This is a genomic window from Nocardia rhamnosiphila NBRC 108938 (genome assembly GCF_000720425.1).
In the GTDB taxonomy this organism is placed as follows: Bacteria; Actinomycetota; Actinomycetes; order Mycobacteriales; family Mycobacteriaceae; genus Nocardia; species Nocardia rhamnosiphila.
In genome coordinates this window covers 112,666-170,336 of sequence record NZ_JOAJ01000007.1, presented here as the reverse complement: position 1 = coordinate 170,336, position 57,671 = coordinate 112,666, and the positions used below count along the sequence as shown (strand labels likewise).

Sequence of the window (57,671 nt, the reverse complement as noted above, 5' to 3'; positions counted from 1 at the left end):
CGGGCAGCAGTACCGTGGCGGCCGCAGCCACGACCATCACCACCGCGATCGCGGCGAACGCCCGGTTGTAGCCCTCCAGATTGCCCGGTGCGGCGACCGTGATCAGCACCGCCAACCCGAGCGCGGCGCCGACCTGCTTGGTTGTATTCATCAGCCCCGATGCCGCCCCCGCATCCCCGGGCGAGACTCCGGAAGTCACCGCAGCGGTGACCGGGGTGTTCAACAAACCGGCCCCGACACTGAACACCACTGCCGGGCCCAGGATTCCGGCCACAAAGCCGCTTCCGGAATGCAGTTGCGCCTGCCACGCGAACCCGGCGGCCGCCACCACAGCACCCACCGCGATCAACACCCGGCAGTCGACGAAGCGCATCAGCCACGGCGTGACCCAGACCCCGACCGTGATGGTGGTCATAGTGTGCGGCAAGAACGCCAAACCGGTCTGCAGCGGGCCGTAACCGAGACCGGCCTGCATGGACAGAGTGAGGAAAAACCACATCGGATTCAGGCATGCGCCGGCCAGCAGCAGGATCAGGTTTCCGGCGGTGACCGACCGAATCCGCAACAGCCGCAGCGGGAACAGCGGTGCACGCACGGACTTTGCTCCCAGCAGCGCGAATGCCGCCAGCAGTAGTACACCCGCGCCGATCCCGGCCACCGTGGGCGCGGCAGTCCAGCCGTGGGCCGCTGCCTCCCCGGCTCCATAAGCCAGCGTGGCGATCCCGCCGGTGACCAGCACCGCTCCCACGACATCCAGTCGCGGCCGGATCGTCGGCCGGTCGGCGGTGATCACGCGCAGCGCCACCACGGCAGCAGCCACCCCGATCGGAACATTGATCAGCAGGGTTGCCCGCCACGACCACCACTCGGTCAACACACCCCCGAGCAGGTTTCCCGCCGTGCCACCGGCCATCCCGAGCGCCGTCCACACCGCCAGCGCTCGGGTCCGGCCCGGCCCCTCGGGGAAGGTCGTGGTCAGGATCGCCAACGTCACCGGTGCCAACGCCGCCGCACCCAGCCCCTGTACCGTTCGCGCGCTGATCAGCCACGTCCCGGTCTCGGCCAGCCCACCGGCCAGGCTCGCCACGGTGAACAGCCCCAGTCCCGCCAGCAGCATCCGCCGCCGCCCGAACAGGTCCACCAACCGCCCACCCAGCAGCAGCAACCCGGCGAACACCAGGGCGTAGGCGTTGACCACCCACCCCAGCTCGACCTCGCCCACACCCAGCGACGAGCGGATCGAAGGTAGCGCCACGTTCATCACCGAGATATCGAGCACCACCATGAACTGTGCCGCGCACACCACCACCAGTACCGCCGCGGCCCGCACCGGTTCCGCGGAACCTGCTGCGGTATCGCCCGGGTCGAGTCGCATACCCACCACCTCACCTGATACATCTGTACCGTATACGTTTGTATCAATTCGGGGGATTCAGGAGGTAACGCGGTGCCCAGGACCGCCGACCACACCGCGCGCCGCACACAGATCGCTGAGGCACTCGTGCGCGTCGCCGCCCGCGACGGCCTGCACGCGGTCACCATGCGCTCGGTCGCCACCGAAGCGGGGATCTCGCTACGGTTGGTGCAGTACTACTTCGACACCAAAACCGGGCTACTGCTCGGCGCGCTGGAACACCTCGAACGGCAATCGCACCAGCGCTGGACCCAGCGCCTTGCCGGGCTTCCCGACCCGCCACCGCCGCGCCCGTTCGTCGAAGCGTTCCTGACCGAGGCGTTGCCGGCCGACGAACCCAGCCGCGTCTTCCATCTGGTCGGCACCTCCTATGCGATGCTCGCGCTCACCGACCCGGAGCTGGCCGCCGCACCATTTGCCGCCAGGATCGACCGCCTCGGGCAGCAACTCTCCGACACGCTCACCCGCGCCGCCGCCCAGGGAGACCTCGCCGCCGGGGCCGACCCACGCCAGGAGGCCGCGCGGCTGGTCGTTCTCGCCAACGGCCTCGGAACCAGCGTGCTGGCCGGCCAGCAGAACATCGAGACCGCCAACGAACTCGTGCGCTACCACCTCGATCAACTCTTCCCGGCCGGCTGAACGCCGCCGCCGTCTGGTGGTGCTTCGCGGGTGTGGCGCCGACCAGAGTCGGCCCCCCCGATTACCCCGCGCTTTCATCGTCGATATGACGTCGGCGTCGGGTGCCTACCGGGGCAGGACTGCTCGTGGAGCCGAAGGGGCGTCGCCGGTCGAATGGGATTCTCCCTGCTCGGTCGTCTGCACGGACGTAACGGAGCTTCTCGGGCGCAGTGGTCCGGGATGCTGCGTTGCCGCCGGTTGACTTGACGTTCTGACGACCGGTCATCGAGGGTCGAGTCTCTGTTGTGGAGTGCGTTCGGAGTAGTCCGGCGGGGAGGCGTGCAGTTCGGTCCTGATGCGCGTTCCTCGGTGCGCGGTGTAATTCGTTGCGAGCAAGTATATTTCGACGTCCTTACACCGAAAAGACGCGGCTATTTCGTTGCCGTCGCCGTGGTGATCGTGGGTGTCGGTGCCGAACGTCGATGTCTTGCCGGACCGAACAGTCTCATGAACCTCTTTGTGGGGGTCAGGGGTTCGAGTCCCCTTAGCTCCACAAAAATTGCAGGTCAGGACAGGTATTGTATCGGTCTTGACCTGTCTTATTTGATCCAACTCCACGGAAACCCCTCGGTTTCGGGATCGGTATTTCGTTTCGGCCGGGTTAGGTTTGGCTGATGTAGGTTTCTGTTGCCTATTCGTCGGAAGTCGATCCGGTGATCGGTGGTTGGCGGTGTCCCTGGTGGGGCACGTCGGAGATGGGCCATGAAGCCAATGGCAGTGAAGGTATCCGAAGCGGATGAGTGGTCAGGTAGCTGGTTGAACTACCTGCCCATCATCGCCGTTCGGTCGAAGCCGGATTTCGTCGTCTACATCTGGGCCCAGACGTATTTGTTCTGGAGGTAGGGTTCGATACCGGCGCGGCCGGATTCGTGGCCCCGGTCTGCGCCGCCCCCACGGACGTCGGGCAGGATGCAGAATTGGGTATCGTTCTGGCGGGGTTCTCGCTGATCTATCTGAATCACCGTCGGGGCAGACGGCCATCCGCACGTAGTGGCGGTTCAGGCGAGGGTGCGGCAGAACCTACTGTGCATCGGGCGCGTCGGATCTGGTACCCGCCGCAATGTCGAGGTCCCCGGCGGTTACGGTGCTGTGGCCACCGCAGGGGGAAGGTGGACACAGCCTGATCGTCGACGGTAACGCCGAGTTGCGGGACAGTGGACTGGTGGTGGTGCCGCGGAAGGCGATCCTGCACCGCGATGATCCGTCCCGGCCGGTCGGGCAACGTTGCGAGGGATGCCGTCGCCTGTCCTTTCCGCTGGTCGAGGGCGCCGCCGTCGACCGATCACCAGACGGTCACCGCCATCTACACAGGAAACACCTGGTTGCCGTGCCGAACTGCCGAAGTGCGGTCGGGGTCATCGGGCTGGATCCACGACACGTATGGCGACGATGTTGGAGACGTACCGGCCGCCTTTGTGGTCTTCGGGGGCTGTGGTGCGGGGCCGTGGTAGTGGCTTTCCATCTTGGTTGTAGGCGAGAAGTATCTGTTGTCCGCCGAATTCGGGTGCGATTTCTCCCCAGGCGAAGGTGGCGCTGTGGCCGTCGGAGGCGGTGACGACGATTGCGAGTCGTAGCAACCCGTTCTTGACGGTGGGGTCCGGTGTCGGTACGGCTGCGTTCAGTATGTCGAACAGCAGTGCGCCATCGAAGTGGTGGTTCTGGGTGCCGGTGCTGGAGTCGAAGGTGACCTGTTGTGTCTGCCGTTCGAACTGCTGGAGACGGTCGAGGGTAAGGGTTTGCGGGTTCTCTACAGCGCCTTCGACCCTGATTCCAGGGGAGGCAGCAGCGGGGTCGTCGGTGTTCGGGGCGGCACTCTGTGTTGCGGAGATCGCAGGTTCGGTGCTTGTCGCCGGTTGCCCTGCGCATCCGAATATCAAGGCAGCCGAGACAGCGAGCACCACCGCGGAGAACATGTTTGGAGTCTTCGAGCCGCGCGGAAACGGGGTTTTCGGGTTACGTGCAGGAGTCAAGTGGTGTATCTGCCTTCATACCTCGAGAATCGGGGCCGGCTCTACGTTCCGGCGGGTCGAACTACCGGCCCCTGCAGATGCATCCCCGCTCGGGCATGATAGAGCGGCCTGGTTGGGCCTGTGAATAGTTGGAAGGGTTGGCGCTGGTTCGATGGGGTGTATGACGGTGGCGTCGACCAGGGGGTGTGGTTTTCGATTACGGTGGCCTGCTGGTGGATACGGAGTCGCGGTGGTCGGTTGGTCGGTTGCCGAGGTTCGGTTGTTCGCTGGACACGGGTTCGGCTTCGGCGCCGAGTAGAAGGCCATGTTGATCGGGCGCACCATCGAGGACACCGCGGCGGCGTTGGCGGTGTATTTCGGTTGTGAGGGTGAGGGATGGTGATCGCGCGGGAGCTGCTGGCGTTTGGTTCACGCCGAACTCGAGGTCGGTATGGACGCGATGGCGGGTGAATGTTCGGTGCTCAAAGCTGCTGACCGCAGATTCATGCACTGGGGGAGAGGTGGCGTAACCATCCGTTGCGTTCAGCGCAGCGCCGGGCGTTGGCGACGACACCGGCAACGGCGGGCGAGGGATCGTTCGCGGGCCACAGCACCGAGAGTTCGGCCGGGATCGGTGGATCGACGATATCGCGAACAACAATGCCGGTGCCGGGCTTCGCGGCGTGCTCAGCGAACGACGCAGGGGTCAAGCCGACCTCTCGTCCGCTGACGAGCCGGGCGAGCCCGGCGTTCACCGGCGGATCCCCGAACGCGCAGATCGCGGGTGCGAAGCCCGCTTCCCGGCATGCGGCGACGATACCGTCGTAGTACACAGGGGCGAGTCGGCGCGGGAACAGCAGCAGCGTCTCGTCGCGAAGCGCCGCGACCGGGATCGGCGATACGGCCGCAAGGCGGTGGCGGGTGCTCAGGAGCGCGGATACGGGCTCATTGCGGAGGATCTCGGCACCTACCCCGTCGATGGGTTGCGGTGACAGAGCGAGGCCGATATCCAGGTCGCCGGCACAGAGACGTTCGGGAATCTCGGCGCTGTACACCTCTCGGGCGTCGACCGTGAGGCCCGGATGGTCCTCATGGAGAGCATCCAGAAGCGTTGTGAGCGTATCGAAGCCCGTGACCGGGGTATAGCCCAGCCGGATCGTCGTCGCGATCCCTGATCCGGCCAGCCGGGTGACCTGCACGGCGTGTTCCAGCGCGGCCAGTGCTGCCGGTGCTTCGCGAAGCAGTGTCCGCCCGGCGGCGGTGAGCTGTACCCGGCGGCTCGAACGCACGAACAGCGGGGTCCCGAGGGTCTCCTCGAGCTTGCGGATCTGTTGGCTCAGGGACGGCTGGGCGATGTAGAGACGGGTGGCCGCGCGGCCGAAGTGGAGTTCCTCGGCTACGGCCACGAAGTAGCGGAGGAGGCGGGGACTGATCTCGATAGTCGAATTCTATCGTTTCGAAGCCGAACAAGTCTTGGACGCCCGCCCGGTGGCCGCCGTACTGTCGTTTCCAGGCCACACCAGTGGCACCGACCTACCTCGTCGAACCTGGTCGGAGCCAGTTTTGGTTCGGTCCGGCCGCCATCGCCATCAGCCCGGCGGGGGATCGTACGCTCAGCAGCGCTGACATTCGATTCATCAGGCGGCCTGCGTTTCTCCTGCTTCTATGAACGGATAATGCTGTTGACCACAGATGTGCTCTCGCTCGACCCGACCGGCAAGTTCCTGCACAGGGACACCGAGCGTCTCCGATCGGCCGGGCCCGCCGCACGGGTGGCCCTGCCCGGTGGGGTGATCGCCTGGTCGGTCACGAGGTACGAGACGGTGCGGCAGTTGGCCGAGAACGACCGCGTATCACGCGATGCGCAGCAACACTGGCCAGGGCTGGCCGATGTGCCCGAGGGCTGGCCGCTCGCTCCCTTCCTCATGTCGCCGACCGTCCTCAACGCCTACGGCGCCGATCACCGCCGTCTGCGCGCCATCATGGAGTCCGCGTTCAGTCCCGAGCGTCTGCAGACGCTCAGCGAGAACCTGAGCCTGAGACTGCCCGCCCTCCTGACCGAACTCGGTGACCCCGGCTCCGGCACGGTCATCGATATCCGGACGGACTTCGCCCAGGTGATCGCCGGCGAGACATTGTGCGACCTGTTCGGTGTGCCGCAGCAGCAGTGGGTCGATATGCGCAAAACTATGCTCGACCTGATCAGTCCCTCCGAGGACGCCGAGGAGGCCGCCGCCGGACTCGATAACGCGATGGGATTGCTGGCCGCGCTGATCGCAGGCAAACAGGACGCATCCGAGACCGATATGGCCGCCACGTTGGCGCGGGCCCCGGAGATGACCGACGAGGAACGAGTGCTGGCACTGGCTGTCACCATCGCCGGCGGACTGCCTGCCACCACGGGTCTCATCACCAACGCGGTCTTCGACCTGCTCACCCACCCTGATCAGCTCGCCGCGGCCGTCAAAGGTGTCGTCCCCTGGCCGACGGTCGTCGAGGAGACATTGCGCTTCGACGCACCGGTGCAGAACATGCCGTTGCGGTATGCCGTCGAAGACATCGACCTCGGCGACGGTGTCGTGATTCGGCAGGGCGACGCGATCATCATGGGCTTCGGGGCCGGTGGACGCGACCCCGGCGTCCACGGCCACACCGCAGCGGCGTTCGACATCTATCGCCACGACAAGTCGCATGTCGCGTTCGGTTACGGGGTGCACCACTGCATCGGTGCAACCCTGGGGGGCTTCGAGGCGATCCAGGCACTGGCCGCGCTGTTCGAGCACTTCCCACAGCTCGAACTGTCCGAACCCGCCCATACCCTGCCACCGCTGCCTACATTCATCTTCAACGGCAAGGCACGGGTCCCGGTGCGCCTGTGAACCACGGGTGCCCACCGTTTCGAGCAACTGTGTCCACTCCGGGCTGCCGCCGCGGTCGCGGCCTGAACACGCCCGATTGTGACGCCGGCACACAGCATGGTTTCCGCCCCGTGCATAAACGGAACTCGCCGCCGTCCGGTGCACGTGTTCGCCGAAAATAGAAGCCGGGGGACCGGCTCGGGCAGGGTGTCGGCGGCACGCGATTCGTGGCGGCCTCGAACTGCGCTGAACGCTCGCGAAATAGGAGAGTGTGTCGAGCATGCCGAATCCTTGCAGTAATCCCCATTTCAGAGGAGTTGATGAATGAAGGTCGAACCCGTGGAAGTGGCCGACGATGTCTTCTTCGTCGGTACCCGACTGGTGAACTGGGTCCTCCTGGTGGACGGGAAGTCGGTCACCCTCGTCGATACCGGATATCCCGGTCAATTCGATGACGTCCTGTCCTCGATCCGGTCGATCGGCCGAGATCCTCGAGAGGTGGAGGCCATCCTGATCACCCACGCTCATATCGATCACCTGGGCGGCGCGCTGTCCTTCACCAAGCAGTACAACACTCCGGTCTACCTGCACCGTGACGAACTGGAACATGCGAGACGCGAAGCGCACTACGGCCTTTCGCCGATCGGCGTGATAAAGAACCTGTGGCGTCCCGGGGTTCTGCCGTGGATCGTCTCGGCCCTGCCTGTGGGCGTCGCTGTCCGCGCCGGTCTGGCCGATCCGCTCGAGTTGCCGGGCGACCGAGCACTGGACCTGCCCGGTGGCCCGGTTCCGGTCCCCACGGCCGGTCACACCCCCGGCCACACCATGTATCTGTTGCCGCGGGCGAAAGTGCTGATCTCCGGCGACGGACTGGTGACCGGGCACCCCACGTCGAGACTCGATGGCCCGCAGTTGGTCCCTGCGATGTTCGACGACGACCGTGAGGGTGCCGCGCGCATGTTGGGGTCGCTGGTAGACCTGGATGCCGAGGTCATCCTGCCCGGGCACGGTGCCGTGCACCGAGGTCCGGTAGGTGCGGCGGCCACCATGGCGCAGAACCGATCCGGTGTGGCCGGAACCCCGGCGCACCCCGGGCCCGCGAACGGATCCACCCCACCCGGCAACATCGTTTAGTTCCCCACCAGGGGTAGGCGGAATCAGCGGCTTGCGCAGTGGGGCGGCCCACCGGAGGTCGCCGCCGCTGTCCGGCGCGGGGCCTGACGCCTCATCCGCTGAGCGTCGTGGCGTCACTCAGCTATACGCACCACCGGAAGTGCGCCAGAGCCTTCAGCGAGATAGTCCCGTGCCTACCGGGGCAGGACTGCTCGTGGAGCCGACGCGGCGTCGCCGGTCGAATTGGATTCTCCCTGCTCGGTCGTCTGCACGGACGTAACGGAGCCTCTCGGGCGCAGTGGTCCGGGATGCTGCGTTGCCGCCGGTTGACTCGACGTTCTGACGACCGGTCATCGAGGGCCGAGTCTCTGTTGTGAAGTGCGTTCGGGGTAGTCCGTCGAGAAGGCCGTGCAGTTCGGTCCCGATGGGCGTTCCTCGATGTACAATGTAATTCGTTGCGGACGAATATATTTCGCCGTCTTCACAGCGGAACGATGCGGCTGATCTCGTTGCCGTCGCCGGGGTGATCATGGGTGCCGGTGCCGAACGTCGATGTCTTGCCTGACCGAGCGGTCTCATGAACCTCTCTGTAGGGGTCAGGGGTTCGAGTCCCCTTAGCTCCACCAGGGTTTATCTATATTATTCGCATGACGAATAAACCGCTTTATGGCACTGTCTACGACAGCTGACCCTCACACTGAAAGTACGGTGTGAGGGTCATTTTGTGTCAGTATGATGGTCGTCGAATCGGGTCCGGGCCCCCGATCACTCATCCTTTGCGGCGTATGGCCCAAACGACACCGGTGGACCCTTGCGGTCCGGTCGATGGGCCTGCGGCGACGCGTGCTGCCACGTGCGGATCTCGCTGTCGAGAGGGTATGAACAGTTCGACGAGAACTTGCACCTCGGCGTCCTTTCCATGGCTGGCAACAGGGGTCGGTTGCGCGCGCGCCCGGATTGCGGAACTCTTCGACCCGAGTGTGATCCTGACGGCCGGGCAACGCTCTCCGGGTCGGGTTCGCAGACCGGCTTGCAGGACAGAGATCCGCTGAGGTGGGAGTGTGCTGTGATCGGTTCCGGGAGTCCGGAACTCGCGGAGCTGGCCGATCGGATCGTCGCCGGGTTGCGTGCGCTCGTGCCGGACAGGCGACGCCGGTTCGAGGCCGCCTTCGCGATGACCGTTGTCGCCGAGTCGGCGCTGTTCCTCGCCGATAACGGCGACCATCCGGTCCGATGTCAGGTGTCGGAGGCGGTGTGGGAGTTGGTGCGCCGGCATCGAGCCCTGTCCGCTGCCGCTGAGCACGGGCCGTGGTGGCGGCTGGTGGTGCGCGTCGATACCCATGGGGCCGAGGTCGTCAAAGATCAAGGCGCGGAGCCGTTTCCGGGTGAGCAATTGTTCGCGCCGCAGGCGTATCTGGCGGATCTGGAACGGTATCCGCGTAGTCGGCTACCCGTGTGGCTGGCCGCCTACCTCGGGCGCGGTGAATCCCAGTCGAGGTCACCGCGCGCGGCCGCGGACGGTGCGCGCGCGGATCGGAGTGCGGGTGTGCTGGCAGTGCCGGTGACCGGCGAGTTGCCGGATCTGGCGGTGGTGTGGGCCCGGTGGGCGGTGCTGGCCGCGGCCTTTGTGGCGGCCGGATCGGAACGAGGCCCGCGGATCGGCCCGTCGGTCGGCATCTTCGAAAGTTCGGGACACAGCGGTTCGACGTTGACACTGTTGCCCGGCGACCGGGCGGTGCTGTCGGGCGGTGTCTGGAATGCGCCCGTCTTGGAAGCTGCCTACAACGGGGACGGCGGGATGCCGAAACTATTTGCCGGAGCGCCGGATTGGGTGGTCGACGCGGTACTGAACCCACGCGTGATGACCGGCATGCTGTCGTTTTGCTACTGGTGGGATCAGGGACAGTGGTACCGCGGCGAATCCGCTCCGATGGCGGAATGCGCGCCGGCGTTGCCCGCCGTGTGGACGGCCGATACGGTGGCGAAAGTGGTGGCGGGCGTGCTGGACGGCCCGTCCCCGGATGCCGCTGAAGTGCTGGTGTCGGCTGCGCAGGCCGCGGCGGTGACCCGCGCGGCGATCGCGCAAGTCGTCGGTGAGGGTACCGAGGTCGATGTCGACGGTGCCCTTTTCCAGTTCGTGCTCGCCGATCTGGTCGCCGGTGACATCGTGGGGATCCGGGAAGAGGAGGCACTGGATCTCGTCCGTGATCACATCCGCAGCCGGGGTTACGACACGACCGGGTTCCCGCTCTCGACATTGCGGGCCGAGCGGGTCAGCGTGGGCTGGATGGTGCGATCGCCGGTGCCGGACGGGGAGATCGCGCTCGACCGGGCGGTCTTCTATGTCGCAGACGACGGTGTCGTGGAGCGGTCGAGCTCGTCGGTGCCGCTGTCGGCGTTCATCACCGATTTCGAGCAGCGGTTCCGGCTGCGGACCGGCGGACCGATGCTCGCCACCCGAGGTGGGCGATGAGCGGCGAACTGCGACTGGACTTGGATGGCCTGCGCGAGCGCGGCGCGCGGCTGGCCGATATCGCCGATCGGGTGCAGCAAACACACGCTGGGCTGCGGTACTGCCTGCAGCAGGCGGAAGGCAGCTTCGGCGACGACTATATGGGGCGCACCTTCGCCGAGCAGTTCACGCCGCGCGCCGAACAAGTGGTTTCCACCGTGGAGGCCATGGCGGAAGGAATGCGCAGTAACGCGGCCGGAATCATCGGCGCCGCGCACGACTTCGGTGCACAGGATATCGACGGCGCCGCGCGCGTGGCCGGGGCTGCCCAGGATACGGGCCCAGTACCGGCCGGTCCCCCAGGACCGGCCGATATGGCCGAGTCGCCCCCGGCGGGTACGGTCGGCCCGCAATCGCCGGTCGATGGACCCCGGTCGAACCCATCCGACCAGGACGCGGTGACGCCGGAGCAGAATTCGCCGGTGTATCCCGGCGGCGGGCCACGGAGCACCGACCAACTCCCGGCCGGTGGGCCCGACCGGCCGGGTAGCGCACCGGCACCGGCCGGATCCCCGGGGCGAGCCGCTGCGGACAGTGGACCACGGTCCGAGTCGCCGTGGAGTCGTTCCCGGCCCGAATCCGGTCCGGTGGGCAACGAGGCGACCGGCGCCCCCGGCCGGCGGTCCGGACCGGCGGCGCCGCCACCATCCTCCGCGGTCTCGCCCCCGGCGGTAACAGCCCCCTCGCGTAATACGCCCCAGACGTCGGGAAGACCGTCCGGCAGCCCGGTCGCAGGGCCCGCGGGACGGGCCGGAGCCCCGTGGACCGAGACGCCGCCCCGTACGCCCGGCCAACCCGGGATGCCGAGTTCGCCCGGAAACGCTGGAAAGCCCGCCAACACCGGGCAGGCTCCGCCGCAAGGTCCCGCACAACGACCGAACGCACCGGGCGGTGACAATGGCCGCGACCGTGATCGGCGCGGCGGCCGCGGGCGGTCGGCGGCCGATCCGGCAATCGAACAGCTGGCACGCGCATTGGCCGAACGGCACGGCGTCGAGGTGACAGGTTTCGATGACCCCGATCTTCAGCTCGCGCCGGTACAGGAGTTCGTCACCGCGGTGGACCGGGTCCTCACCGACTACCCGATGATCGTGCTCGAGATCGTCGCGGTGGCCGAGCTCGAGGACCAGCTCGGCACGGTGCGGTGGGCCGGTGCGCCGCCGGACAGCGAAGGCGGTGCCCGGTCGATAACCCTCGACCGGCGCGCCGCACAACAGCCGCAGGCACCTGCCCGATCATCCCGGCCACCCGCACACCCGCAGGACGCCACCGCCGATACCGAGAAAACGGGCGCGACGCCACAGCCGGATATCTACACGGCCACCTTGCGGGCATTCGGCCGGGCTTTCGACGCCGCCGGTGGCGGTGTCGCACACCGGCGGGCACAACGCGTGCTGATCTCGGAATACCTGAACACCCAGCCGCGTCCGCGCCCTGCGCTGTCCGAGATGGTGCGCGGTTACCGGGAGTGGCGTGCCGAGTTGGCCGGGCATGCCACGGAACCCGGCGGATTCGATGTGGCCGAGGCGCTCGGCGTCGGGTTCGCCGAGGTGGTCCAGCACGGCGAGAAGGCCGGTATTCAGGCACGACTGCTGCATGCGGTGCTCGTCGCTGCGGCGGCCCGGGCGAGGTAGTTCGAGGCGATGGACGGTTCGCTGTTCAGCCCGGTCGTGCAGCTGCGCAATGCCTTCGAATGCCTGCCCGGGTTCCTGCGGACTCCGATCGAGATGGTGGTGTTCGGCGGGGAGCTTCCCGGCGCCGACATTTCCGGGATGCGCCGTATGGTGGCCGAACTGCGTGCCCGCAGTCAGGAGCTCGAGGGCCATGCGGCCGATATCGACAGCCTTCTGACGCAGGAGGATTCGGTAGGCGAGACAGCCGAACAGTTGCGTGAGGCGTTGAGTTCCTATCGACAGGGTGCGGCTCAGCTCGGCAAGGATGTGAACGCCCTGGCCGATCAGGGACAGGCGGCGGCCAACGACGCGGAGAAATGGCTGTGCGTGATGTTCACGTTCGGCATCCACCTGGCGTGGAAGGTCTACGGTCTGATCACGGCCGCCACGGCGGCGGGGCCGGGCGGTCAGGTTGCGGCCACGCCGGCGGTCGAATCCACGCTGGTCCAGGGACGCGCCGAGGTCGCCGTGATGCGCGCGAACCTACAGCGGGCCATTCAGGCGGGTGGGGCCAAGGCGGCAGCCCAGCTGAGCGGTATGGGGCCGGCGCAGTTCGCCAAGTGGATGGGTACGGCGGTCGCGCTGCCCGTCGGTGTCGAGGTGGGTGTACAGGCGCTGCAGGTCGCCACCGGGGACAGAGAACTCGAGATCATCGGGGAGGACGGTTCCAACCCCACGGGCATCGATATCAAATCGATCGAGGTCGCTGCCGTGTCTGCCGGGGGCGGAGCGCTGGGCGGCATGCTCGCGGGCCGGTTCGCTCCGATGGTGTTCCCCCAGATCGCCACCAGTCGTCTGGCCATGGGCTTGGTGCATGGTACGGCGGGGGCGATCTCGGGCCTCGGTGCGGCCGCCTTGGTTGCTGGTTGGCCGCAGCATTACACGGAGGTGCTGGGGCCACTGCTCAACGGTGCTTTCTCCGGGGGCGTATATGCCCAGAGCGGCCGTCCGGCGGCGGTCGACGGCGGCGCACCGTTCACGCCGCCCGATGCGATCTCGGCAGGGCACGACGTGGAAAACGCGCCGCCTCGGCAACCGATCGAGATATCGACGGAATCGAAACGAGCGTGGGAGGCCGCGAGGCAGACATGGAAACCGGCTGCGGAGACCGCGAATGCCGCAGGTGAGTACGGCGGGCCGCCTGCCGAGGCCGCGGGGAAGGCAGCGGCCGCGCAGTCACAATCACGGAGTGGGCAATCGGCTTCGGCCGACGGGGCAGATGGTGGAACACCCACCGCGACCGGTGGTCGAGCACCAGAGGGAGCCGCCGGTCGAGCGCCGGAGGGAGCCGCCGGTCGAGCGTCGGAGGTGGCAGGCGGTCGAGCGCCGGAGGTGGCAGGCGGTCGAGCGTCGGGGTCGCAGGCCGCTGCCTCGTCCGACACCGCCGCGGCTCGGCCGCGTTCGGAAGCGACCACAACGATCGAGCGGCCACCGGCGGACAAGCAGAGCGATGCCGACCGGGCTCCCGCGCCGCGATCGGTCGTGGCGGCAGGGGAAACCTCGCCGCCGCCGAAGATCCCGACGGACGCGCGTCCGGTCGGCGGGGTTCCCGAAAAGGCCGATGCTCCGGCCGCAGCACACGCCGCGGTCGCGGACGGTGCCGGCAACGAGGCATCGGCGCGGCCGCAGCCGGTCGCCGAGGGCGATGCGGGATCGCCGGACGCCCGCGCCGAACACCGATCGCCGGGTGGCGACGAGCATGCGACCGCGCAGCGGGAGGCGACCGCCGAGCAGTCCGGCCGGGAAAGACCTGAGAGCTCGGACCGGACCGAGACGGACGGCACCGACACCCCTGCTGTGGGCGAACGTTCGGCTTCAGTGCACGACGAACAGGGTGTTCTGGCCACCGATCATGACAGTCTCGCCGAAGCCGCCGGTCTGCCACGCAGTGACCGCGACCGGGCGGTCGATCTGCTGATCGACTTCCACCAGGCCTCCGCCGAGGATGTACCGGAAAGCCAGCGTCTGACCAACCTCCCGGACGACGTGCTGAAGGCCGGACTACACGGCGGCGATGAGCACCAGTCGATGCTGGCGACAGTGGAGCTCATCCGGCGCGGCACGGTCAGTGACGCGGTGCCGGGCGGCATGGTGCTGCGGGTCGAGCAGGCGGAAGCCGTCTACGCGATGAAAACGCGCCCGGTGGAGATGAAACCCGGCGAGGGCAAATCGCTGGTATTCATGGCCACCGCAATACAACGTGCGGTGCACCATGGCTCGGTTCTGCTCGTGACAACGACCGATGGGCTGGCCAATCGCGAAGTCGTCACCTACGAGAAGTTGTTGGCCGACTCCACGCATCAGAAGTTGATGACCGACTTCGGGATCGACGTGTTCCGCGCCGATCAGGAGAACAAATTCGGGCCGTTCAAGGAAGGCCGGCCGATGATCGTGGTCGCGACCGGCGAAACCGTCGGCCATTTGTGCAATGCCGGTATCGAGCCGCCGCGGCATGTGCTCATCGACGAGATGGACGGCATCATCGACCGTGGCGAGCGGCAGTTCCTGCTGTCCGAAGGTCCCGAGCAGAAGGCGCCGGAGGAAACGGCCCGGCAAGTGTTCGACGCGCACAAATTCCTCACCGAGGCGCTGGCGGACGGGTCGCTGTCGCATGAAGATTTCGGTCTCCGGCGAATCGCCGAGGAAATCGGCGTGCAGGCCGACGGCACACCGGAGATCATGTACTGGTACGACGGTCAACCCGAGCTCACTGCCGGGGGGCGGGCAAAGGTCGAGGCGCTGCCGAACGGCCGGAACTGGCTGGAGGGAATGGGCGCCTCCCGGCTCGAGACCGCCGCCCACGCCGAATTTCTCGTCCGTGAAGGTGTCCACTACGAAATGGACGCGGGCAAGATCGTCATCATCGATCAGGCCGAGCACGGGCTGCAACGGAACCCGAAGACCTCGAGCGAATCCCGGTGGAGCGCGGAGCCGGGTAAAGCGAGCCTCGCGCAGGCCATCGAGGCGAAGGAGATCCGCGCGGCCGAAGCCCGAGGGGAGAAGGCCGAGGACCATCAGATCGTGGTGCGCGCGGATGCGGAATCCGCCAAACGCATCGATTCGGTCGAAATCTACCGTGTCGGAGAGGGTTCCTTCTTCGATGAAGTAACCGGTGCGTCCGGCACGCTCACCGACCTGAACCCGGTACTGCAGAAAATCTACGGTCTGGAACCGGCGCACGAGGTCGGACGGTCACAGACGCACCGGTTGGTGGAAGGCCAGCACGATGTGGCCGAAAACACCCATGCCAAGCTGCGCACGATCGCCGAGTATGCGAACGAGATACGCGATGGGGGTGCGGGACGGTTCCAGGAGATCCTGTGTCACCGCAACGATCTGGTCGAGCGGCAGGTGGAGGCACTGGTGCGCGCGGGGGTACCGCGCGAGGCGATCGAAGCGGTCGACGCCAAGCGGATCGTCGGCTGGGGCGCGGACTGGGAATCCCAGTTGCAGAGGGTTTTCGACGAGGCCGGTGAGCAGGGCAAGATCCTGGTGATCAACCGGCAGGGCCAGCGCGGTGTCGATATCTCGGTGTCGGATGCGGTGAAGGCCATGGGCGGCATGCATGTCTGGATGACCGAGGCGCCGGAGCAGTCCTACATCCACGAGCAGGCCAAGAACCGCACGGCGCGTAACGGTCAGCTCGGCAGCGCGCAGGTGGTGATGTCGCCCGAGGACGCACTGATCCGCAATGCCATGCACCTGCGCGGAGTACGTGAGACGGTGGTCCACTACGAACAGGCCGTGGCCGCGCACGCCGCCGATCCCACCCCCCGAACCCACGACGCGATGGTCGAGGCACGCCAATCCGTCCGCGAACTGGTACCCGAACTACAACAGCGAGCGCTGCGGCACTCCACCGCGGAGTTCGTCCGGCACCACGCCCTCTCGACCATCATGCCCGCCCTCACCCTCGCCGAGGCCGACACCGGGCAGTACCGCGGTGGCAGCGACATCGACTTCGAAGGGCCGGATACGGCGGCGGACCGGACCGCGCGCCTGGCCGGGCTGCTGGGCATCCCGGCTCCCGAGGTCGCGAACCAGATCACCGCACTCGAACGCAGCGGTTCCCTCGACCCGATCCGCGAACTGCTGCAGCGCACGGGTATCACACCGGCAGCGGCCGAGGCACTAGGGCAACATGTCGACGAGACCGCCCCCGCGGCGGCGCGGGACCGGGTAAGACTCGGCAACGAAGACGCATGGATCCATATAGGCCAGTTACGGGGCCGGCTCGCCGAACAACTCGGTATACCGCTCTCGGATATCGACGGCGCCGAAGGGATGCGCACGCTCGATCCCGCAGTCACCGAGGCGAGGGACGCACTCGCGGCAGCGCTGGGTTATCCCGCCGCCGGCATCAACCCCGGCATCGCCCGCGACATCCTCGGTGAAGCGGTAGGCGATCGCCTACCCGCAGCGAACACCGCAGAATCGGCTGCACGCGCCGATCCTGCCGCGGCTACCGCGCATTCCGAGCCAGCGGGTGACGGCCTCCAGGATGCGACATCCAAGGATGCCACTGCTCAACACTCTGACACGCAGAACAGCGACGCACACCACGGGACAGCCGACGATATCGTTGCCGCCGCGTCACGCTATTTGGCACTTTCGGCCCTGTTCGATTTGGTTGTGCAGTTCCATCGCCGTAGCCCCAACAGTTGTGTCAACAATGCCGTAACCGGAATGCGAGTATTGTGCGCCGACAACGCCGGCCGCTTCCGGCTGCCGCCGACCAGCCTCGAGGGATACGGTCGCGAAAAGGTGGGCGAGATATTCGGCGCCGGGCTCGAAGAGACCGGATCGCTGGACGAAGTGGTCGAATCGCTGAAGTCACGACCCGGCGGAATCACCGTCCTGGTCTACAAATGGAAAGACACCCGAGCCAACGGCACCAGCACCGAGGCCGACGACCATATGGTGCTGCTGGTCAACGACAGCACCTCGGTCGACGAACCGAACCTGGTCGTCGTCGACCTGGCCGCGTCACGCGACGGCAGCACCGAAAACGACTACGGCCCGCGCGATCTGCGCAACCGCCGCACCCTGCTGAACAAGGCCGTCGGATTCGACGATTGGCGCCGCGAACAGGAAGTATTCATCAACCGGATGCCCGCCGGCGAGCGGCGGTTCGAGACCATCGAGTTCGACCGGGACGGCAACCTCGTCTCCGGATCGCCCGCGGAGGCACCCGACGCCGAGACGCTGCCACCATCCCGGAGAGTCGACGTTCCGTCCATTCAGGACCAAATCAACGCGATACCCGTCGGACAACCGGGCCTGGACGAAGCGATGCTCGTTCGATCGGGACCCGCCGGGGATATATCGAACAATCCGCGCCGTGACGAACTCAGGCCGGTCGGCAGCCGCCCCCACGACGGTCCTGACCACATCACAGACGACCCCGGCCCCACCCGTGATCACCCGAACACAGCCGGCGATCCTCTACCGACGGTCCTCCAACTGATCCAGGACCGCGACCGGCTGAACCGCTTGCGTACGCACCGGGACGACCTGCGAGCGCAACTGCGCCGGTTTGCGGGTGCGTCCGTCGAACCGTTCGGCAGACGGCCGGTGGAACTGCTGTACACGAAGCTGTCCGAAGAGTTGCGGGCTGGTGTGGGACCGGTAGCGGACAAGCAGCGCATCGTCGAGCTGATCGAGAACTACCGAGAGCTCGACGCACTGGTCGTTTCCGCTGACGAAAGCCTTCGTGTCGCGGGAGTTCGGACCTACGACGACGGCCCGGCCGACACAACACCTTTCTATCGCCCCTGGCACGGAACTGCCGAGGAATTCGACGCGCTCCTCGACGCGGAAAAACATGCCGTCGCCAAGTCCGAACTATCCGAAGGCACACTCGAGTTCGACAACCACGCAGCCGGGGCGGAGTACGCGCGGGCCCACCTCGGCACCATCGCGGCCGAGCATGCCGAGTCGATCGAGTGGGCGAAGCGGGACGCCAACAGCACCTCGTTGTTCGGATATTCGGCGGTCAGCCGGTATGTGGCGACATCCTACGAAGAGAAGGCGGCCGACGATCCGGCCCGGCCGCATGTGCCACATCTCGATGCCGCCATCCTGAGCAACCGGACAACCATCGATTCCTGGGTCGTCGCCGAGACCGTACTGGACTCGGCCGACAACGCGGATCCGGCATCCATGCGTGGTCAACTGTGTGACGCCCCAGGCTACCTGTGCGGCGAGATGGGCAGCACACCATCGGCCCGCCTACAGGATTCCGATGTCGTCCATCTGCGGGTACCCGCCGGCACTCCCATGCTCGGCACCGAATCCGTCACCCGCACTCCGGAAATTTTGCTCATGCACGGGACTCGATATGTCGTCACCCGCGCATTTGCCGATGAGGACGGCTTGGTACATGTGTACGGGTTCGTCCTGGCCGAGGAATGGGGCCCGATCCCGGGATCTGCGCCGGGCCGAACCGGTGCCGCGCCGGACAGCATCGGTAGTAGGCCGTCGCACAGCGCAGCCGATCCGTCGTCGCCGGACGGCGCGAATGCGTTGAACCGTGCGCGGGGCGCGTGGATCACTGCGCGGCGTGACGACAAAGGCCGGCGAGACGGGACGACTATGACCGCGGCCGACCTGGCCAGAGCGGTGGGTGTCGATCGCAGCACCATGAGCCGGATCGAGCGGGGAAACACGCGGCCGCGGCCCGGGCTGTTCGTGAAGATCGGCCGCGCGCTGGGCGTGCCCATATCCGAATTCGTCGATGCTGCGAGCAACTTCTATCCTGATGCCGACTTCGATCTGACCCCGGAGGCATACTCCCCTGACGCGCCGGGGCGTTGGCTCTCGGCGGTACTTCACGATCGGGACATGTCGTGGGAGGAGTTGGCGGAGACCAGCGGGATCAGCGCGAGATATCTGAATTCGATCGGTAAGGCCGGGATAGTTCCGGGGGCCGCTGTTTTCCTGTCACTGTGTCAGGCGTTGAACCTCGGACGCGAAACCATCGATACGGCCGCCGACCGGTTCTTCCCCGGAGCGACCGACGATCTCGCCCCCGCTGCGTACACCCCAGCGGAACGCGGGCTCTGGCTCCGAGCGCACCGCAACGACCATGGCATATCAGGCGAAGAGCTGGCACAGGCCGCGGGGATCGGCACCGAAGACCTCCGATCGGTCGAACGGGCGGAGCGCGACCTCGGGGTAGTCGATTTCTTGTCGTTGGGTAAGGCGTTGGGCCTCGAGCGCGAAGCCATCGATACGGCCGCCGACCGGTTCTTCCCGGGTGTGCGGGTCGGCCTCGACCCGGTGGCGTACGCTCCGGACGAGCACGGCCTCTGGCTCCGAGCAGTCCGCTACGACCGTGGCGGATCACTCACGGAGGTGGCGGCGGCCGCGGGGATCAGCACCATCCACCTGCGCTCCATCGAAGCAGGTGAACGAGCTGCCGGAGTAGTGGTCTTCCTTTCGCTGTGCGACGCACTGAGTGTCGGGACCGACGTGACAGGTCGGGCTGCCGGACGTTTCTACCCGGGGGAGAGGTTCGATCTCGACCGGGCTGCCTACACTTCCGGGGAGCAGGGACTGTGGTTCAGGGCACTGAGGTATCACTATCGCCTGCAACGGTCCGATGTGGCAGACGATACGGGCCTGACCGAGAGGTATGTCGGCCAGATCGAGCGCGGAGAACGCACACCGAGCCGACGCGCTTTCCGGCTGCTCGGCCGGGAGCTGGGGATCAGCCCGATCGACCTGGATGCGGCCGAGCGCCACTTCTCTGCTTCAGCGCTCACGGACGATCCGGGCCTGCGGTTCGACGACCTCACCGCCGGTAGCGAGGCACAGGCCGACCTGGTGGAACGACAGATCGCCGAGTTGCTGAAGGGTTGGTCGGATCCGGCGTACGTGCGGGAGATCGCCGCGGCTGTCGGTGCGTCGATTCGGTGGGGGCACGGGCGGATATCTCTCCGGGCCGAGTTCGATGCCGAAGCGGTGCACGTTGATCTCGTCGACATCACGGGGGATCACAGCTATGTGCGGGTCGAGTGGCGGCTGGGGCGCACTCCGGGCCCGGTGGAGCGGGCCGTCGAGCCGGCGGACGACAGGTCCTCGGAGGAAATCGATCTCGACCGTTTGATGGAGATGTTCGGCGAAACCGAGCCCGAGGAGATACCGCCGTACCAGCGGGAGGTTCGCCGGATTCGCAATGCCGTCGAGGCACGGATACTGGAATACGAGGCGGACGTCTCCGGCGACCTGGTCGACAGCATCATGCGAGCGGTGAGCGAACTGGTCACCAACGCGAAGAAGCACCTGTACAGCAATGCCTCGTCGGAGGGCCTGGCCCCGGAGGAAGTCCTCGATCTGGCGATTCGGGGTACCGGTGACGACTATCAGGTGCACCTCGCGGTCACCAATGACCTCGCCCCGGGCGTCGCCGCGAAACTGCCGAAATGGACAGACGACGAACAGGATATGGACCGAGAAGGCGGCCGCGGCACGCAGCTCGTGATCTCCGAGAGCACGGTCGCGGTCCGCCGCATCATCTTCGCCAACGGCAAGAACACCATCGAGCATTCGGTCGAATACCACGCGACACCTCCTGCCGGTGATGTCGCCCTCACACACAGCGGCAGCACGACGCGCAAGCCCGCCGCCGCCCGCTACACCACTACGGGCCGATTCCTGCGCGCCGCCACGCAGGAGCCGGCCGGTGCCGCACCCGATCACGTCGTCGCATGCGCCGGCTCGACCATCCGGGCGGCGTGGGCCGATGGACTCGACGATGCGCTCATCCCGCATCAGGACTCGGAGAGCTGGGACGACCTCGTCACCGGCCTCACCACCGGTCTCGCCGAAATCGTCGATGCCGATAGGTCGCTTGCCGAGCTCCTGGACCGTGAAATCGACAGCCTGCTCGAGCCCGACAATCCACGGCACAGTTCCGTCTTCGTCGTCGAGCGGGACGGAATTGCCCACGCCTTCTATGTCACCCAGCTGAACGACGCCATCCTCGTCCACGACACCGATGTCCCCCGTGTAGCCGTCCCCGGCCTGGGCGGCAAATTCATTGCCCGAATCCGCGACCGCGAGACCTGGCAGCAATTCTTCCGACAGTCGTTTCCCCGGGTGGACCGCGCGTTCTTCGCCCACTTCGAACGCGCCGCGGGTGTTCTCGCTCCCCTTCCACACGAGCCCGGTGCCGCACTCGACGGCACCGATGCGCCGGTCCGCGGACGACCGAGCGGCCGGGATCTCGGCGCAACGAGCCGGGAACGGGTGAACCCGGCGGACAGCGGTGACGACCGCATCGGCAGCAGGCCGTCGGACGACGCGGCACGTCGACCGCCGCCGAGCAACAATCCTGCGGCCGCCGCGATTCCGGTCGCCAATATTCGAGCACGCCTCGCGGAACTGCGGGCGGCCGAGCAGGCGAATACGCCGGCGACCGAGCGGACCCGGCAGTTGGCCGAGTTCGAGCACGCGGTCGAGGAAATGGCGGACGCCGCCGCCGCGATGGCGCGCACTCGCGCCGACGCCGAGGACGAAACTCGCTGGCAATCCGCACTTTCCGCCGTCAGATCGGTCGCGGCCACCGTGGAGGCAGCGGCCCGCGGCAACGCCCGCCACGACGAGGCCGTCCGAATGCTCGCCGGTCTCGGCGGGCCGGCCGTCTACCAGGTGCACCTGGTGTACGCCGCATTGTTCGAGCACATGCGGGACGCCGGCCAGTATATGGACGAGGTCGACGACACCGACGAACACGAACTCGCGCGATCGGCTCGGCAGTACGAATCGCTGGCAAAACAGATCGATTGGCTCGATGCGCTGATCACCGTGCTGGAGCACACGTCACCGCAGGACCGCTCCCAGCAATACCGATCGCTGATCGACACCATCCCCCACGACCCGGACCCACGCGCCCTCGATCCGTCACCCCTGCAATCCTGGCTGATGCGGGAGGCGACCGGTAGCGCGGACCGATCGACCGAGCTGGAACAGCGGGCCGCAGCCGTCGAACAACGCCATCGAGCCGCCCTGGCCGCTGTCGGTGAGCTCGACCGACTCATGATCGCTACCGATCCTCGCGGGCCGGTCGACTCGGAACACCTCGGCACCGCCACGGATACGCACGCGTCGTCCGTCGCTGCCCCGGCAGAGTCGATGCTCGCCGACCAGTTCGCCGAGGATCCTCCGTACATCCAATTGCTGGCACACACCATGCTCGCCCGGCAGCCGGCGAATATGGCCCAATTGGTCGCCGACGCACAGATCGTGCTGTTCGGCGAGACCCACACCAACCCGGCAGGACCGGAATTCCTCGAGCAACAGGCGGCCGCGTTGCGGGCCGCCGGCGTCACCCACTACGGCATCGAAGCACCTCCGAATCCGGTCTTCGACGCCCTGAACGCGGGAGAGCAGGTCGACCTGACCGGGATCCCATGCGGTCCGGGCTTCGGCAGCAGGTGGGCCGACGCAGTCAAGGCCATGGCCGCCGCCGGGATCACCATCGTTCCGTTCGATGTGGAACGACCCTCCTCACGGAGCGGGTCGCCCTTGCGTGATGTACGCGAATCGCTGATGGCGCAGGTCATCACCGATACCATGCGGGTACCGGGCGCGAAGATGGCGATCCTGGTCGGCCTGGATCACCTCACCAGGCAACAGCGGATGTGGTCGCAAGTCACCGGTGCCTATGGCATTTCACTGGCGGAGCGACTGACCGACGCCGGATTCGCCACCAGAACCGTGGCGATGTGGGGTGGCCGACCAGATGTGCGGGAGGTCGTCGACGATGTGGCACGGCGCCTCGGCCTCGGGGACGAAACCTTCGTCACCGAACTGGCGGAGGTTTATGACGCGGGCCGAGGATTCGGCTCGTGGGAATCCGATGTGCTTCTTCACCTCGGCTCGCCGGAAACCTACGCGGCGCAGAAAGACCCTCGCCCTTCCGCTCCGCCCACAAAACTGGGGTACCGGGAACCCGGCGCGCCGCACTCGCCCACCGACCGCGCCGCTCCGGTCGGCATCAACCAACTACAGCTGACCACGGCCGCTGATCAGGACTCGACCGGCAGGGAGCATGCCGTCGCCTCCGCCCACGCGGATATCCGCCGGTTCGTCGCCGATTGGGCCAACCCGGACCAAGCGCGTTCCACCGAAACTCTCGGTTCGAACTTGGTGTCGATGTACACGCATGCGCGGCGCGGCGGGATGGCTTCGGCGACGAAGTCGGGAACCAGCGGGGCCCGGACACTTCGCTTCGAGGTATCCGACGTCGGCCCGGTGACGCCGACCGGCTTCACTGAATATTCCGAAAGCGTTGTCGAGGAACGACTCCGCTACATGGCTCACCGCTTCGGCATCGATCGCCGGCCGGACGGCACGACAACGACATGGTTCGAATTCGACGAGGCCGGGCGGAATTTCAGCGAGGTCGCACTGGCCGCGGTGCGTGGAAACGAAATGCCCACCGCCGTTCCGGCCGCGACGACCCAGCGCACCGATGGTCGTGCCCGACAAGAGCTGGATCTGGGGCATGCCGCCGGTGCCACCGATATCGGCGGCAGATCGGAACACGAACGTCACCGGCGTAATCAGGATGCCTTCGCCCTCGCGACCGCGACCGTCGCGGGTGAACGGATGACGCTCGCGGTCGTGACCGATGGTGTCTCCCATTCGACAGGCGGGGAGCTCGCGGCACAGGCGGGATCGGCAGCGGCGGCCGAGGTGCTGGCGCGGCGAGCGGCGGCGGCCGAGGCGGGCGCCGGATGGGATCCGGTCGCAGTGGTCAGCGAGGCCCTGGAGGCCGCCCAGCAGGCAGTGCTGGATCTGATCAACACCGAAGAATTCGCCGGGATCAGTGACCTGGACTCCCCCAAAGCAGCCGTCGGGGTAACCCTGGTTACCCCGACCCAGGTCATCACCGACTCGCGTGGCGACGTCCGGGTGATGTGGATCAGTCTGGACGACAGCGCTTCCCGGGAACTCACGGAACCCGACACTTACGTCCAGCAGTACATGGAGATGTTCGACATCACCGAACGCGAGGCCATGGGCCGGCCCGAAGCGGACAAACCACTCGCCGGTCTCGGTAAGGGGTGGCAGCGGGAGTGGCAACCACCGCAGCCACAGGTGTTCGAACCCACCGGTCCCGGAATCGTGGGCCTGTTCACCGACGGACCGATCAAACATCTCGCCGGTAGCCCGTCGAATCCCCGCAGCACCGCCGAATCGATCGCCGAAAAGGTCGCCGCGGATTTCACCCGGTCCGGGACGCTGCTCGGCGCCGCCCAGGCCTACATCCAGGGCGCGATCACCGCGAAGCAGACCAGCGACAATCTCACCGCCGTTTTGATCGAGGGGCCCACCGATGCGATCGGTGCGCGACCGGACCGGACGCCCGGCGATCGCGACGACAACGCGACGCCGGCGCCCACCCCGTGGCCACATCGGACCGGTCGGCCGCGCCGCATCGGCGCCGGACCGACGAACGACGCATTCGGCGACGACGCGCGCACCGGTGGAAAACCGGCCGCAGTGGCGGAGACGCAGGCCAGAGGAATCGACGTAGCGGGCGGGCCGCAGGACGCCATCGGGAGCAAACCACACCATCCGAACTCGTTCCTGCCGCGTGTTATCCAGGGGCTGGATGCCGGTGTGGTGCGCAGCGAACCAATGCCGGGGGCTCGTGGGGTCACGGTCGAGCGCGTGAGCTTCGGCAACGGTTACCAGTGCATCCGGGAGACCTACGACGATGCCGCCGAGGCGGCGAAACAGTGGCTGATATCGGAGATCGGCGGCGCCATGGGCGCGCCGGTCGCCGGCACGTACGCGGACCCCGGCGACAGCGCGGTGCTGTATCGCGAAATCGTTCCCGCGCGCACGGCCGATACTGTTCTGCCGCAGCAGATGTCGCGCGCATACGATCTCGGGTTGATCGACGAAGACCCGGCGGATGAGATGCGCGTGGCGCTCGGCCTCGTCGATCGTGGGTATCTGGATTCGGAGTCGGGCGAGCTGCTCGGACTGTTGGACGCGGTCACCGGGACCCGGCGCGGCACGCTCCACTGGAGTATCGGTGCCGATCACGAGGTGGTCGGCGGTCGCGCGGCAATCGACTCCGAGGATGCTGCGCCGAGCCCGTTCGCCGCCAAGTTCACCCGGATTGTCGACGACCGCGCGCGGTGGCAGGACCATGCGATCCCGCGGTCGGCGATCACCGCGATGCGGGAGCGGGTGGCCCATCTGGAGTCACGGATAGAGATCTTCTTCAGCGCGCAGCAGGACATGTTGTCCGACATTCACCAGCGAGTGCTGACCGAGCTGACTCGTGCCGAGCAGCACGCGGCACACACACCGGACGAGGTGGCGCACGTCAGCGGACTGAGCGCCGACGCGCAGGCCAAGGCACGGTTGGTCGAGGAGTTCAATCTCGACCATCCCTACTTCACCATCAGCGGTTTCGACCACCCCGGGGTGCCCGTCGACGCGGTTCGCGAAATTGTCGAGACGCTGGCCGACCTGCTCTCCCGGTACCGGTACGCGCCCGGTTCGGCCAAACACATGACCGATATTCGCGGCCTGGCCATCGAATTCCTGGACTCCGACCTGACCCACGCGGAGATGACTGGTCGAGAGGGCAAAACCCGCGACCGATGGATGCGGCTGAACCTGTCCCGGGTGGCCGACCGGGCTCTGGCGCTGAAGGACGATGCAACAGACAGCCGGACCGGCTTCCATCCCAGCAGCGGACAGCCCTATCGCGACGATGTGATCCATGAATTCGCACACGCGATCGACGATGCCACCGACCAGCGGCTCAACCAGGAGGTCGACAGCACGCTGCGGCAAGCCTGGGCCACACTGTTCATCGCCGGTCTGATCACCGAGCCGCTCGAGAAATGGCTACGCCGTCTACCTACGGCGGCCTTCACCGACCAGACGAAGAACACACTCGACCCGGCCGAGGCGGTCGCGGTCGGATTCGCCGATGTCGAGATCAATGGTCCTGTCGTCGGCAGCCCGCAATGGGTGATCCACTACTTCGTCACCAACCCTCCTCCGCCCGAAAACACCTCCGACTCGGCGGCGAATCTTCCTTCCGCTGATGCGGCAGCGGGTAATGCGGAAGATCCGACCGGGGCCGGGAACGACAGTATCGGCAGCAGGCCGGCGCAGGAGCCCGCAGTACCGCACGGCATGCAGGCGTTGTCGGAGCCGGACGCGGTGCTGCGCTGGTTGCAATCCGAACGGTTCGACGCGGACGGTATCTCCGATCGCCGGGCGCTCATCGATCACCTGCGCGAGCGCGCCGCGGTCGCCTACCCCCACACCGGAGACCGAGCGCCGGAGGGCCGGTCGACGGACAACCGGGACATGCGTCGCGACCACGCGGCGAAGGCGCTGGAGATTGCCGGGCGATTGCAGGCCGACCTCGCCTACGGCCTGCTGGATGCCGAGCACGATGCTCGGTTGCACGCATCGGAGATGCGCGAGGAATATGGCGGCTTCCGCTGGCAACTGGTCATTTCCGGCGCCGACGTTTCGAATCCCGCCGCCCTGGCCGCTGCGGTCGCGGCCGGACTGCCCGAGAAGGATTCGAAGCCGACCCCTCAGAACATTGTCGCCGCGGCCGCGCGTCTGGCCGAACTGACCACGACCGTCACCGGCCAGGACCCCCTATTCGTCCTCACCTCGTCCCAGGGCCCCGACGGCCGAGATCGGCTGCTCGCCCGATGGGAATACACTCGCCCTGATCCCGCCGACACCAACCCCGGAACAACCGTCGATGAGCTGCGCCGCGGCCTCTCCGATATGGACGGACGCGTCGATCTCAACACCTTCGAACCGCTGCCGGATGGACGGGTCCTGCATCAGGTTCAGCTGGATCTCACCAGGCAGCGAATTCTGGTGTATTGCGGGTTGTGGGGCCAGGGCCGCACCGGGATGTCCACATTGAACCTGATGCTGTGTGAGGGATTGGTGGCGGCCGGGCACGAGGTGACTGTTGCGCCCGACGAGGTTCTTCCCGATTTCCGGCTCCCAGGGGTGCAGGTCTACCAGCGTTACGGCGGGCTGTGGGACCGGCACGGCGAATACGTGACGACCTTGCCCGACTCGGTCGATCTGGTGGTCGTGCACGCCGAAGCCAATGGCGTCAGATCCGCAGCGGAAGCCGAGAAACGGTATCCCACAGCGAAACTCGTTGCTGTTCATCATCTGCTGCCGATGCTGTGGGAAACCCTGCGGAACAATCCGGCGCGCGGTCGTGCCGCGGTTGCGGCCGGTATCTACCTGGCGCGGCGCGCACACCTGGTGACGGGCTTGGGCCCGGCGCTGGCGGCGGAAGCGCTCTCGCAGGCCGCGATGGCGAGACACGGTTCGGTCCACGAACTACAACCGGTTCTGGATATCGCCGAGCAGCCGCCGGAACCCGAACCCGGCAGCCCGGTGCGGGTTCTGCTGTTCGGCCGTGTGGCCGACAAATTGAAAGGTGCTGCCGAGATCGCCGACGTGGTGCGGCACCTGCGCGCACAAGGCCGCGACGTGCGGTTGGTGGTCCGCGGCTACGAGAATGATCTCGCGGAGGTCCGCACGGAGCTGGCGAACATCGTCGGTGACCCGAATGCTGTCGACGTCTACCCGCACACCTCGGACCGTGCCGAGATCCGAGCGGACATCCGGGCCGCGACCGTTGTCGTCATGCCCTCGCGCGCAGAGGGCTTCGGTGGAGTGGTGACCGAGGCGATCGAACAGGGCGTGCCGGTCATGATGCCGTCGACCAGCGGGGTGGGCCGGTACCTGGCCGAGCTGACCGGGCACCGCGACGCGGCGGAACAATTCAATCTCGTCGCCCAGGCGCAGGGCGCGCCGGTGCCGATCGATGCCTGGGTGACGAGACTGGGGAGCGTCATCGACGACGTGCCGGGGGCGTGGGCGGCGGCCCGTCGGTTGCAAGAGCTGATGCGGCCCCTTACTCGTGAGAACAGTGCCAAGAGGCTCGTGCACGCCACACTGAACGCCGAGCCGCACTCCCGTCCGGAGATCCGGCCGTCCCGGACCCAGGTATCGGTCGTGCAGGGGCGTGTGGTGGCGCGCGGCGAGGAAGAAGAGTACCTGCGCATACTGGCCGTGGCCGACGCGATGGAAACCGAGCCTGGCGTGCGCAGTGCCGTTACCAAGCCCACGGGTATCGACTTCGCACCCTCCCGTGGGCCGCTACCCGTCCGGCTCGCGACGGCAGCCCCCGGTGAGTGGTCGTTCCTCCCGTCGACAACGCCGGTGGAGGAGAGCGGTGCGCGTGCCCGCATCCTGAGTGCGTTGGTGGCCACGGTCGCCGACCGTGGATTCGCCGCAACGAGCGTCGATGACATCTGCCGGCGTGCGGGCGTTACCCGGGCCGACTTCGAGGAGAACTTCGCGCGCACATATGAAGCGTTTGCCGCCGTACACACGCGGGGGCTGGATGATCTGCGGCAGCTGGTCAGCGAGGAAATCGCTGCACTGCGGGCGCCCGACCGCACCGCCCGCATGACTACCGCGGTGAATACATATGTGAACGCCTTGGCCGCTCGTCCGGCTACCGCACGGGTTCTGCTGGTCGAACGATCCGGCCTCGGCCTTGTCCAGCTCGGTGCTCGCGCGATGACCGTCACCCATTCGATCGCGACCACCCTGATAGAGGTCCTCGGGGAGTCCACCCTGTCGGTTCCGGTCCGCCGCGCCCTGGCCGCCGCGATATACGGTTTGCTGGCGGACTGGGCCAGGACCGCAGACGCGGCCGCAGTGCCTGGCCTGCGGCGCGATCTCACCGACCTCCTTCGTATCGGCACGGCGTTGCCTGAGGTGCAGCCCGCCGACAACGCCGTGCCGGCGCCACAACCGCGTGATGGCGGCTCGACCCAGGTGATGGAACCGGAGGCACGAGAGCGGATACTGACCGAGCTGATCGCCGTCGCTGCCCGCTCCGGGTACACCGGGATGCAGCTGGACACAGTATGGCAGCGTGCCGAGGTGTCTTCTGATGCCTATCGGGAGCTGTTCTCCGACAAGGAGACCGGTTTCGAGATGGCCTGCGCGGCAGCGATCGAACGTTTGCGGGCCGCCTGTGAAGCCGCGCTGCTCGATATGGTCGATGGTGAGCTGGGCCCGCGGCTGGAGACCGCGGTGGGTAACTACCTCATGGTCCTGGGTTTGCACGGGGACGAGACGCGGGTTCTGCACTTGGAGCTGCCTGCGACGGGCCGGCTGCGCGATCGATTCCACGCGATGGTGGCCGAATACTTCACCGAGGCCGTCCCCGAAATCGACGCCCGCACCGGACGGCTCCTCGCCACCGCCATCACCGGCATTGTCGCGGACAAGATCGCCGCACGACAATACGCGAGATTCCACGAATTGCCGCCGGACCAGTTCCATGCCGCGGCGTTGCAGGCGCTGCCCAGGGATGCTGCCATCTTGGCTGCGTGGGCGCATGCCCTGCTCACCATCATGGTTCCACCAGCGTCCCTATCGCCCGACGCGGCGGCAACTGCGCGTCCACAGGCCACGGAACCCGCTTCGCCATCACCATGGGGGGAGAGGGGTCAACGCACCGATGGGTCGCCGGCCCCCAGCCTTCCGGCAGAGGTCCGCACATGTTTGCCGTGGGTCGTCGACATCCTGCAGCGCAACGGCCTGCCCGTGCTGCCCGTCACCGGGCGCCGCGCCGTCCACTTCCAGACCGCTACCGGCTCCGGGCTGCAATATCAGCCGGTCACCACTCGTGACCGGTCCGATGACCCGATGTGGAAGGCCGTCGACGACCTGCGCACGAAACCGGTCGGCACCTATGCCGTCGCAGTCGTCGGCCGCGGCGAGCGCGCGCACGCGTATATCATCACCCGCCGAACCAACCCGGGAACCGGGCTCACCACCACCTACGTCCACGACCAGCTCACCGGCGGTGACCCGCGCCCCTACCTCGACTGGAAAGCCACCTATACCGACCCCGAGCACACCTACATCGCCTACTTCGAACCCACCGGCACCGGCACTCTCGAGGCCCGGACCACGCCCGACCGATACCGAGTCGCCCCTTCCTTCGAAGGAATCGACATCACCGGGGCACCGGAACGAAACCCGGACGGTCGATCGCTGCTGCGGCGGATCCGCGAGCGGCAGGCGGCGCAGACGGAGGAGCAGAAGAATCTCGCGAAATTCGCGATCTGGTCGGGTGTCGCGGGCGCGGGAAGCGCCGGATCGGCGACATATCTGATCAACGCCGTCCAGCAGATGACCGGTTCGGTCGATACGACCGCCTTGGCCAATGCGCTGATGAGCTCCGCTGCCTTGGCGGCGACACTGCCGGGAGGCATGCTGGCGGACCGGAACGCCCGCCGATGGATGATGCGGGCGGGGCTGCTCGGCTCGGTGGCCGCCGGCAGCGCCGCCTTGTATGCCGGGCTCGGCCTGCCCGGCACCGTCGAAGCACTGATCGGCGCGGGGACCGCCATGGCGGCAACCGGCGCGGTATACAACGCCGGTGTCCAGGTCTACGGTCCTTCGCTCATCAGCACGCCGGAAGGCCGCAAAACCGCCGACACCCTCATGATGATCGACCGCCATTCCAGCGGTATGGTCGGCAGATTCACCTGGCCGGTCATGTCCAAGCTCTCCGTTGCCGCGCCGTTGTGGGCCAGCGTGGCAACGGGTTTGGCGAACTGGTGGTCGATGCGCGGCTTGCCCGATACGAGCCCGGAGAAGGGAAACAAACCCTCGATGCGCGAGGTGGCGCGCACGATGTGGAACGACCGATACATGCGGTACTACCAGGGCCTGCTCATTCCCTGGGGCGTCGGCGGCAGCGCTATCGGGGTGCAGCTGGCTGCGTTGATGGACGAGGCGAACTATTCGCCGCAGAGCATCGGAATGGTGGCGGCCAGCGCGGGTATCGGGACGTTGGTCGGCGCGGCGCTGAAAGCGTGGAAATCCTTCCGGCAATGGATCAAAGACCGGACTCTGGGACTTACCTTCGGTAGTTGGATGATACAGGCGGGCACCCTCGCGGCCACCGACAACCAGTGGATTATCGCCGGTGCCGCGGCGACGACCGGCGCCACGGTCATGCTCAACAATATCGATTTTGCCTACTACCTGCGTAATCTCACCGGCGATGGCCTCGGGCGCGGATGGTCGGTCACGAACACAGTCAATCAGGTCAGTGCCATCGCCGGCTCCGCACTGGTGATCCCGGCTGTAGCGGCCCTCGGCCGCACCGGTGCCGGCCTGGCCACCGCCGGTATGTTCGCCGGGGCCACCGCCGCCGCGCTCGCATTGGAAAACGGTGTCCGCCGCCAGTGGTGGGAGGAGTTGCGCGACGACTGCCTCGACCGGACCGCCCGAATCCTGCACGGGCTGGGAAAGGAAGACGCCACCGCACCCCGCGGCAGGAAACGAAACTACAAAACCCTCGAAAAGTACACCAACGGCACACTCGTCGAATACCAGCTCCCGACCGATACCGCCGGGGAAACAGCGGACCCGCAGGGCCCGCGCACCCCCGGCGTGTTCGGACCGCTCATCGACCAGGTCAAGAATGCCGAGCAGACCGAGGTCGACACGATGGACGTCCTGGTCGACGACGGCGGCAACACCATGCATGTCTTCACGATCGTCAATACCGGCCCCGGCCAGGCGTTCATTCACGACACCAACATCAAGCACGCCGAAGCGAAATCATCCGGCGAGAGAAAACTCCATATTCCACGGTGGATCGACGCCGATAAATTTACCCACCCCTACGAAACAATCCGCCGGATCGACATCGCCCAATTCCGCAGAACCGAGGACGGCACTCTCGAAGACATCAACAAGGACCTGACCCACCGAGACCGCGGAAATCCACCCCGCAAGAAGAGGGTCGCCGGCCCCCCGGAGCCCAACGAAAAGCGCACCGCGCGGGAAACGTCCATTGCGGCCGAACAGCGCGGCCGCAGAGACACATCAGAGGTCGACAGCCTCTTACACCGTGCTAGAGACAATGATGAAGCGGCATTCGAGCAACTGCGCGGGAAGTACGGACGCGCCGTGTTCGCGAAAGTGCGCGCCGATCTCGGAGTTCCGGCCACCGCCGTCACACCGGAGCTACGGCCGTTGGTGCGCGTAGCGCAGGGACTCAACCGCTTGGCGTTCGATATCGCCGACCAGTACCGGTGGCGGGTTCAGGATGCCGCCCCGCTCGAATGGTTGCACGGCATTGCGAGCAATCTGGTGACCGGCTGGTTCGAAATGAGTGCTATGCAACGTCGCCACGCTGCCGAGGCCCTTGCCGCGGCGCAGCACGGAGGCAACCTCACGGTGGTGCAGCGCGGTGCGCTCGACCGGCTACTCGAGGCCGGCCGGCGCGAGTTCGAGGCCGCGGGCAAACACCCCAGCGGTATCGACACGACCGCTCCTCCCGACAGCGGGGTGACCAATCGCCAGTTCATGGTGCTCCAGCTGATCGCCGCGGGTATGACGTCCCGCCAAATCGGTGTGGAACTAGGGCTTTCGCCGGGTACCGTCGGGATCTACCGCACCGAGCTACACCGCAGGTTCGGCGCGCGCAACGGAGCGGAACTGGTGTATCTCGCGCTCAGCGCCGGAGTGCTCGCCGGTACCGTCCCGGTCGGCGACCGATCGCCTGCCACCGCGATGATCGAGCCGACGAGCCGCGAGCTCCAGTTGCTGATCCGGATCGCGAACGGCGACACCAGCCACGACATCGCGCAAGACCTCGACATCACCGCGGCGGCAGTGGACGAGCAGGTGACCGATCTCCGCCGCCGGTTGGATGTACCCAACCGGCCCGCGATCGTGCTGGCCGCCGTGCGCGCCGGACACGTCGAACTCGCCCCTCCGGACGTCGAGGGTAGCGCCGTCTCGTACCTGAGCCCCCGCGAAATCGATCTACTCACCCGAGTCGCGAACGGTGAGACCACCAAGGACATCGCGCGGGCGCTCGGACCGTCGCCCACCGTGGTGGACGAGTATCTGACGCGAATCGGCAACAAGTTGCGGGTGCACAACCGGGCGGCAATGGTGGCGGTCGCGCTGCGCAACGGCATGCTCCCCGATATCCACCCGATGAGCCGCGACATTGCCGATCTCACCTCCGCCGAGATCGACCTGCTCGACCGAGTCGCGAACGGCCGGACGAACACCGATATCGCGAAGGACCTCGAGACCACCTACGGCAGGGTGGAGGTGGCTCTCGCCGGCATTCGGAAGAAGCTGGGCGCACGTAACCGGCAGGAGAGCGTGGCGATCGCCATTCGCACCGGCATCCTGCCCGGAATGCCGACCGCATCGCGGGCGACCGGCGCTCACGACAACACCGCCACACCATCTCCCACCCGATCGCAGCCACCCACCGGTCGATCGCGGCACATCGGCGCCAGACCCACACACAGCGGAACACCCGACGCGCAAGCCGCCCACCATCGTCCCGACGGCACGCCATGGTCGGGTAACACCGACCCAAGCGGTGCGGCCGGCAATGAGACGACCGACGCTGCGTACGAGACCCGGCTGCCGGACTACGACCCGCTGACAGCACGTGGCATCACCCGCGCCATCGCCCACGAGATCTTCGACACCTACGGCATCGACGTGGTCGGCCTGGAGAAAGTGCCGGTTGCTTCCGCGCTGTCGATCCGCAACGCGATCATCGACGAGTACGACGAGATATTCGAGCTGTACAAGCACGGAATCACTGTGGATTCGTCGCTTGCCGAACGAAAAGCATTGTTGGCGTCGATGTCTCCCGGACGCGATGTCGGCTTCGACGTGATCGCCATTGTGCCGCTGGCCGTCGGCGGCAGGGCCTTGCGGCCCTCATTCGCTCCCGATGTACGTACGATCTTCGTCAACGAGGCGAGTGTCATCGGAAACACGAGAGCCGAGCAAGTACCCGCCAGGGTGAAGCGGGAGAATTACCTGCTCGATCCGATCGGCGACCGAACCTACGCGATGGTCCGGCATGAAATTGCACACCATCGAGACGGTACGGTGTCGAATGCTGATCGGTCCGACGAGCTGAAGACTCGCAGAGCCAGGGCATTCGGATTCCTGCAGACATATTTCGAGGGCCTGAAGCACCCCGGGAGTGCCCGCCGTAACGCCGAGTTCGGGACCTGGACGGATGAGGATTCGGCGAACCTCGGCGATTTCCCGGCAATATCCGCCGATACCAGTTTCGAAGACTGGCTGGACCAGCTGCCCGGCTACAGCAGAGCAAAGAAAAAGCGAGATCCCGACGATGACATCTACGAAGCGTTCCAGCACTGGCTGAACCAGCCGAAGGACAAGCCCGGATTCGACATCGATCTGTCCGGGCTCGAGCGCGCGTATCCGAACGGAAAGTATCCGCTGTCGGCACTGTTCGCATCATGGTCCGAACAGATCACTCGAGACCCGAGGCGGCAGGCTGCAATCCTGCGCGATATGGCCCATCACAAGCAGACCGCCCTCGGGCCCGACGGCTGGCCGATGCCGGGCCTGGGTGACCGCGACGTACTCTATCCGGCTGAAGCGATCGCCGAGGCCGGCCTCGCTTTCGGCGCCGCCGCACCCGCGGACTTCACCCATCCGGCGTATGCCCTGCAGGCGCTGCTGCGGGGGCTTTCACCGGTCGAGGTCTGGCGTGACGCCGACCGCCGCAACGAGGTTGCGCGGCGGCGAGCCGCAGATCACGGCCCGATTCCGGCACCGTCGCGGCAGCGTCCGTCGATTGCCGTCGACGGTCCGGCCGCAAAGCTCGCGCGAGCTTGGCGCTCCCAGCCGGACGCCGCCCAGCATGCGGCGCGCGCCCGGCCGGAATCATTCAAGGTCCCCGACGGTGTGGCTTTCACGATGGACGAGTTCGCGCACCTGGTCGATCGGCAGCGCGGCCTGTCCTTAGGCGTCGACCCCGACTCCACCGACTCGGCCGGCACTCCGTCCGGGGTGATTTTCACCGAATATGCTCATGTCCCGACCGGCGAACTGGCACGACAGATTCAGAACGTGGGCGATTTGGCCCGCGAGCGCATGCGGCGGATCAACGAGGCAGATGCGTCGATAGCCGCAGAACTGCGGCAGGCCCTGGCTTCGGCGGAGAAGTTGGCGATCGCCGAGATCGCCCAGTCGTCGAACGGCGTGCAACGCCGCGGCGATTCTGTCGTTTTCTTCACCCGGACCGAAGATTATCCGGATGCGGCCGAGGCGGCGGCGAATATCCGTCGGCAGGGAGGTCTCGCCGTGGTGCGCCGGTTGCGCATCGATCTGTCCGGGCGGATCTTGGTCGAAGAGTTGTCCGACGGCTCCCTCGCTGCGCCCGCGAACCAGCCCACCACGGCACTCCGATCGTTGTCCCCCGACGACCCCACCGATTCCGCCATCGGCGCGAGGCCCAGCCACTCTCCGTGGTCGCGAACCAAGCGGCCGGCGGCGGATGCGCAGACCACGGGTACACCCCGGCAGGCGGCCCCCACGGCCAGCCCGGCGGATCGCGGCGGGCAAGGCGACAGCCCCATTGGATCTCGACCCGGCCGAGGCCCCGCGGAACGAGCGGCCGAAACCACCGGTGCCGCACTGACTGCCGACCAACGAAAGGCCGTCAGACTCGCCGCCACCGGAAAGCGCTTCACCGAAACCGGTTGGATACTCGGGGTTTCCAGGAGGACAGTAGGTCGGTACCTCGACGACGCCGTCGATTTGCTCGATGTACCCGACCGCGGAACTCTTTTCAAGGTGGCCCGCGCCGTTGCTGCCGGCACACCCGGCTCTCCGCTGCCTGCGGCATACCCTCGCACCGCTGCCGAGGTGCGGACGGCATTCGACGAACTGACCGAATTCCACACCATGGTGAACGAGCGGAACGAAGCGAAGCGGCGGGTCTGGCACCTGCCGCCGCTCGAGGGACGCGGTCACCTCGTCGACTTCGGGCCGGACGGAGAACCGATGTTGCCGGCAGACCGCCACTACCGGCCCGTCCCACTCCGAATGCCGAGCGGGCAGGTCGACGGTAGGCAAGGGCCACTCGGAAACTGCTATATGCTGGCCCCGCTCATCGGACTCCGGCGACTCGACCCCGAAAGGGTCGATGCCATGGTCCGTAGCTCCGGCGACGAAGTCGTCGTCGAGTCCGGTGCCGGCATCTATGTCATGAACGCGACACTTCCGTTCCTCGACAACGGCCGGCCGGCGCACGCCACTGCCCCTGACAGATCGACGCTATACGCCTATATCGAAAAAGCCGCCCTCACTCATCTCGGCGGCTATCGCATCGGCGATATCGGGAGGACGGTCGACTTCATGCGCTGGCTGCTCGGCGACGACTACTCCACAGCCAACCGGGTCGACGTCCGCACCATGCCGGTCCACGACATACGCGAGGTCCTCAGCACCCGTCTCACCACAATCACGACCGTCCCCGGGCCACGCTTGGAGGACCGGTCGCACCACATACTCCGCTACAACCTCATTCCGATGCACGTCTATGCCGTCGACCGACTCGACTACGACAACCTCATCCTCATCAACCCGTGGGGGAAGAATCACCCCGAACCCATACCGCTGGACGCCCTCCGGGAGATGAACGCGGATCTGCATTGGCTCGACCACGACCCGTACCGGCCCAGCCACCGGTACGCGAAGCGATCGACCCGACCCGGCGACGCCATCGGATCTCGGCCCGGTAACCAATACGGCCACGTTCCCGCGGAATCGCGGTGGGCCGGCAGATCCCAGCACGAGCCGAGCCGGAACGCCGCTGACGTACCGCAATTGAGCGAAGACCATCTGCGGGTACTACGGTGGATCACCGACGGGTGGGACAACGCGCGGATCACCGAGGCACTGGGTGGGCAGCAGGCATCGAAGTATGTCGGGGAGGTGGCCGCGGCGCTCGGCATCGCGAACAAGCGCTATCTGATCGCCGCCGAAGCCACGCGGCGCGGTTTGGTGCACCCGCAATCGCCACTGGCCGACCTCGGCAAGCGGCTGACGCCACGCCAGATCGTCGTGCTCGCGCATTTGTCGCGCGGCCGCGCCAGAGGCGAGATCGCGAGGATGTTCGGCCTCTCGCCCCGTACGGTCGATGAGCATGTCAACCGTGCGCTGGTCGAGATCGGGTCGCCCACTCTGGTCGCGGCCATACCGCGAATCGTGGGCGCGCTCGATACGTTCGACAGTGAAGCTCTCGACGGGCTCGCCGCATCGATATCCGACGCGACCGCCGGACGCGGCGGCGATGCGTCGCTCGCACAGCGCTTGTCCCCGACGGAGGCAGCGGTCCTGCGACAGGTGCGGCAGGGGCGAACCCATACCGAGATCGCCTCTGATTCCGGCATGTCCGCGCGGGAGGTACGGCGAGTACTGGCCGATGCGCGGCGCAAGGCCGGGGATTCCGACCGAGGCCGCCTGGCTGCACTGCATGCCGAGGAGCGTGCCCACAAGAGCAAGAACGCCGCCGCGCCAACGCGAGCCGGGAAGACCTCGGCACCGGCACCGCGGCAGGGCGGCAACACTTCCCGGCCGGCAGCGGACCGGCCGCGGACGACGAATCGGGGACAAACACCTGATCCGGCGGCACAGTCGCCCTGGAGCCGAGCGAAGACCGGCACGCCTGGCGACGCACGCACCGCATCATTGCCCGACCAGTCCGCAGGGCTTCCGCGCTCCGACAGCATCGGTTCGAGGCCACGGTCCGAGGAGCCGGATTCTGGATCGAACGGTCGCCGGTCCGACTTCTCGTTATCCGCCGCGTTGCCACTCGATCGGATCGGTCCTATCCTTCCCGCGCTCGGATTCGACGAGGGTGCCCCACACCAGCCGGAGCGGACGGTGCCGTTGGCCGGGGCGCAGTTCGCCGCCGATATCGCCCGGCGGCAGTTGCGTGAAGAGCGCGCCGAGCCGGCCACCACCGAGCAGTCGGCGGGCACGCCCGACAGGTTGCGAAATCTCGACGCGACCGATCAGCTCTACGCGCGGTTGGCCGATGCGCGCCGGGAGCACACCGCGGCGCTGCTGCGGTATGGGTACTGGGACATCCAGACCGTGGACCTGAGCGGATGGCGCGATCACGACATCGCGGAAAATGATTTGTCCTGGCGGTCCTACCGGCAGGCCGACCCCGGTGAACGCGCGCAGCAGCGGGAAGCCGCACGGCAGTACCGGGAAGCGCGCGATCGGTTGAGCGAGGTGGACCGCGATCTGGCGCGGCTGGTGGAGGCAGTGGGGATCGACCCGCGGCAGGCCGATCTCGGACGGCACGCGAGCCTGGTCGGGGCGCTGCAAACGTTCGCCGACCTGGTCGGCGCGGACTGGGTTCGCCGCCCCGACCACGCCGATTTCGGCGCCGCACCCGACGATCTGGCCGACAGCGTGCGCGCCCGAATTCTGCGTTACCCGGGGCAGACGTACCTGGCCTGGGAGCTGCGTCGACTGGGTTCGGGCGCGGTGGCGCTGGTGTCGGATACGTCCCGCGGGGACGCGCAGCAGTATGTGCTGTCGAACATCGATGGCACGATCATGGAGATCGAACGCAGTACTGGAGTGCTGCGGGAATTCACTCCGAAGGACAATTTCCGTGCGAGGGTGGAGGGTATCTTCTTCGGGCCGGACAAACGACCGGTGCACCCTGTCGGCGGGGCCTGGGACCGCATTCCCCTGTTCGACCCGGACACGGCGCGACAGCGCGGCGCGGAAGTCACCCGGCTGCACACAACGACCGCCGCGCAGCAGCAGGACGGATTGTCCGAGCTCGCCGCCCGTCGGTCGGCGGTGATGCTGAAGCAATATGTCACCACCGCCGAATACCGGAGATTGGCGACAAAGCTCGGTTTGGACCCGGATACGCTGACCCGGCAGCAACTGGACCGGATGGCGCAGACACCGTCCCTGCCTGCGGAGAAGCCGAGTAGTTTCTATCTCCCGGCGCCGGCCCCGCTCGCCGAGCGGTTGCCGGAGTTGGTGCGGATCGCCGCCGAACTCGACCGGCTGGCCGGGCAGGTGCGGGAGCTGGACGAACAGATCACCGCCGGGCTCGCGGGACGGCCGCAGTCCGAGCCCCGCCCGGCCGACCGAGCCCGGCTCCACGGTCCGGCGGTAGTAACGCTGGCCATGGCGCTGACCCACAATCCGGATATCCGTCCGCTCGGCGTGGTCAGCGGCGACCACGGCGCCCCGGATTTCGCGGTCGCCGCCGCGCTCGGTTCCGAGCCGCGCACCTTCACCGGCGGCATCGAGCAGATATGCCGGGTGGTGCAGGCATTGGGTGATGGCGCGGCCGTCGTGCTGTCCGGCGCCGCAGGTGAGATCGGCGCGCTGGCCAATATCGGCGATCGAGTCGTGGCCGTCGGCCGCGACGGCGTTGTGCTGAAGGAGATGCAGCTCGATATACCCGGCGATATGACGGAGATGGCGGGTTTCGTCTTCACCGGGGCCGAAACCGCCGTACATCCGATGGCCGCGGACACACGCGGCCAGCTGACGGAGCTGGCCGCCCAGTACGCCACGGCATCGAGAGCGGGGGATCCGGAGACAGCGGAGCGGGTCCGTCGAGCGGCCGACGTGTTGCGTTACGGCCCCGACCGGAGTGAGCCCGTGCAGTATGGCACCGGCTACCGCCGGGCCGACCGGTCGCCGTTCGGGAATCTCGACATCACCGTGCTACAGGAGCCGCTGGGACGGCTGTGGGAGCAGTTGCGCACCGTCGAGGTCGACGGGCGCCGTCGAATGTCTTTCGACACCGACGGTATGTCCTGGTCGCAGATCGACGCCCTGAGCGAACAGCTGCGGGCACTCGGTCCGGCCTTGGCACGTATCGGCTGGAGCGGCTGGGGCCGGGCCGTACTCGCCGAGCTCGATCGAGACGCGGGCAAGGCAGTGGTGGTACCCGCCGACCTCGAAATCGCGCGACAGAGCGTGCAGTGGACCGAGCAGGGCTGGGTGGAAGTCGCCGACCGGCCGGTCGCCGCCGAGGAGGAGGCCGAGGCGTCCGATATCACCGACCGGATCGGCAGGCTGGAACGTGAGCGCGACGAGCTGATGAAACGACACGATCTGACACCCGGGAGAGCGCGGACCGAGCCGGGGAGTGCACCCTCCTCCCCAGAGGTGTTCGAGGCGTTCACGCGTCGACAGGAATACATCGACGGACAACTCGACCGGCTGGCTGTCCGAGCAGGGACCGACCTCACACGTCTGGACCAGGTGACGTTGCCCGAGAAGGAGGAACAAGAACGGCTCGAGCTCCGGCGCCATCAGGTCGAACTGGCGCGGTTGGCGCAGATTCTGCGGCAACTACGGGTGCTCCGACACGAACCGGATCCGGTAGAGCCGCCGCGGGCGGCGCGGGGCGACAAGGACCCGGCCGTCGTGGACTTCGGGCTGGTACGGGAACGGATCCGGCTGCTGTTCGAGCAGGTCGCCGAAGCAAGTGACCACGCCCGCGTGCCGCCGGGTTCGGCGACGCTGCAGGAGGCGCGCCGGGCAGTGGACGAGGAGTGGCGCGCCCTGGCCGCGGCGTGGGACGTGGATCCGACGCAGTTGGTGGACTTGGCGCCGACCATCCTCGCCGACCCGGCCCGGCTCTACGCCGACGATCCCATACGGCCACTGGTCGAACGGCTGGGACCGGCTGAACGACAGCGCGCGGCGGCCATCCGGAAGCGAGCCGAAGCAATCATCCGCCTCGACGCGGTGGTCACCGAACTCGACGAGGCACAGCGGGTACTCGACAACGAAGCGACCCGCCGCCACCACGAGGATCGGTATCGCAAGTCCGAAGGGGGCACCTGGCTCACCGACCATGCCAAGCTGGTGCCGGCGGCCGAGCCCGGTAGGAAGCCCACGCTGCTCATCGTTGCCACGCACGGCCGGCACGAGCGGGCTCGGCGTGAGCTGGTTGCCGAGCATGCGGAGTTCGCCGGCGCGTTGGCGCGCTCGTCGCCCTACCACGTGGCCTATATGACGGTCAGCCCGCGTGCGGACGGAGAAGTCGACTCCCAGATCGAGAGCAAGGAGTACCGCCCGAGCAACGCCGAGATCGGAGCTCGGCTGATGATGGCGTACGCCGAGGCCCTGCTCGCGGGCCGGCCGGCCGGCCCGATCGGTTTCGACACCTGGATGGAGTCGCTCGGCGGGTTCAGTTCCTCGACCACCATTGAGGAGTTGGAAGCGCGGATCGACATCACCGAGGACGTCGATGACATCAGCGCGCGTGCGGCCGTGATCCGGATGCTCACCGAGGAGCATCATCCGCGCGCATGGTGGCGGGATACACGCCCGGACCTACCGGACGCCACCGTGTCGCACGAGATCGTGGTCGGCGGCGTGGCGATCCAAGTCCAGATGCGGGAGAACCATGACGCGAGCCGGTGGAACCGGTTCGAACTCGCTTATACCTATCGTGCCGCGGATACGGGCAAGGCCGTGGCGTGGATGTTCGCGGGAGGTATGCGGGCCCGCTCGAAGGAGTCGCTTGCCAGAAAGGTCGCCCGGGCGCTCCGGAATGGCCGGATCGACCCCGCGTCCACCCGTGAGGAACCGGAGACACCGTCCCGCGGGCCTGTGAACGGCGGCTGGAATTCTCGTCGACCGCCTGCGTCCGATCCGGCCTCGGATCGCGGCGGGCGAGGCGACAGCCTGATCGGATCTCGACCCGGCCAAGGCCCTTCCGCACCGGCCGGACCCACACCGTGGAGCGGGGCTGCAAAGCGCACATCGGAGGGCCGAGATTCACGCGGACCCCTCCTGCACGGAGGCAGTGTCGAACCGGCCGTGGTCGATACCGACCGCCCGTTCGCCGAATGGAAGAGCGCCCGACACGAGCAGCGGGAGCTTTTCCGCGGACTCGGTATAGTCCATGCCGACGGCGGCGGAGCGGGTCCGAAGCGACCGGTGCAGCCAGCTGAGCCGGGAGGAACGCGCCGCCAAGCCGACACCGACAACCCTCGCCTGCCGAGCACACAGGGCATCGAGCGCGAAGACGGCGTCAGGGCCGAGGCGACTCGCCCGCGGACCACAGTCGACAGATCAGACCCCCTCCGTGCCGAAATCTTCCGACGGGCACAGAAGGCGGTCGCAAGACTGGTCGAGCGAGGAGTCCTCGCGCTCGATCCGGCCGAACAGCACCGGATGGTGCGAGCTATTACCGACGAGGCGCTCGCCACGGCCACCCAGGCCAGGGCGGGCGCTGAGCCCACCCAGATCGGTCAACGGCTCGCCAACATCACCGGACAAACAATCCAAGACCATATCCAGACCGAACAACTCCGTCAACGACTTCTCGGCGCGCTGCCCCAACACCTCCGAATCGGGCCCTACGGGCGCGCACTGCAACGACTGCCGCGAGCCGAACTGCAAGAACGTATCCGCGATCTGGCAACCGAGCACCCCTACCAGTACCGCAGCCTCGTCGATCCCGATAATCCGATGTCGGCTCTGCACATACACCACGCCGCGACTACTCTCGCGCAGATACCGCGAGCGGAAATCGACAGGGCGGCCTCGCGCGGCGACGTCCGCCTCACTCCTGAAGAACTCGTCGGACTACTCACCGGAACAGAGAAGGCGAATTCTTCTATGAGTTCGTTGATTTCGGTTGGCCGACGGAGTACTGCCCCAGGTATCGTGCTCGGCGCTGCGCTCCACCGGGCGCTGCTCGCCGGTAAGCTGGAAGAAGGCCGATGGCTGCCCTCCACCCGCAAACTTGCCGATTATCTCGGAATTTCGAGAAGTTCCGTTGCGGGGGCATACCGGAGACTGGTCGAGGCCGGCTATCTGATTCCGGTTTCGGGTCAGGGTGCTGCTGTTGTGAGCGGCGAACAGTGGCCGCCCGATTGGGCTCCGCCGAACCGTCTCGGGCTTTCTCCCGCAGACTTCATCACCAAACTTACCGGGTCGTCTGCGCCGCACTCCCTTATGGGTCAGGCGGATGATGATCTGCATCTTGCGCTTGTCGCTGCGCTCCACCGGGCGCTGCTCGCCGATAAGTTCGAGGAGGGGGAGAGGTTGCCCACCGCCCGGCAACTTGCCGGATTTCTCCACGTGTCGACAAATGTGGTCGCGCCGGCGCTTCGTGAGTTGATCGATGCCGGTTATCTGATCGCCGGAGTCGACCGGCGTGTTGTGGTGGCGAGGGAGACGCAGTGGCCGCAGGGTTGGGTTCCTTCGGCCGGACGCGCGCTCTCTCCCGAGGGTCTCGTCATCAGACTCACCGGGGCCCTCGAGCCGGATGCGCTCTTGAGGCAGGAGGCGTCGGACGGTCGGCGTGTCGACCCCGGTATCGCGCTTGTCACCGCGCTGCACGAGGCTCTGCTCGCCCGAAATCTCGAAAGTGGCGAACGGCTTCCACTGGCTCGCGAACTCGGCGGGTACCTGCGCCTTTCGACGGACGTCGTTGCATGGGCGCTTGCGGAACTGGTGGATGCCGGTTATCTGATTCGCGGAGTCGACCGCAGCATTGCTGTGGCGAGCGAAGAGGAGTGGCCCCAGGATTGGGTGGCGCCGACCGGACGCGGGCTCATTCCCCAAGAGTTTGTTATGAAGCTCTCCGGAATCTCGGCGCCGGACCTTCTCGTGCACCAGGCCGGCCGGAGTGATTGGCTCACCGCCCTCACCACCGCGCTGCACGACGCGCTTCATGCCGGTGAGTTCGAGGAAGGCCAACGGCTGCCGTCGGCCTGGGAGCTCGCCGACTATCTCGGCACATCGAAAGCCATTGTCGAACAGGCGCTCCGGGCGCTCGGTGACGCCGGATATTTGGTGATCGAAGCAGATCGACGCACCGCTATCGCAAGTTTGGAACAGCGGCCGCGAGATAGTGTTCCGCCGACCAGGCCCAGACTCACCCCTGGACAGTTGGTCACCAGGCTCACCAGATCGTCTGTACCGGGTTCGGGCGTGGGCGCGGTAGCGCCGGATGGTCGGCGTCCTGTAGCCGGTATCACACTCGCCACAGTTCTGCACACGGCGCTTCTTGCCGGTGAGTTCGTCGAAGGTGAGCGGTTGCCGGCACCACAGGAACTCGCCGGTTATCTCGGTCTGCCCAGATATGCCGTGGCGCGCGCGTACCGGAAACTGGTCGGGGCCGGCTATCTGATCGCCGGTCGCCACCCCACCGTGGCACGCGAGGGGCAGTGGCAGCACGACCGGTTCCAGCCGGCGGCGGCCGGTCTGGCGCCCACAGAGTTTGTCCGCAAGCTCACCGGGAGCCCGGATCGTGGTGTGATCGACGATTTGGCGGCCGCTCACAACTGGCATGTCGCGCTCGGGTTCTTGATCAGTCGCGCGATCCACGCCGGCGAGCTGACAACGGGCCAGAAGCTCACGCCTGCCCCGGAACTGGGCGAGTACCTCGGCGTATCGAAAGACACGGTCGCAAGGGTCTACCAGGACCTGGAGCATCAGCAGTACTTGGTCAAGACCGCGCGTGGTGCCGTCGTGGCGGATGAGCATCTGCGACCGGCCGACCTGGAGATCCCCGCGATTGCGGCACCTACTGCCGCCGAGTTCGTCGAGAAGCTCACCGGGAGCCCGGATCGTGGTGTGATCTACGATTTGGCGGCCGCTCACAACTGGCATGTCGCGCTCGGGTTCCTGATCAGTCGCGCGATCCACGCCGGCGAGTTGACGGCGGGTCAGAAACTCACGCCGCAAGGGAAACTGGGCGAATACCTCGGCATATCGCGCGAAACAGTCGCAAGGGTCTACCGCGACCTGGAGCATCAGCAGTACTTGGTCAAGACCGCGCGTGGTGCCGTCGTGGCGGATGAGAACCAGCGTCCCGCCCGCCCGGCCATATCAATCACCGGCCCGGCCGTGACGGCGGCGAACAGAATATTCCGCAGCCGCAAGGTTCGGGTAGACCGCCGGGATGGCGCAATAGGCTCCCGGCCGGATCGGTTTTCGCCCTCCGACCCCCAGCGGCCGGTGGACCGCAGTCTCGCGGCTACCCAGTTCGTCGGCGGGGAGGACCCGGCAGCAGCGGCGGGCGTCGAGCCGCATCGGGAGGCTCGGTTCCGGATTTCGCTCGTCGATGACGTTTTCGACGAGCGGGAACGGGCGGCATTGTCGGCGGTGACCGACCGGGAATTCCATGCCGCAGTGAGTCTGCTGGACGCGATCCCGCGGGCCGTGCTGGCCAGGCTGTACGGTGTCGGGGCTCGATCGATCAAGGAGCTCGCTGCCGAGCTCGGCTTGACTGCGTTGGAAGTGCGTCGGATCCAGCGGTCCGGGGTCCGGGCCATGGCGATCGTCCTCGGGGCGTCGCTCCCTCCGATTCCGGACGGCGTCGACAGTCATCTGAGGCAGCGGTGGGCCGATGCGGCGCTGCCGGACGACTCGCCTGCTTTCGAACTCGGCCCGGGACGGATGTCCGGGCCCGAGGCGCTCACCCGCAATGTCGCCGAACAGGTCCAGCAGAAGATCGCCGACAACGGCGGCCGGCTCACCACGGAGCTCGGCGACTGGCTGCGCGAGAACATCTATGTCCACGAAGAAGTGGACCTGCGCCAGGTGCTGGAAAACCTGGTCGGCTCGAGTCCCAGTGTGAGTGCGTTCTTGAAAGCCCACGGTTTGATCCCGCTGAATCCGACCACCGGGGCTCCCAGCGCGACGACGTCGCCGGAAACCGAAATCTCGGCTCCTGAGTCCACCGGCACGGCAGAGCAGCCTCCTACCGCCGGCCCCGACGACCCGGATGCCGGCCCCGACACCGACGGAGGTGGGACTCGGCGTCCGGAGACCGGACCGCGCCCCCGCGGACCTGTCGCCGGCGACGGTGCGGCCCGCGTCCCCGAACGCGATGAGCAGCCGCGCCGGACAGCGGCGCCCAGTCGGCCGGTCGATGAGAACGAGGCCCTGGACCGTCCGCGCCGGCCGCGGCACTCCCTTCCCGACTCCACGTATGTCCCCCGGAATCTTCCGGATCAGATCCTGGCCCGCCATCACCGCGACGATGGTGCGGAGTACGCACCGACTTCCCCCGACGGGCTGACGACCTACGGGCCCCCGGTATCGGAGAGTACGTCTTCCGGGCCCGATGCTGCGGAATCCGTATCAGATGAATCGAGTATCGAGCGGAGTCGGCAGCGCGATCCAGGTGGCTCGGAGTGGCCCCGCAGCGACGGGCGGCTGCAACTCGACGCCGAGGTATCGTCACGACTGCGCGCGGTGACGCGCGCCCAGCGGGACGCGGATCTCCGGCGCTTCGAACTGGCCCGGCAATACCAGGACGCGCTCCGGCAGCTCGGACGCGATGTACGCACTCCGGTGAGCGTGCATATCGCCGAGTTGGGTGCCCCGGCGGGTACCGCCGACGCACAGCGGCGCGCGCACGTCGAGGTCGTGCACCGTTTCCATCGACTACAGCAGGCCTATGCGCCGATGGATGCCGCCAGCGCCGACCTCACCCGGGCATTGGCGGACCGAGCGCACTGGGCGACTGTTTCGGAACGTGGGCTGCGCGCCCTCGACATCTATGCCATCGGTCCTGCCGGCCTGCGCGAGCAGCTCGAGGCCCGGGTCCGGCACTGGAGTACCGATCGGCGCGAAGCTTATGGGGATAGGCTGGCCGATCTCACCGCTGATCTCACCGCGTTCGCCGAGGCCGACGAGCGGGTGCGTCGGGCCGGTACGGCGCTGGCCGCGGAATTGACCGCGCTTTCGATCCCCTCGGTACCCGGAACCGGCTCCGATGTGGTGATCGCGACTGTGGTGCGCACAGTGGCGGATCTGTACGGGCCCGATGCGGTAACGCTACTGACCGATATCGCCGAAACCGAACCGGATGCGCGGATGCAGGACCTGCTGGGTGGCCGGGTAGTGCGGATGACGAGTCACACGCACCTGGTGAGCCGGTTGACGCTCCTGGGCCCGGGCTCCTCGATCGTCGTGGTAGAGCACGGCAATGTTTTCGCCGCCCGGTATGTGCTGACCAACCGCTCGGGCACTATCGTGCAGGTGGCCCGGGACGCGGGAAGAGCCGAGGAGTTCATCCCGGCCGCGACGGGCGGGAAAACGATAGTCGGCGTCGAGATACGGGCAGACGGTAGGCCACAGCACCCCGCCGGCCCTGAGTGGTACGCACCGCCGCAGACCACACGTCCGCCCGGGCGTGAATCCAGCCATGCCCGGGACCTCCATGCCGCAGTCGTCCAGGGTGGCAATGTGTGGCGGCGGGCACAGGCCGAGGCCCAAGTGCTCGGCGTGGATTCGGCGCGTTTGGCGCCCGAGCTTCGTGCCCGCCTCATCGAGGAACTGGAGGAGCTCGCCGCCGGGCCGGAACCGCGGGCGGCGCGGGCCCGTGATCTCGCGGCAACCCTGGCAGTGCACCAGCAGATAAGTGATGAGATCACCGAGCTGCGGAAGCTGGAACGTCAGCGATGGCAGGCGGCATTGACCCACCATGTGCTACAGGCCAGGACGTGGGCGGCCGAAAAGGCGGTAGGCCCGGGTGTGAATGCCCCCGCGGAACTGGCTCGGCTGCGCAGCGCGCTGGTGCGCGCCCGGGCGGAGCTCGAGGCGGCGGACGCCGCCCTGGAGACAGCATTGAAAGCCAGGCGACCGGTGGACGGGCCGAAGCTGTCGAGCGGTACGTATTGCGGTCCTTTCTCACTCATGGCGTTGGCAACGCTGACCGGTAATCCGGATATCGAGTTGATCGACCGCGAATCCGCCAACGGCATCACCGGTCTGGACTTGTCGGTGGCACTCGGCGTGGACCTGGAACCCGTGGAACTCGACGCGTTGCGACAAGCAATTCCCGTCGACGGATTCGCCTTGGTGAATGCGAATAATTCGGACGGCGAGGGCCATATATACGCGGTGGTCTCCCTGGGTGGCGAGCTGGTGGTGATCGACGACAACGGAATCGGAATCTATGACTTCCCACTGATACACCGGGGCGGGGGACACCACATATCGCTCCAGATCGGGGTCTGCGACGCGGCGGGCCGGCTGATGGGACCGCTGTCCGGCCGCACCCGTGGCCGGCTCCGTGAACTGGCCGGGCAGCTGAACGACCTGATGAAACAGAATCGCGAGCAGTTCGGCGCACGCGCTGTTGACGGGGACGTCAAGCAAAAGCGGGGAAGGCTTGTCAGAGAAGTGAGGTCGGTGCTGGCGGAGGAGCGGACCACGCGTGCTGCCGCCGAGTCGGTCCAGCAGACCGGCGCCGACCCGATCATCTCTTCGGTGCGGGCACAAGTGGAGCGGTTGCTCGCCGCAGCCGACGACGGGCCCGGACCACACGACGAGACACCTGCACCCGAGAAGATACAACGTCGTTCGGCCGGTCCGCGTTTTACCACTCTCGCTGAATACTTCAACGCCGCTACCGCTGTCGATATCGAGACTCGTGGCCACGCGCTTTCTATAGCCGAGCCTCTGCTGTACGCCGACGACAACGCGACGATCGAGTGGGAGACGCACGACGGCGTGGACACCCTGGTCGTCTCGGCCGGAACCGGTCGCGAACTGCTCGAGGTATCGCTGCGTAGCGAATCCGGGGAATTCCACATGCGGCTGCTCGTCGCCGAGAACGATCGACTGTGCACGGAGTTGGCGTTCCGGATGAGCAGGATCATCTCCCGCTGGCTCGACTTCGAAAGCTGCGATCACGCGATGGCCCATCTGGATCGACGCAGACGTGCGCTGATGGAAGACGGGTACGGCAGCGGCGCGATAGAAGTCGTCGTAACCGGCCCAGCGGGTCGGCGGCAGCTGGAATTCGTCGTGCACGTGGAGCACGGCGCGAGCGAACAATTGTTCTATGACGAGGCGACCGGTTCGATGCCCCGAGGCCACGACACGGCAGCCGGGGGCGCCCGAAGTGGCGCCGAGCTGCCCGGCCGGGGCCGGGCAGTGTCCGTTACTACGGTCCGGTCCGCTTTGCTGAACAGTGCCGTGGATGATCCGGCACCGGTGCACGATCTCGCTGCCGCGCAGATCGTGCGGGACGCCCGGGCCGGCGACCTCGCGGCGGGACGGTCGTTGAGCATGCAGTTCGAGGCTCGCGCCGCCGCCGCGGATATACCGCCTGTGACGGTCGCGAAGTGGTTGGCCGGCGGGCCCGTGCCCGCCGAGTCGGCGGCCCGGTTGCAGGTGGCGGCCCGCGATATCGGGTACGACCTACCGCGGTTGCCGCTGTGGCGGGCTGTGGCCGTCGATGCCGGGGTCCCGGTGCGGACCGTGTTGTGTGTGCTCAAGGGCATCAGGGTGCCCGAGCAGAGCGCGCGTGCTGTGCAGGAGGCGGCGCAGCGACACGGGTTGGCGCTGCCGTGGACTCCTGTGGTCGCCGGGGACGCCGAGGTCGATCCGTACCCGATTGCGACGCTGCAGGAGGTCGCCGTCGCCGCTGGAGTGTCGCCCGAGACGGTGCGAGAGGTGGTGTCCCGGCATGCGCCGGCACATGACCTGTCGCACCGTCGCGCGCGGGCCGCCGCGCTGCAGCTGAGCTACGGCGGCCCGCTCGCCGGGCTGGGTGCGGTGCGCACTCGGCCGGCGGAGGTCGCCGCGCGGGCCGGGGTGAGCCTCGAGATTGTCGCCGCGGTACTCGACGGGCTGTTGTCGGTCGAGAACGGCGACGGCGCGCGCGTGTTCGACGCCATGCAGCAGCTGATCGAAGACGATGACGACAGCGACGGCGGCGGCGCGGCGCGACCGGAGGACAAGCCGCTGGCAGGCGGACCTATGGGCGGTGCCGGGGCAGCGCCGGATCAGGGCTCTCCGCGGCGCGGCCAGTGACACAGGGCACGGTGATGCTTCCAGGAGCGGGGGCCCGCGACCGCGAGCCGGATTCGAATCGCGGGGAGTCGGAGCCACCGTTCGGCGGAACCTCCGAATCCCTCGATGCGCCAAAGGGGTATACGGGCACCTGGGACGACGTTCTCGACGTTTCACCCGGCCGCGCCCGCAGCAACGACGGTGCTTCGCCGGAAGCCATGCCGTATGAGCAGCGAGGGTTGCGGGTCAGGGGATTCCTGGCTACTCACACTCCTCCCGGTGATGTCCCCGGCGTTGGACGAGCTGAGGTGCCACCGCCCACCGCGTGGTCAGGCGATCCCGATAACGATGCACTCACGACGAACCGGGGACAGACACCTGATCCTGCGGCACAGTCGCCCTGGAGCCGAGCGAAGACCGACACGCCTGGTGACGCACGCACCGCATCATTGCCCGACCAGTCCACAGGGCTTCCCACGGAGGAGCCGGCACAGCCGGCCGCCGATATCGTCGACCGGCCGGATACCGATGTGGACACCCCCGAATCGGTGCGAGGCCACGGCCCGAGGCATCGGGCTCCGGGGCCGACGATCGCGAGGCGCAATCGGGTCACAACCCCGCCGAGGAAGAACTCGGCCGAGCGCGCGGCCGGATCGGTCCCAACCTTCCCGCGCTCGGGTCCGACGACAGTGCCCCAGACCAGCCGTCGGCCTCGGATCGCGGTGGGCAAGGCGACAGCCCGATCGGATCTCGACCCGGCCAAGGCCCCTCGGACAGTGCGGCCGCTGCCGCTGCGGGACCACTGGCTCTCTTGTCGGCTGCGCGAGCCGGCGACGAGACGGCGAGAGAAGGACTGTGGCAACGGTTCACCGGCGATCTCGCTATGCGGGTCTCCGCCGGGGCGATGGCCGGCCGACCCGATGATCTGGCCGCCGGAGTCCGAGAGCAGCTTTGGGCGGCCTTGGATATCGTGGCAGAACTTTGCAGTTTCAGCTTTCATGCCGACACAGCGTGGATACTTTTCGGGCATATCGCCGAGACGCTCTCGAAGATCGCCCCGCGATTGCCGGATCTTGCCGCAGTGGCCGGCGCATCGGTTCGGCTGACCGAGGCAATCCGCGGGGCGGACGGTCGCGAGTCCACAACCGCCGATAAACTCGGCCGTCTGCTTCGCACACTGTCTTCGAGCGAATACGGTGGTCTCCTCAGCGCAGCACTGTTCGAACTGGCCTATGTCGACGACCCGTCGCCACCACAGTGGAGTCCGGCCGCGGCGCGCGAACAGCTTCCCCTCGCCTACCGGAACCTACGAAACGGCGAATTTCACGAGCCGAGCCTCATCGTGGCCGACGTGCAGGATATCGGCCCGCGGGACCCGGACGAGAAGTATGTGGTAGGCCCGGACGGTGGCGACTACATCGTCGCCCCCGGCGCCGCCACCGAGTCTTTGCGGCTACTGCATCGCCGCACCATCGGCTACGAAAGAGCGCGCCGGGGTGTCACTCACAACCTCGCCGTCGCCACCGCCGACTATGTCGAGGAACTGGTCAGGGCCGGCCGGCGGAACCTGACCGGCAGTGCCGGCATTGCAACCGGTTTCGATCAGCTCGCCGCGGCAGCCGAGGCGCTCAGGCATACGGCCGAGCGACGGCCGGATCATCCCCTGCTCGCCGAAGCCGCGGCGGCACTCGGCCGCTTCCAGGAGCAACTGACGGCCGCGGATGCGGCACGGATCGGTGAACTGGCGGCGCAGCTGACCGGGAACACACCGGTACATTATGCGATCACCGAGGCACTGATCACACTGCGCATCATCGGTTGCGTTTCCCATGCCGCCACCACCCTGTGGGCTTACGGCAGCGACAACACCGTCATTCCCGCCGACCATCTCACCGACCCCGACACCGCGGAGGAGGCCATCCAGGGCCGTCTGCGCCCCGTCGGCGATACCGACCCGATCGCGGCAATCAAGGAAAAGCTGCTGGCCCGGGATGGCAATACCGCCGTCGTCGCCGCTGCCGACACCGTCGAGGCGCATCTGTGGGTCATCACGAATATCGCCGGCCACCTGTTCGTCACCGACCCGCTCATCGAACAGGAGCCCGGCATTCCCCGCACCCTCCCCATCGACGACTGGGAACCCGCCTACAACCCCGCCATCGACAAATTCTTCGCCGCCTACTTCACCGCCGAGACCGGAAGCCTGACCGCTCAGCCAGGACACACCCTCGACACCGCCCAAACCGCCGGCCTGCCGCGCAAATTCGACGGCCCGCCCGGTGCGGAGGCGGCACCAGCGCCCTATTCCGCCGTCCACCTGAACAACCGAGTTCTCGGCTCGGCTTCTGTTGCCCGGGACATGCAGCCGCCCGCTGCCCCCGAACCGGCGCGGGAGGGGTCGGCTGCGCGTCCGCCGCGGGGTGGTGGAGCAGCCGCGGGGCTACCGCCGGAGCACTTGTCCCTCGACGATCCAGGCGGCCACGGCCTCGACGACACCCGCGCTGGGAAGGACCGCTCGGGGCGGTGGCGCACAGGCGGGCTCGATCCGAGCGTGGTGTACGTGGATACGCCGGGCAAATCCGAGGCGAGCGGGGTCCGCAAGCGCAGTACCGGTGGACGCACCGAGGACGGCGGACGGTCGGCGACGGCGACAGGTCCCGATTCCGGCCGGATCGGTGCCAAACCGGCTGCGAGCCCGGACGACGGGGCTCCGAACGACCGGCGGCCATCCGAGAACCGGACCCACATCGTCAAGACTCACGTCGCACAGGGCAACCCGGAGCCGGCGCTCGATATGTTGCGGACATGGCCGGGCGAGAAACTGTATCGTTGGCTTTCGCGACGGTACGGTGCCTCGCCACTGGCACGGGAGATCGTCGACGAGGCGATCGAACGCGCGATCGACACCGTGCACCGCATGCCCGACGATCTCGATATCGAGCAGTGGATCGTCGCCAAGGCGCGAGAACGCATCCCACAATACGATATGTTCGTCGAGTTCCGCCGGCGGCTCGTCCAACTGGTCACAGGCGTGAACGATCTACTCTCCGTCGACGATCCGGATGCCGATAGTGCGCAACTCGCACAGATTCTCGGGCAAGCGACAGCCGCACAGATGCAACGCGCCCTGCGGTCGGAACGCCTCAACGATACCCAGCGGGCGTTGCTCAACACTGTCCGGACGATGCCGCGCAGCCCGGGCACCGAAACGACCGAAACCGGAAACCGACCGTCCCGCCAGATGGAGTTGCTGGCGGCTACTCGCATACTCGCCCGTCAATTACGCGTCGATATGGGATTGGGTGAATTCTCCGAGCGGGCTGGTGAGGAAGCCGACGAGGAAGACGCCGCACTCGATTTTTCGCGAGGACGGCAAATGGGGGCAGGTATTCTTCGACTGTTGGCGGAAGGACACACCCGAACCGGCATCGCGGCCGACTCGAGGTGGTCACTGGGCTGGCTGAAAGTCCACTGCGCGGACCTCGCCAACGAGTTCGGAACCCCCAACCGGGGCCCGGTCCTGGTGGCGACCGGCATCCGACGTGGACTCATAGACAAGCCCGAGCAGTCGCCGCTCGCCCTCACCCCGAGTGAGCGGGAGGTGCTCACCGCAAAAGCATACGGAATGACGGATCGGCAGGTTGCCGATGAGACAGGCCGATCACTCAGATTCGTGACCACTACAGTCGCACTACTGCGGCGTGATACTCAGTCCCGCACAACGGCTCAACTGGTCGCTCGTACAATTGATCAGCTGGATTTCGTGGTTGTCGATTCCGGAATATACAAGCTTCTCGGCAAATTGACAGACGAGCGCATCGCGAAAATATTGAACATCACCGAACCGGCGCTACTCGGATACTACTCCGAATTGGTCAGACGGTTGAACATAAACTACCACCGCGCATTGGCCCAATTCGCCGCGGAACGGATGGAGACGAACACAACGGACACGGCCGCGGCAGCGAAACCGAAACTTCCGCGGGAGCTACTGAACGACCGCGAGGCTGGACTGCTTAGTTTCTACAAGCTGGGGAAATCGCCCGAACGGTGCGCCGAAATAATGGGATTGTCCGTCAAGGCAATCGATAACTATACGCGAGAGATCGCCAATAGACTGGGCTTCAAGCATCGCGATGCGATACTTCGACGCGGCATCCGGTTGGGCATCGTGGAGGAACCTGCAGATATAGATGTTCGACCACGGCTTTCCGAGCAGGAGATACGAGTTGTCACAGCGCGAGCGCAGAACATGACCTATGCCGAAACCGCTGAACAATTAGACATCTCCGTCGATTCTGTCTCCGAGACGGTCAGGGATATCTTCTACAAGATTGCCGCGAAAAAATGGCAAGAGGTATTCGACTTCGCGGTCGCCGAGGGAATAATTCAGGAAGCGCCCGAAGAGAAACTCTGGAGAAACGTCCTCCTGCTGCTCGCCGCCGGCCACACCATCCCCAGAGCCGCCGCCGCAATGGACCGCTCACACGATTGGCTGCTGGACCGCCTTCCCGCTCTCGCCACCAGGCTGCGAACCGTGGTCGACGACACCGTGGCGATGTGGACCGAAAGCCACAGCACCGCACTGGTGACCGACGGGATCAGACGCGGACTCATCGACGCGCTCCCGCAGTTCCCGATGGTGCTGGCGCCCGTGGATCGCGCCATCCTCGCGGCGAAATCGCAGGGCAGAACAACAGAGCAAACGGCCGCCGCCGTGAACCTGTCGCCCAGCCAGACGAGACTCCGTCTCGCCCGGCTGCGAGACGCCACCCATTGTGCGACCACGACGCAACTGATCGCGAAAACAATCCACCAGCTCGACGCCGACACCACCGCCGCTCGGCACACCGAACTGATGCGCATTCTGGCTATGATCGCGACCGGTCACGGTCGGCAAGACATCGCGAATGAGTTCGACCGGTCGCTGTCCTGGGTGAATATCCGATTGACCGCGCTCTCGCAGACCTTCGGGGTTTCGGACCATCAAGCGGCGCTGGCCGCCGCAGCCATCCGCGCAGGAATCCTCGCCCCCACGCCTATCACGACCGAGCTGAGCCTCGGCGCACAGGAACGCCGGATCATTCTCCTCAAGGCCGAGGGCAAGTCCGACCGGGCGATCGCGATCGAACTGCAGGTGCCCTCGAAGGTCGTGCGGTCGGCAGTGGCCCGCTTGCGGAACGCAACCGACAGCAGCACCATCGCGCATCTGATCGCGAAGACAATCGACGCGGTCGACGCCGACTCGACGCCGTCGGCCGAAGTCCCTGGCACCGCCACCGACGAGATCATCCGGGCCGGCGCGGAAACCGGTAACGGCAGAATCGAGCGGTTCCTGACGGCAACGGTATTCGCTATGAACCGGAATACCGCCCGGCGAAACGCAACTCGTACCCGAGGCCGGGGGGCCGGTCCGGGTCGACGGCAGTGCGCGGTACCGACCGGATCGGCTGTAAGCCGACGGAGAGGCCGGTTTCCGGCACATACGTCGAGACACCGCCCGACAACAGTGCCGCACCGCAGGCGTCCGAGCCTCGCCTCCCGGCGCGACCCACACCGTGGAGCGGGGCTGCACAGCGCATATCGGATGGTCGAGATCCGCGCGGTGGGTCGACGAGATCATCCGCCTCCGGAGATTCCGACGGCGCAATCGGTTCCCGGCCGGGTCGGCTTCCGCCCTCCGACCCGAACAACCCACCCGAGCCCGGCCGGTCGAATGCGCACGTCACCATGTTCCGGCCGCTGGGTGCGGTGAACGACGCACGCCCGAGCATGCCGAAAACGGTGGCCGAGGCCGCGACGCAGGAGGCGGTGCAACGCGGTCAGCAGCTGCAAGGGTTCAACAACTTCAACTACGCGCTTCCGGAGCTCGGTCTGTTCGCCCGGATGCGTAAGCCTTCCGAGGGCGTGGACCCGCGGGTGTTGCGTGAGTACGACACCCTGCGGCTATTGGCGAAGCATGAGGTGCAGAATGTGCCCCTGCCGTATGCGAGGCTGACCGATCTGTGTCTCGACGACCGGTGGGTTGCCACCGAGTCCACACCGATCGTGCTCACGAATATGCTGCCGGGGCGGCAGGCCACCGCATCGGACTTCTACGACCACCGCGATGAGATACTGGCCGGTTTCCGCGGGCTGTGGGCGCAATTGGATCGGATTCCGGAACCGGAAATCCGTGAACTGTTACAAGAACCGATGCCCGACGATCGGGATACCGCAGGGTTTTTCCGATGGATTATCGACAAACAGCGGCGCTTGTTCGAGGATCTGCTGCACAATCCGGGGGCAGCACGGATTTTCGATCAGCTACAGATTCCGCGCGATATGTTCGATCTGGTCGAGGCGATGGTCGAGGAGGCCGAACCCGAAGACTTCACGCTGCTGCACGGTGACGTCATCCCGGACAACACGCTGCTCCCGTTCGGTTTGGTGGATTGGGATCTGGCACTGCTGGGCCCACGATGCTGGGATATGGCGATTCTGGACCATCGGGGTGTGGCCGGGATATTGTCCAGCGCCGATCTGCCCGTCAACGTACGGATCGCCAGAGCGATTCTCGATGTGCAGCGGGTAGCGCATGACACTGTGCCCGCGATCCTCGGCCGGGAGATGGATCCCAGTCGTGACACCGCCTACATGGCCAGCTATGCCGCGGTGCTCGAGATGGTGGGCGCATCCACCCGGGGCGCTGCCGACCTGGTCCGACGGGCGTTGGGGCACGACCACCGGTTGGTCGTCGATACCGCGTCGAACCCGAGGGTGATGACAGTTCCACTCCGCGAGGACGGACAGGTCTTCGACGAGCCCACGATCCGGAACATCACCCACGCGATCCGAGGATTCGTCCGTGAAACGATGGGCGACTGGCCCGGGTGGAAACGAAGCGCGGCCTCCGCGACCACCGCGCTGTCCGTCGGCGCAGCATTGCGCACGTCCGTGGGCAGAGCAGTGCTCATGCTGGTCAGCACCAATGAACCATGGTGGAACCGGGTCACCCGGGTGACTGTGCTGCACACCGGCACCGAACCCGTCGACCTCGATATTCCCGCCTGCGCCCGCGACTGGATCGGGGAGTTCGAGGACACCCGGCTCAGCGACAACAGCGAGGGATGGAACCGCTCCCTGACCTTCGCCATGCGCATGCGGTACTTCGGCACGGTCAGCGCGGACAAGACTATGACCGCCACGCGGTCGCCGCACCGGCCGATCGGCTCGGAGGTAGTCGGCCCACTGCGCGGGGCACGGGAATATGCGACGCTTGGTGAGCGCGGATCTCAGGCCGTGCCGATGACAGAAGACGAAGCGTCGATGTTGCGTGACCTGGCCTCGAGCACGCGCGCCTTCCGCATCGAGAGCTCTCATCGCTGGAGCACGGTCGTCGGCGATGGTTTCGTCCTGGTCGGCGATCAGCCCACAGTCGCCCCCACCACCATGAGGGAGGCACAGTTGCTGGCGCTGCTGCACCGCCACGGGGTGACACGTGTGCCGCGCCCCCTGTGCGTGCTCGAACCGCAGGTGCCGCATGACGGCTCGGCGCCGGTGCTCGTCGAGGAGAGGTTGCCCGGGCACCCGGTCGCTGCCGCCGACCGGGGCCATGTGGTGGACGAGGTCGATGCTCCGGTGCAGACACTGCTGGAACAATTGCGGCAGATTCCCGCCACCGCGCTGACCGACGGCTATCTCGTCGCCGACGATCCCGCCCAGCTGCTGCGCACATTGATCGACGAGGACATGCGAACGGCAGCGGCACACGGAGACAAGCTCGCC

The 57,671-nt window shown here is 66.8% G+C and carries 11 protein-coding genes (2 of these 11 only partly in view); 8 read left to right on the top strand and 3 right to left on the bottom strand.

Annotated features, from left to right (window positions below):
• Nucleotides 1-1,375: the 5' portion of an MFS transporter gene (locus tag IG75_RS0122940; protein ID WP_051714872.1), read on the bottom strand. The gene continues 32 nt to the left of window position 1, outside the view; the window shows 1,375 of its 1,407 coding nt (coding positions 1-1,375); it begins with the start codon at nucleotides 1,373-1,375; the stop codon falls past the left edge of the window.
• A 72-nt stretch (nucleotides 1,376-1,447) separates the two neighbouring features.
• Between IG75_RS0122940 and IG75_RS0122935 the strand changes: the two genes are divergently transcribed.
• Complete coding sequence (locus IG75_RS0122935; protein WP_030523533.1) at nucleotides 1,448-2,053, top strand: TetR/AcrR family transcriptional regulator; 606 nt, start codon at nucleotides 1,448-1,450, stop codon at nucleotides 2,051-2,053.
• Nucleotides 2,054-3,447: 1,394 nt separating this feature from the next.
• Here IG75_RS0122935 and IG75_RS36520 read toward each other — a convergent pair.
• Together IG75_RS36520 and IG75_RS0122920 are read right to left on the bottom strand one after the other, a co-directional pair.
• Nucleotides 3,448-4,005: a molybdopterin-dependent oxidoreductase gene (locus tag IG75_RS36520; RefSeq protein ID WP_051714846.1), complete on the bottom strand. Its 558-nt coding sequence runs from the start codon at nucleotides 4,003-4,005 to the stop codon at nucleotides 3,448-3,450.
• 539 nt (nucleotides 4,006-4,544) lie between these two features.
• The gene (locus IG75_RS0122920; RefSeq protein WP_281181622.1) at nucleotides 4,545-5,474 is read right to left on the bottom strand and encodes a LysR family transcriptional regulator; all 930 of its coding nucleotides are present in this window, start codon (nucleotides 5,472-5,474) and stop codon (nucleotides 4,545-4,547) included.
• A gap of 243 nt (nucleotides 5,475-5,717) precedes the next feature.
• Between IG75_RS0122920 and IG75_RS0122915 the strand changes: the two genes are divergently transcribed.
• From IG75_RS0122915 to IG75_RS0122880, 7 genes are all read left to right on the top strand, one after another.
• A complete protein-coding gene (locus IG75_RS0122915) occupies nucleotides 5,718-6,920 on the top strand; it encodes a cytochrome P450 (RefSeq protein ID WP_030523536.1) in 1,203 nt (400 codons plus the stop codon).
• A gap of 303 nt (nucleotides 6,921-7,223) precedes the next feature.
• A complete protein-coding gene (locus tag IG75_RS0122910) occupies nucleotides 7,224-8,033 on the top strand; it encodes an MBL fold metallo-hydrolase (protein ID WP_051714844.1) in 810 nt (269 codons plus the stop codon).
• A gap of 1,045 nt (nucleotides 8,034-9,078) precedes the next feature.
• On the top strand, nucleotides 9,079-10,485 hold the full coding sequence (locus tag IG75_RS39265) for a hypothetical protein (RefSeq protein ID WP_036515008.1): 1,407 nt from the start codon (nucleotides 9,079-9,081) through the stop codon (nucleotides 10,483-10,485).
• Nucleotides 10,482-12,158 (top strand): hypothetical protein, encoded by a 1,677-nt coding sequence (locus tag IG75_RS39260; protein ID WP_030523539.1) that lies wholly within the window; start codon nucleotides 10,482-10,484, stop codon nucleotides 12,156-12,158. Before IG75_RS39265 ends, IG75_RS39260 begins: the two co-directional genes overlap by 4 nt.
• Before the next feature lie 9 nt (nucleotides 12,159-12,167).
• On the top strand, nucleotides 12,168-49,925 hold the full coding sequence (locus IG75_RS36515; protein WP_036515011.1) for a LuxR C-terminal-related transcriptional regulator: 37,758 nt from the start codon (nucleotides 12,168-12,170) through the stop codon (nucleotides 49,923-49,925).
• Nucleotides 49,926-50,808: 883 nt separating this feature from the next.
• Entirely contained in the window at nucleotides 50,809-55,659 is a 4,851-nt protein-coding gene (locus IG75_RS0122885; protein ID WP_211145896.1) for a hypothetical protein, read from the top strand.
• On the top strand, nucleotides 55,656-57,671 hold the 5' portion of the coding sequence (locus IG75_RS0122880) for an aminoglycoside phosphotransferase family protein (protein ID WP_162183804.1). 369 nt of this gene lie beyond the right edge of the window; 2,016 of the gene's 2,385 nt are visible here — the first part of the coding sequence; it begins with the start codon at nucleotides 55,656-55,658; its stop codon lies beyond the right edge, outside the window. The genes IG75_RS0122885 and IG75_RS0122880 overlap by 4 nt, the downstream gene beginning before the upstream one ends.

Coding starts and splice junctions, on each gene's coding strand:
- IG75_RS36520 (WP_051714846.1), bottom strand. CDS start 4,005: ATGTTCTCCGCGGTGGTGCTCGCTGTCTCGGCTGCCTTGATATTCGGA.
- IG75_RS0122915 (WP_030523536.1), top strand. CDS start 5,718: ATGCTGTTGACCACAGATGTGCTCTCGCTCGACCCGACCGGCAAGTTC.
- IG75_RS0122910 (WP_051714844.1), top strand. CDS start 7,224: ATGAAGGTCGAACCCGTGGAAGTGGCCGACGATGTCTTCTTCGTCGGT.
- IG75_RS39260 (WP_030523539.1), top strand. CDS start 10,482: ATGAGCGGCGAACTGCGACTGGACTTGGATGGCCTGCGCGAGCGCGGC.
- IG75_RS36515 (WP_036515011.1), top strand. CDS start 12,168: ATGGACGGTTCGCTGTTCAGCCCGGTCGTGCAGCTGCGCAATGCCTTC.
- IG75_RS0122885 (WP_211145896.1), top strand. CDS start 50,809: ATGGCCGGCCGACCCGATGATCTGGCCGCCGGAGTCCGAGAGCAGCTT.